Origin of the sequence: Streptococcus infantis SPAR10 (genome assembly GCF_000279535.1) — a bacterium.
In the GTDB taxonomy this organism is placed as follows: Bacteria; Bacillota; Bacilli; order Lactobacillales; family Streptococcaceae; genus Streptococcus; species Streptococcus infantis_I.
In genome coordinates this window covers 236,755-294,425 of the sequence record NZ_ALCH01000004.1, presented here as the reverse complement: position 1 = coordinate 294,425, position 57,671 = coordinate 236,755, and the positions used below count along the sequence as shown (strand labels likewise).

Genomic DNA, 57,671 nt, shown 5'->3' with positions numbered 1-57,671 from the left:
CCTGGCCCTGAACATAATTCTGTAATGCCATCACTTTCGGCTGGTCCATACTTGGTCATTTCTTTCTCAGCCTTTTTCCAGATACGATAGCGAAGCGATTTAGGAGTCAACCCTAGTAAAATGGTACTACCCCACTTCATGATAGCTCCATGTTTTTCTGGAATGGTTTGTGCACAAAATAGAGAATAAATCAAAGCCCAGCGGACCTGTTTCTTACGCTCTGCTGGATTTTTAGGGTAATAGTCCAAGGGAAGAACATCCAAAGCCAAGCCGTGGGGAAGATCCAAATCTTGTTGATAAGGCTTGATACAAGTCGTCTCCTTATCACGAATGGTGATAAAGAGGTTACGGTCTACATAGTCTTTAGAACTCTTTGATAAGAAGTAACGCTCATCCGCATATTGAGGCCATAATTCTGCTAGTTTTTCATAGTCCTTTCGTGGCATAAAGAAGTCCAAATCATCATCCCAAGGGATGAAACCTTTATTTCGTAAAACTCCAATTGCTCCTCCGCCACACAAATAACAGAGCAAGCCATGCTCTTTACAAAAGGCGACAAAATATTCAGCCATCTCTAAGCTACGGGCTTGAATTGCCTTTAAATCACTCATCTCATTCTCATCCTCTTCTATAGAATTACATCATTTCATTATACCATAAAAATGGTCAAAAAATCCATCTAACCATGTGAAAAATCAAAGCCTGAGACACCCATTTAGTTAGATGTCTCAAGCTTTGATTTTAATTAATTTTTTTATCTGAATCCCATTTGGGCTAGCTTATTCTGGTAGGCTTTTTGATCCACTCGAAGTGCTAGACCTCCATAGACATCATAGTCATCTACCCAGTCTCCAAGTTCCGGTACTGTTAGTCTTTCAATACCGTTCTGACCTCCTTCGAGGACGGATAAACCGTTGGTTAATAAGAAAGTATAAGGAAGGTTTGTCGATGTCATGGCGAATACTTTACCAAGTGCTTCTGAACCTGTGAAAAGTTTTGTAGGATCTTTAATTTGCTGTAAAACAGCAGTCATGACTTGTTGCTGTCTACGAGTACGGCCATAGTCCCCTTCATCATCATCGCGGAAACGTGCATAGTTGAGAAGAGTAGAACCATTCATTTGTTGTGTTCCGACTTTAATAGTTTGTGTTGGTGACTCGGTTTCTGTCGCATGCAAGTCATCACCGACTGTAGCTTCTGTAACTGGAACACCATTTAGAGTTGAAAATTGAGCATCAATAGTCACACCATCAGGGAAAAGGGTATCAATGGCAGTCGCAAAGGCTTGGAAATCTACAAGAGCATAGTATTTGATATCTAGGTCAAAATTATCTTTAAGGACCTTACGTACCATTTCAGCCCCTTGTTTTCCTTCTTGTTCCCCCAATTCGTAGGCTAAGTTCAACTTGTGGTCAGTTTGTTTTTGTCCGTTAATAACTTGGCTATAACCATCAATATAAACTAGGTTATCTCGCATAAAACTTACAAGCTTAAGTTTTTTATCTTTACCACTTACATTCAGAACCATAATAGAATCTGTCCGTGTTTCTGCACTATTCTGTCCAATACGGCCGTCTGTCCCTAAAATAAGAATATTGACACCATCTCTTGTATCCTGTCCATTGAAAACTTCAACTTGGGCAGCCTTGGCATCTTTCGACCCGCTTGAGCCATTCGGATTGGCTGACTGGAAACCTTTCAAGAACATGAAAATCATTCCTACTGCAGCACAAAGCAACAGCATTCCTAACCAAGCAAGAATACGTTTGATTCGAAAAGCTCTTTTTTTCTTGGGTTTCTTTTGCTTTGGAAGCTTAGCTTTTGGTTGAGATTGACTAGTACGTCGGCTTGAACGAGTACGATTTGTATAACTTGGTAGACCGGTGTTAGATTCAGAAAAGCCTTGATATTCTGATTTATCTATCTCGTCCTTTACATCCGGACGTACGTCTTGTTGACCATCTAACTTCGCTTGCAAAAAAGCAAACTCTCTTCTTTCCCTTTCATTTAGATAATGAATATTTTTCAAGAGATAGTCATAACGTAATTTTTCATGGTGTGTCAGAGGATTCTCTCTAGTCATTCCTTCTCCTTCCCTTTATCCTGTATGGTATAGATAGGGTAAGCTCCTAGTACTTTATAGTGGATCCCAATCGTTTCTAATTCTTTTTGAGCAAAATGGACCAATTCTTTATCAGCATAGTCCACATCAATGATAAAAAAGTACTCACCTAGTGCTGTTTTTAAGGGGCGACTCTCAATCTTAGTTAGGTCAATCCCGCGCCAAGCAAAGGTAGAAAGTGCCTTATATAAAGCTCCTGGAAGATTATCTGGCAAGGTCAATGCTAGACTCATTTTCTTAGCATTTGCATTCAAGGGCATTTGCGGTGCCTTGGGACCTAACACCCAAAAGCGAGTGAAATTGGCTTCCATTTCTTGAATGTCTTGAGCAATTAATTCCAAACCATATTCTCCAGCCGAACTTTTGGGGGCAATGGCAGCAAAAGGCTGATCTGGATGCTCGGAAACATAGCGCGCAGCGTATGCTGTACTAGCAGTGACTTCTAGTTGAGCATCTGGATAATGCTCATCAATAAATTTTTTTCCTTGAGCTAAGGCCTGCGGATGAGAAAAGATTTTCTCAATTTTAACTTGCCCTGGCACCGCCATCAACTGTTGATGAATTGGCTGCACAATCTCCGCCACAGCTTGAATATGAGCTTGATGAAAAAGATAGTCCAAGGTTTCATGAACACTACCTTCAATGGAATTTTCAACTGGCACTACTGAATAGTCTACTAAGCCCTGTTCGTAAGCTTTGATAACGTCCGTAATATTTGAAAAAGGCTCTAGTTCCTCATGAGGAAAAGCCGTCTGCACCACATGGTGCGAAAAAGATCCTTTAGGACCTAGATAGGCAATTTTCATCTCAGTTCCTCTATAATTTCATCTGGGTTTAAATTTGATACATCTACAATCTGACTAGCCACTTCCTCATACCAAACCTGTCTTTCTTTAAAAATCGCAGCTAAACCTTCCTTGCTATTCTTTAAAAATAGTGGACGTTGATTGTCCTTATCAGCTGAAATTCGCTGGTAAAGTGTCTCAAAATCTGCTTTAAGGTAAATGTTGTCTGGATTTTGCTTTAGCAAGGCACGATTACGTGGAGAAATGACTATTCCTCCGCCTGTGGAAATAACTTTATCTGTCTTCAGCAAATCAGCTAGGACCTCTTCTTCTAGCTGACGGAAGGCTGCTTCTCCTTTTTCTTCAAAGAAACGAGCAATCGGCATCCCCAGTCGGCCTTCCAGCAAGGCATCCATGTCTACAAAGTCAGGATCTAGCTTTCTAGCAATAGTAGTTTTTCCTGAACCCATAAAACCTAGTAAAACCTTAGCCATGAATCAAAGTCTCCAAATCATCAAAGAAGCTAGGATAGCTAGTATTAATAGCTTCGGCTCGATCCAATTCAACTTCTCCATCTGCAACTAAGAGAGCTGCAATGGCTGTCATCATACCGATACGGTGGTCTCCAAAGGTGTTGACTTTGGCTCCATGGAGGGCAGATTTCCCTTTGATTATCATTCCGTCTGCTATAGGAGTAATAGTTGCTCCCATGCTATTTAAAGCATCTGCGACAACTTGAATACGATCCGTTTCTTTGACCTTGAGTTCTTCTGCATCTTTGATAACTGTTTGACCTTGAGCTTGGGTAGCAAGGAGCGCGATAATCGGCAATTCATCAATTAAACGTGGAATTAAGGCCCCGCCAATCTCTGTTCCCTTCAAATCTGAAGTTTCAACAGTCAAGGTTGCAGATTTGGCAATTGGATCCATATCAGTAATCTCTAATTTCCCGCCCATAGCTCGGATAACATCGATAATACCTGTACGTGTTTCATTAATACCGACATTCTTAAGTACCACTCGAGAATTTGGCACAATCAAACCTGCTACTAACCAAAAGGCTGCACTAGAAATATCTCCTGGTACGACAACCGTTTGTCCACTAAGTTTCTGTGGCCCTTGAACAGTGATTTTCTTACCATCGACACTCAAATCACCTCCGAATTGTTGGAGCATATCTTCTGTGTGATTACGAGTGCACTCCTTCTCGATAATGACTGACTGTCCTTGAGCCTGCAAAGCCGCAAAAATCAAGGCTGACTTGACTTGGGCAGAAGCGATTGGCAATTCGTATCGAATAGGTCTTAAGTTTTTCGTTCCCTTTAAGTGTAACGGTGGCAAGTCTCGCTCTGTCTGACCTGAAATGGTAACTCCCATTTTTTTCAAGGGAAGAGTTACACGATCCATTGGGCGTTTAGAAAGACTGTCATCCCCAAACATCTCTACTTCAAAGTCTGCACCAGCAAGGACACCTGAAATTAAACGAATAGAGGTCCCAGAATTTCCCATATCTAGAGCATTCTGAGGAGCTTTCAAACCATCCATGCCAACACCTTGAATGGTAATGACACCGTCCTTGTCCTCAATCTCAACGCCGAGATCGCGAAAAACTTGCATAGTTGATAAGACATCTTCTCCACGTAGGATATCATAAACCTTAGTCTTACCCTCAGCTAAGCTTCCAAAAATGATAGAGCGATGACTAATGGACTTATCCCCAGGTACGCGAATACTACCATTCAAATGGTTAACGTTTGTTTTTAACTTCATACTAGCCCTCATACTGACAATACTTTTTCTTATTTTATCATAAAAAGTCAGAAATTTCTTAAAAATTCCTGACTTTATGAGGTAAATTCTTATTGTAAAAGTTCTGAAATTGGTTCAAAAACAATTTTTTCAATATCAGAAAGGTAGATAGAAAGTTGTTGCTGTTTGGCAAAGAATTCTGACAAGAGAGAGTTCCCTTGAATCTGCTTGCCAAAACTTTCCATTTTTTCTTGGAAAGAAGCATCTGGAATTTGACCAGTTTGTGCCATGATTTGGATTTCATGTTGAAAAGCAATATAATCTGCAAAAATTTTGCTTGCTTCTGCATCCGCTTGGATGGCATCTCTAGCTTCCTTAACTGCCTTGTATTCAGGCAATTCGCGTAGTCCACGACTTAGTGCATTTGCACTATCATAAATATTTGACATAATTGTTCTCCTTATTTAATAACGACTGTGTAGTCTGTATTTTCTGTAATGACTTGCTCAGCACGTTTTAAATCCTGAGCATTCTTAAAGGAAATTTGCAGAATCCCGTGAACATCCTCACGGTTTTCCTCATTGATATGGATATTGACCAAAGAAGTTCCACGTAGCAATTCCAAGATGCGTAAAATCACATCTTCCTCATCGGGAACATCTACATAAAGGTCAAATGAGCTATCTACTCCTCCGCGTTTATGGATTTCCATAGCCTGACGTTGCTCACGCGCTTGATTGAAAAAGCTCCATATTTGGTTTTCATCACCCTTACTGATAGCTTGTCCAATCTCGTCCAAACGGCCCTTGAAATCCTCGATGCGTTCAATAATGGTATCCCGATTGGATAAGAGGATAGAAGTCCACATACCTGGATCACTTTCAGCAATCCGAGTCATATCACGAAAACCACCTGCCGCAAAGCGTCGCGCCATTTCATGCTCTTCAGCATAACTTGCAGTTTGTTCCATCAGCCCTGATGCTAAGATATGCGGAAAATGGCTAATCTGAGAAGTCACTCGGTCATGCTCTTCAGCATCGATTTCAATGAAACGAGCATGAAGACCTGACAGCAAGTCTCTCATTTCTTCGAGCGTATCCGGAGTTGTCAGACTAGATGGCGTGAAGATATAATAGGCATTTTCAAAGAGGTTAACATCGGCAGAGGCAGCTCCTGTCTTGTGACTTCCTGCCATAGGATGGGCCCCCACAAAGCGAACAGACTTATCAGCAAAATACTTCTCTGCTGTAGTTACAATAGCTGACTTGGTCGATCCAGCATCAGAAATAATGACACCTTCTTTCAAGTCCAAGTTGGCCAATTCCTTAATAAAGGCAATAGTTTGCTTGATTGGCAGGGTAAGAATGATGACGTCTGCAAGTGGGGCAAAACTGGCAAAGTCATCCGTCGCTCGGTCAATCATTCCTCTCTCCAAGGCAATATCTCTAGACGCTTGACTACGATTGTATCCTAAAATTTCATAATCAGGATGATCCCGCTTGATTCCGAGTGCCATGGAAGCACCAATCAAACCTAGTCCTGCGATATAGATGGTTTTTGCCATAAGAACTCCTTAATAATTCTTTGTATACTCCCGATGTTTCGCAACAGCTTCTTTTAATTCTTCCAGATTATCAGATGAAAATTTCTCTAAGATTTCTTGAGCCAACACTGTTGCTACGACTGCTTCCATAACAACACCTGCTGCTGGAAGAGCGGTTGGATCACTTCTCTCCACCGTTGCCTTATAAGGCTCATGAGTTTCAATATCGACACTCATCAACGGCTTGTAGAGAGTCGGAATTGGCTTCATAACTCCACGAACGATAATCGGTTGGCCGTTGGTCATACCACCTTCGAAACCTCCAAGGTTATTAGTCCGACGAGTATAGCCATCTTCTGATGACCAGAGGATTTCATCCATGACTTGGCTACCCTTAAGATGGCCTGCTTTAAAACCAAGACCAAACTCCACACCCTTAAAGGCATTGATAGAAACAACAGCTTGAGCTAGCCTTGCATCTAGTTTACGATCCCATTGGACATAAGAACCAAGACCAACCGGAACACCTCCGACAACTGTTTCTACAACACCTCCGATGGTATCCCCATCTCGCTTAATCTGGTCAATATAGTCCTTAATCTCCTGCTCACGTTCTTGGTTGACGATAGAAACTTCAGACTGGGCAGCCAGTTTCTTAATCTCTGAGACTGTTAAGTTTTCCGGAACATTGATTTCCTTACCACCGAAGATAACAACATGGTTAGCAATTTCGATATCAAGCTCAGCTAAAAGCCGCTTGGCTACTGCTCCAACTGCAACCCGCATAGTTGTTTCACGGGCAGATGAACGTTCCAAAGAATTTCGCAAATCATCAAAGCGGTATTTGATACCCCCAACCAAGTCTGCGTGACCTGGGCGAGGATGAGTGATTTTTCGTTTACTTTTGAGTTTGTCTTCAATATCCTCGGCAGACATGATATCTAGCCATTTTTGATGATCCTTGTTAATGACATCCATGGTAATAGGAGCACCTGTCGTCTTCCCGTGGCGAACACCAGAAGTAAAGACAACTTGGTCACTTTCAATCTTCATTCGACCACCACGTCCATATCCACCTTGGCGACGTTTGAGATCCTCATTGATATCTTCTGCAGTCAAAGGCAGTCCTGCTGGAATTCCTTCAATAATTGCTGTCAGACGAGGACCATGTGATTCTCCTGCTGTTAAATATCTCATACATTCTCCTTATTTTACTAAGTATTCTTTCATTTCTTCGAGAGAAACTGGGTGAATCATCGCTGAACCAAGCTCAGGTACCAAAACTAACTTCATGGTATTCCCACGCGCTTTTTTATCATGAGTCAAAGCTTGATAGAGCTTTTCAACATCCCAGTTTTCATAATCAACAGGAAGGCCAAATTTCTGACACATTTCTCGGATGGACTGAGTGATTCCCATTGGCATGAGGCCTTTTTCTTCGGCTACCTTAGAGACCTGAACCATTCCCATAGCTACTGCCTCACCGTGCATGACTTTTCCGTAACCAGCAGTTGCTTCAATGGCATGGCCAATTGTATGACCAAAGTTAAGATACAGACGAATGCCATTATCCAACTCATCCTCAACTACCATCTTGCGCTTGACCTGGCAAGAATGCTCAATCAAACTCTCGGAATGTTCCAATATGCTTTCCACAGAACCGTCCATATCAGATAATAGGTCCCAAAGCTCTGGATCTTCGATAAGACCATACTTGATGACTTCACCCATTCCTTCAATCAACTCTCTCTTACCCAAGGTCTCAAGAACAGTTGGGTCAATCAAAACACCATCCGGCTGAGCAAAAGTTCCTACCATATTCTTAGCAAAAGGAGTATTCACTCCAGTTTTTCCACCGATTGAAGAATCCACCTGGGCTGTCAAACTAGTTGGAATTTGAACAAAATGAACTCCTCGCATGTAGGTTGAAGCCACAAAACCAGCCAAATCGCCAACTACACCACCGCCGAGGGCTACGATTCCATCACTACGAGTCATATCCTGTTTGACTAAAAATTCATAGACTTTTTGAACTGTAGTCAGATTTTTTCGTTCTTCGCCCTCTAAAAAGTCAAAAACTGCCACTTGAAAGCCAGCATCCTCCAAACTCAATTTAACCTTTTCTGCATAGAGTGAAGCCACACGGTTATCCGTTATGATAACAATCTTTTGTGGTTGCCAAAGTTCACGCAACCATTTTCCTGCTTGAGACAAGCATCCTTTTTCAATCTGAATATCGTAAGGATGATGTGGAAGGTCTATTCTAATTTTCATAGCAGGTCTCCTTTTTCTTTATTGGTACTTTTGTTTTAATAATTCCCAGATTTGATCTGTTGGCATTTCCTTGCCTGTCCATAACTCAAAAGCTTCAGCAGCTTGGTAAAGCAACATGCCCAGGCCATTAACAGCATGATTTCCCTGGTTTCTTGCCCATTTTAAAAACGGTGTTTCAAAGGGTTGATAAATCACATCTGCTACCAAGAGCTTCTCTGGTAAAACGATGCTGGTCGGGATCGGCTGAGAGAATCCATCCATGCCCACACTAGTAGCATTAACCAAGAGGTCGGCTTGAGTGATGCTGTCTTGAAGCTCTTGAACATCCTCTAATGCCAATAAATCTACTCTAAATCCAGTCGTATTCTGTATTTTTTCTAAGTAAGGTCTTGTTTTTTCCATGGATGAAGAACGAACAAAGACAGAAATCTGACTCACTCCATCCAAGATTGCCTGTGCCAAAATTGCCTTGGCTGCACCGCCTGCTCCTAACAAAACCAGTCTTTTCCTTGATATTTTAAAAGAAGGCAAGCTCTTAAAGAATCCCTTGCCATCTGTGTTATATCCAATTAATGTTCCTTCTCGATTCACAACTGTATTAACTGCACCAATTAAACAAGCCTCTTCGCTCAACTGGTCCAGATAAGGAATCACTTGTTCCTTGTAAGGCATGGAAAGATTGATTCCATACATCTGGTAGCGACGAATATTAGCAACTGTTTCTGCTAGTTCAGTCGCATCTACTTCCCAAGCAAGATAAACACCATTGGTATTGGTTGCTTCAAAAGCGCTATTGTGAATAAAGGGAGAAATGGAGTGTTTGATAGGATTTGCGACTACAGCTGCTAAACGTGTGTAGCCATCAATCTTCATTTAGAAGCTCCCTAATTTTTTTCATGCTAGATAGTGAAATTTGTCCTGGAGCACTAGCTTCATCTAGACTTGCAAAAGACCAACTAGAACCAGTCACATCTGAAGTAATACGAGAGACCTTGCCCACTTTTCCCATAGAAATCGTTACATATTCTTGTTCAGGATTCAGTGTTTTAAAGCCACGTGTAAAGTTCATCAGATCCAACACATCTTGTTCTGTATTAGCCATAACAGCTATTTTCACAACTTTAGGATTTAAACTTGTTAACTCAGACAATATTTCCATTAGATTTTCAGGTGTCTCTTGGAAGTTATGGTAGCTCAAGACGAGATTTGGAAAGTCCAACATCTGATCAAAAACATCCTTGTAGCTAAAATACTCAAAATCAATATAATCTGGTTGATAAAGCTGTGCCACTTCCTTGATCATTTGAACATACTCTTCTGAAGAGAGCTCAATTTGACCACCCTCGGCACGAGTACGTAAAGTGAAAACAAGCTCACGACCTGCAAATTTTTCAAAAATAGCTGGCGCTACCTGCAAGATAGCTTCCTTGGGTAAGAAGTCTGCTCTCCACTCAATGATATCTGCATCATGATACCGCATAACATCAATAGCCTGAGCCTCTTCTATACTTCTTGGCATGACAGAAACAATTAATTTCATTTACTAACCTTCATGGTAATCACTTTGAGGTAATTACTACTTTCATCTTTTTCATTGTAGACAAAGTCTGCTGGAAGTCCATATTTATGAAGGACCTGATACTTTCTACCTGCAAATCCTTTATCGATTTGTTCTGTGAATTTTTGACGGGAAACATTAGCCGCATTGGTACTAGCAATAATGATTCCACCTGGGTTTAAAATCTCTAGACTTTGGGAAATCAACTTATGATAATCCTTAGCTACAGAGAATGTTTGTTTTTTATTTCGGGCAAAGCTAGGCGGATCCAGAACAATCACGTCATAGCTTAAACCTTTTCTTTTAGCATATTTAAAGTATTCAAAGACATCCATGACAAGCAGTCGATGATTGTCTAGACTCAAACCATTGGCATGAAAATGAGCTTCTGATAGTTCTCTTGAACGCTTGGCCAAATCCACAGAAGTCGTTTCACTAGCTCCCCCCATAGCTGCAGCAACTGAGAAAGCTGCTGTGTAGGAAAACATATTGAGTAAGGATTTCCCCATTGCTAAACCATCAACTAAGCTCCCACGAACTTCATGCTGATCCAAGAAAATCCCTGTCATAAGACCATCATTCATAAATACTTGGTACAAGACTCCATTCTCAAGAACAGTGAAATATTCAGCTGCTTCTTGACCATAGATATGAGCAGACTCATAGTCTAGACCTTTAAAGCGAATCTTTTCATAGGCACCTAAGACTTCCGGGAATACCTGAGAGAAGGCTGCAATAATCTCTTGGCGAATTCCATAGATATAGGAGTTATACCAGGAAAAGACAACATAATCTCCATAGAGATCCAGCGTCATTCCACCAAATCCATCGCCTTCTTGATTAAACAAACGAAAGGCAGTTGTCAACTCATCTTGATAGTAGGAAGAACGTTTTTGTTTTGCTTTTTCAAACAAGCTTTCAAAGAAGGTTTGTTTAAAAGAAATGTTCTGGTTGGTTACAAACCAACCAATTCCCTTATTTTGACGAGATAAATAAGCCTTCCCTAAAAATTCTTTGCTTTGGCTGAAAAGTTCAACTTCCTGATCAGTTTCAGATAAGTCTGGAAAATCAACTTCTTCCAAAAGAACCTGACCTTTGCGGAGCTTTTTTTCGACACGCCGACTGACGAATACTTTATTCATAGATACAATTATATCAAATTTGTTGAAAATTCACAAAATAGAAAGTGATTTCTACATTGATGTCATAGGAACTATCCAGGCTTTTCGTTTCTGCTTGATTGATTACTATATGAGAATGGTCATTTGTGTTGAGAAATTTCATTCTATTACCGTAAAAATAGACATTCACATACTGAGGTCTATTTTTGTAGCGCAAACTTTTGCTCATTTGCTTGCTTTGTGGTAAAATGATTCTCAAATTGTTAAGTATGAGGACTATCTATGAAAAATCAAACCCTAATGCAATATTTTGAGTGGTACCTTCCCCACGATGGACAACACTGGACGCGACTTACCGATGATGCTGAGCGCCTTGCAAATCTAGGAATTAGCCACGTCTGGATGCCACCTGCCTTTAAAGCTACCAACGAAAAAGATGTCGGTTATGGTGTCTATGACCTTTTTGACCTCGGTGAATTTGATCAAAAAGGAACTGTGCGTACCAAGTACGGTTTCAGAGAAGACTATCTTCAAGCCATTCAAACACTTAAATCACATGGGATTCAACCTATGGCTGACGTCGTCTTAAACCACAAGGCAGCTGCAGACCGTTTAGAATCCTTCCAGGTTATTGAAGTCGACCCAGAAGATCGCACAATTGAACTTGGAGAACCTTTTACCATCAATGGTTGGACAAACTTTACTTTTGATGGAAGACAAAACACCTACAATGACTTCCACTGGCACTGGTACCATTTCACTGGAACTGACTACGATGCTAAAAGACGGAAGTCTGGTATCTACCTTATCCAGGGAGATAATAAGGGGTGGGCCCACGAAGAATTAGTCGATAACGAAAATGGTAACTATGACTACCTCATGTATGCGGACTTAGATTTTAAACATCCTGAAGTGATACAAAATATCTACGATTGGGCTGATTGGTTCATGGAAACGACTGGCGTAGCTGGTTTTCGCTTAGATGCTGTCAAGCATATCGATTCCTTCTTTATGCGTAATTTCATTCGTGACATCAAAGAGAAATATGGACAAGACTTCTATGTCTTTGGAGAATTCTGGAATCCAGATAAGGATGCCAACCTTGACTATCTCGAAAAGATTGAAGAGCGCTTTGACCTTGTCGATGTCCGACTCCATATGAATCTCTTTGAAGCAAGCCAAGCTGGTGCAGACTACGATTTGCGTACCATCTTTAATGATAGTCTGGTTCAAATCAAACCAGATAAGGCTGTAACCTTTGTCGAAAACCATGATACTCAACGAGGACAAGCTTTAGAATCTACTGTAGAAGAATGGTTTAAACCAGCAGCCTATGCTCTTATTCTTTTACGCGAGCAGGGTCTCCCTTGTGTCTTTTACGGAGACTACTATGGTATCTCTGGTCAATATGCTCAGCAAGATTTTAAAGAAGTTCTTGACTGTCTGCTAGCTATCCGAAAAGATTTGGCTTATGGAGAACAGACGGACTACTTTGATGACCCTAATTGTATCGGTTGGGTTCGTTCTGGAGCTGACAACCAATCGCCTCTTGCCATTCTTATCTCAAACGCTCAAGAGAATTACAAAACCATGTTTGTAGGTCCAGAATGGGCTGATCATACTTTTGTTGATTTGCTTGGCAACCATTCAGACCAAGTGACTATTAATGCTGAAGGATATGGTGAGTTCCCAGTTGCTGAACGTTCTGTAAGTGTTTGGGGACTTACTTATTAAGAACACAAAAAAACTTGCCATAGGCAAGTTTTTTTTATTACTAAATATTAGTCTTTCCATAGATCCATGGCATTTTTAAAATCAGATGAAACCTGAACATTTTGAGGGTTTGTTGCCTCTCTCTCTTGACGTTTCGCTTCTACCTGGGCTACACTCCTAATCCCTTCATGACGCCAGTTTCGTAGGATAGCTTGGATATATTTCCAATTTGGTTTTCCATTTAGAACAGCTTCTCGTAAGGCTTCTTTTATCAAATCCGCACTAGTTCCGTCTTCTTTCAAACTCTTTTCCAAGTCTTCAATTTCAAATGGGCTCAATAGACGACCTAGCTCCTGTTGGAAAGTATCTACCAAGCTCTTTAAATCATTTGGAGCAGATTGCACCTGGTTTGGAGCTTGTTTTTCAAACAGTTGATCTAAGCGCTCCAAGGCAAGAGTTGCATCGAAGATTACTTCTATTTCGCCATTCAGTTCAATGGTTCGGTATTGAAGCAACCCTTTCTCAGTCAATCGTGAAATAGCTTGATTGACTTCAGTGACATTTTTGCCGATTTTTTCAGCAATCTGACTTGGAGACAATTCACCTAAAGCCGTTGTATTCTGTAGGTAAAAGAACTGCCAAACCAAGAAATCATCGCTTGACGAGAACAGTTGATTGTAATGTAAGAGCAGGTCACTCGGTAACACTAAGTTTCCTGATTTGAAAGCATCTAAATATGTCATAATTCCTCTTATAAATATCCAAAATGAGACACATCATCTTCCGCACTCTTCCACTCAAACGGTGTTTCTTGGTAAACTGCATAATTTACCCAGTTACTGAAAAAGAGAGCTGCAGATGAACTCCACCTCATACATGGGAGTTCATGAATGTCATCATTTTTGAAATAATTTTCTGGTATATGTGGATCTAAACCAGCATCTAGATCTCTGAAATATTCCTTTGCAAGCGTATCGCGATCATACTCTAAATGCCCAAAGCTATATACTTCTCTCAAATCTCGACTCGCAAGGATAGAGATTCCCACCTCTTTTCCTGATGCTAAAATCTCTAGATTTGTTTTATTCAGGATATCTTCTTTGTGAACTTCTGTATGGCGAGAATGAGGGGATACATATAAATCATCAAAGCCTCTCAATAGGAGATGACCTTCTTTCAAAACATCTTGAGGATAAATCCCAGAAAGTTTCTGCTCCATCTGGTATTTATCTACACCATAGCGATAGTATAGACCTGCCTGTGCTCCCCAACAGATATGCAGGGTTGAAAAGACATGGGTCTTGGACCAATCGATAACTTGGGTAAACTCTTGCCAATAGTCAACCTCCTCAAATGGAAGGTGCTCAACTGGAGCTCCTGTAATAATCAAGCCATCAAAATACTCGTCTTTGACTTCCGAGAAGGTCTTATAAAAAGTCTCCATATGCTCTGAGCGAGTTGTTTTTGATTGGTGACTTTCCATATATAAGAAATCAATATCTAATTGCAGAGGAGTATTGGCCAAATGTCTTAAGAGTTGAGTTTCTGTTACAATCTTTTGCGGCATTAGATTTAAAATAAGAATTTTCAAGGGTCGGATATCCTGATGAGCCGCCCGTTGATCATCCATGACGAAAATATTTTCTGTTTGTAAAATCTCAACTGCTGGTAATTTTTTATCAATTCGAATCGGCATGGAAATCTCCTAACTGTATCATACTGGACTCAAGTAACCTGACTGTCATCAAATGGAAAAATCCAGCTGATGACACTTCTTCCCTTTATTATACTGTAAGAAGATATAGTTTTCAATTATAGTTTTTCTCTAACTAGATATAGCCTTTTTTTATATCATCATTAAGAGAAAACAGCCCTAGGGACTGTTTTTCATTAATAATGCATCAAAACTTTATAATCGTAATCTCCGATTGCCTCACGACCTTTTAGCTCGTCAAGCTCAATCAAGAAGGCACAACCAGCTACGACACCACCTAATTCCTCAATCATTTCGATTGTCGCTTTAACAGTACCACCTGTTGCCAAGAGGTCATCTACAATAAGAACACGTTGACCTGGTTTGATAGCATCTGCGTGCATGGTCAAAGTATCAACACCATATTCTTTTTCGTAGTCGGCTGAAATCACTTCTCGTGGTAATTTCCCTGGTTTACGTACAGGTGCAAAACCAATTCCCAACTCAAAAGCAACTGGACATCCAACGATAAATCCACGCGCTTCTGGCCCTACGATCATATCAATCTTTTTGTCAGTAGCATATTGAACAATTTCACGAACAGCATAACTGTAGGCATTTCCATCTGCCATCAATGGGCTGATATCACGGAAAGTAATTCCTTCTTGTGGATAATTTTCAATACTTGCAATGTAATCTTTTAAGTTCATAGCGTTTCTTTCTTTTAAAGTTTTTACTCCTTATTATACCATAATTCCTAGAAAAGCAAAATAGAAAGAAGCCTTGGAATATCGTTCCAAAGCCCCTCAGCCCTTCATAAAATTCGGAGATTCTCTCGCTCAATGAAATCTTTACTTCTTTTTGCTTTTAGAAGTTTGATTCCGTTGACGATTCTGTTGGATGCGCCACTCTCGCTCAAAGTAAGACATGGTTTCAAATACTCTCTTTGGTAAGCCAACATCCAGCAAATAGATTGGGATTTTCAAAACGTTAGAATGTTTTGAACTTGTAAATCTACTTCGAAGACGATACCAGAAAAAGTTGGATTTTAAAAGTTCCTTGTCATAAAACTGAACCTCAATCATATAAAAATCCCTTGCATTTCTACTACCCTTAATTCTCGTGAGAGCAAACTTTTCTACCTGTCCCCAGGAATAAAACTGCCAGTCTTTCTTTGGATATGGTTTATAGGAAAATCCTTGAGCCGTACATTTCAAATACTCTTTATCAGAAAAAAGCCGTCGCAAATGTTGATACAAAATGAAGCCAACGATGATGATTAAGAAACCGATAAAGAGAATTAAAGCCACCAATCCCGCAGGTGCTTCTTCGGGATAGCTCAGCAAAAACGAAAAGATCCAAAGTAGAAGAGCCAATTCTAGTAGGTAAAGAATAAGGCTCAAGACGATTTTCTTACTACTCCATTTAATAATTGTTTCTTCCATTATACTAACTCACTTAAATATTCATAGCGTTCATATTTTTCCAGTAAGTCTTCATTTTTCTCGTCTAACTCTTTTTGAAGGGTAGCTAGTTTCCCAAAGTCAGAACCATTTGCTAGCATTTCTTCCTCTATAGAAGAGATGCGGTTTTCCAAGGCTTCGATGTCACCTTCAATACTTGCCCACTCCTGCTTTTCTTGGTAGGTCATCCGTTTTTTCTCTTCACGAACTTTGACGACTTTTTCCTTCTCAACTTTTTGACTTTGTGTTACTGCTTCTGCTTCAAAGGCCTTTTCATCTAGATAATCTGTATAATGGCCAAAGAAAGTACGGATGGTCCCGTCTTCAAAAGCAAGAATCTTAGTTGCTACCTTATCAAGGAAATAGCGGTCATGACTAACTGTCAAGACTGGTCCTGCAAAACCTTGCAAGAAATTTTCTAGAACCGTTAAGGTTGCAATGTCTAGGTCATTTGTCGGTTCATCTAAGAGAAGCACATTGGGTTTTTCAAGGAGTAATTTGAGGAGGTACAGACGCTTCTTCTCTCCACCTGACAGCTTCTCAATCAAGGTACCGTGTGTTGAACGAGGGAAAAGAAATTGTTCTAGTAATTCTGCAATGGATGTCGTAGTACCACCGCTAGTCTTAACCTCTTCTGCCACTTCCTGCAGGTAATTGATAACCCGCTTACTTTCATCTAAACCTTCGATTTGTTGAGAGAAATAAGCGATACGAACTGTTTCACCGATGATAACTTGTCCTTCAGTCGCTTCAAGTTTTCCTGCAATAAGGTTAAGAAGGGTTGACTTCCCAACACCATTGTCCCCGACGATTCCGATACGGTCTTTGGCTTGTACCAAAAGATTAAAATGTTTCAGAATCGGTTTATCGTCATAGGCAAAGGAAACATCCTTAAACTCGATAACTTTTTTACCGATACGGCTAGTTTCAAAATTCATGCTCAAGTCTGTCTCAAGGCTAGTATCTGAAACTTCCTTTTTCAAGTCATGGAATCGATTGATACGAGCTTGTTGCTTAGTTGCACGAGCTTGCGGTTGTCGTCTCATCCAGGCTAATTCTTGTTTGTAAAGTTGTTCCTTTTTGTGAAGAAGAGCTGCGTCACGCTCATCCTGTTCAGCCTTGAGACGGACATAATCTTGGTAATTCCCCTGATACTCTGTTAATCCACCTCTATCCAATTCAAAAATTCGAGTAGAAAGAGCATCCAGGAAATAACGATCGTGGGTGATGAAGAGGACGGTCTTCTTGGAATTCTTCAAGAAAAGTGTCAGCCATTCAATGGTCGCAATGTCCAGATGGTTGGTTGGCTCATCAAGAAGCAAGAGGTCATGATTTCCTAAAAGCACTTGCGCCAATTGAACCCGTCTACGAAGACCACCTGACAAAGACCCAACAGGAGTCGATAATTCTTGAATGCCTAGTTTACTGAGAACAGTCTTGACCTGACTTTCGATTTCCCATGCTTGGAGAGAATCCATCTCCGCCATGACCCGTTCTAGACGCGCCTGCTTGTCCTCACTGTAGTTGAGCATAAGCAGTTCATACTCCCGAATCAACTGGATTTCCTTGAGGTCACTGGATAAAACAGTATCCAAGACAGTCTTACTATCATCAAAATCGGGATTTTGAGTCAGGTAGCCAATCTTGTAATCACTCTTTGCTGAAAAAGGGCTAATATCGCCATCAAAACCTGAAACACCTGAAAGCACATCTAGAAGGGTCGTTTTCCCAGTTCCGTTGACCCCAATAAGACCGATACGATCCAAGTCATGGATAATAAAGGAAATATCCTTAAAAACAGTCTTATCACCAACGGATTTACTTAGTTTTTCAACGATAAAATCACTCATTTTCTCTCCCTTAAGTATGCATGAATGGCTTCCACTTCATTATCTAGATTACCATCCACAATAGCGTACTCAATTTCCTCTAAAACATCTCCTAATTCTGGACCTGGATGATAGCCATATTCCTTGATGAGAATGCCACCATTAATTTGCATCTCTTTCTTATCATGAATAGTCAAGCTCTCGTAGGTTTCTGTGATCGCTTGTGGATTGACTTCCTTCCCTTGAGCTCTGCGAAGATTTTCAGCTTGTAGAAGCAAGTCCAAATCAAAACGGTAACAATCACGGTTACCTAGTTCCCCTTCTTCTCGGAGAGCCAAAATAGACAGCAAATTCTGTACTTGCTTAGCAAATTGGCGTGAAGTCTTCCAATGTTTCAAAAATTGTTGAGCATCTTCCACTTCTAAAACCCATAAAAGTGCTGCCCAAGCTTGCTCAGAAGATTCAAAAGTAAAATCTTTTTCTAAATCAAACAAAGACTGGAGTTTCTCCTGACTGCCTACCATATCTGGAAGATAGTCATAAGCTTGACTCTCAATCATAGAAGATAAACCTACTCGCCAATAGGGAGCCAGTAAAAGCTTATCAAACTCAACAAAGATGCGCTCCACAGAAATTTTATCTAAGAGTGGCGTTAAGGCCTTCATCGCTTCAAACGTTTCTTGCTCGAGTTCAAAACCAAGACTAGCTTGGAAACGAAAGCCACGCATGATGCGTAGCGCGTCTTCATTGAAACGTTCACTAGCTACACCGACAGCTCGCAGGACTTGATTTTCTAAATCTCTGAGACCATCAAATAAATCAACGATTTTCCCTGTCTCATCCAAGGCAAAGGCATTGACTGTGAAATCTCGGCGTTTGAGATCTTCTTCGAGTGAACGAACAAAAGAAACAGAACTTGGTCTCCGATAGTCTACATAGACATCCTCTGTTCGAAAAGTGGTGACTTCGTACTCTTCATCTCCATCTAAAACCAAAACGGTCCCATGCTCAATGCCGATATCAGCTGTGCGTGGAAAAATCTGCTTGGTCTCTTCTGGATAAGATGAAGTCGCGATATCCACATCATGGATGGGGCGGTTAAGAAGGGCATCCCTAACAGAGCCACCCACAAAATAAGCCTCAAATCCTGCTTCTTTAATTTTTTCTAATACTGGTAAAGCCTTCTGAAATTCAGAAGGCATTTTTGTTAATTTCATAGTAAGTGTTCTAATCCATAGACAAGCTCATGACGCTTGACAACTTCTTTGATTCCCAAATTCACCCCTGTCATGAAGGAGCTACGATCATAGGAGTCATGACGCAGAGTCAATCCCTCTCCTTGATTTCCAAAAATGACCTCTTGATGAGCTACCAAACCAGGTAAACGGACCGAATGAATTCGCATACCATCAAAGTTAGCTCCTCGTGCTCCCGCAATGAGTTCTTCCTCATCGCTAGCACCTTGTTGAATAGACTCACGAACTTCAGCCATCAACTCAGCTGTTTTGATAGCTGTCCCGCTTGGAGCATCTTTTTTCTTATCATGGTGAAGTTCAATAATCTCCACATTTGGGAAGTATTTAGCTGCCTGTGCTGCAAATTGCATCAGTAAGACAGCACCCAAGGCAAAGTTAGGAGCAATCAATCCACCCAAGCCTTTGAAACGAGACAATTCTTTTAATTCTTCGATTTCTTGACTGGTGAAACCTGTCGTTCCTACTACTGGAGCAAAGCCATGTTCAAGAGCAAAGCGTGTATTCTCATAGGCGACAGCTGGTGTAGTAAAGTCCACCCAAACATGGGCATCAAAGCCGGCTAAGTCATTTTTATCATTGAATACTGGAATTCCTTGCCACTCAGATGCAGACTCAAAAGGATCCAAAACAGCTACTAGTTCAAGTTCAGGATCAGACAAAACCATCTGACAAGCAGCTTGCCCCATTCTTCCCTTAAATCCAGCAATAATCACTCGAATACTCATCTTTACTCCTATCTAAGATACAAATCCTGCAAGAACACAAAGTGAAAATAGGAGTTCTGATCAAGGAGTTTCTTCTCCTTGGAAGAACTATCTTTTTCACATAGGGTTCCAGGCGTGTTCAATTGCAAGATACAAAGGACGTTAGCTGCCCATGAAAAATAGGGAATGGCGCTGACTTTCCGCGAAAGGCAAGACAGGCATCTTTTTTCAAGAGGCAGATAGTCCGTGTTCAATTTTAAGATACAAAGCCTGTAAAAACAATCTAGACGATTGGTGTATAACCTAAAGCAATACTTCCTTCTCCCAGGTGAGTCCCGATGACACTACCGAAGGTTGCAATTGAAATGTCTGTAGCTACTCCGCCGTCTAATAAAAGCTGACGCAAGTCTGCTGCTTTTTGAGGAGCATTCCCATGAATTACAGTAATCTGATAATTTCCATTACTTGTTTCTTCTTTGACAATTTCAACCAAACGTTTTGTTGCTTTCTTCTCTGTACGAACCTTCTCATAAACTTCGATAACACCTTGGTCATTGAAATATAGAATTGGTTTAATGCTAAGAAGATTCCCCAAAATAGCTGCACCATTTGATAAACGACCACCTTTAACCAGATGATCAAGGTCATCTACCATGATAAAGGCAGAAGTATTTTCAATCTGTTCGGTTAACTTATCTAGTATAGACTGGAAATCATCTCCCTGCTCAGACCATTGAAACACACTTTCCACCATGAATCCTAGTGGTGCACTTGTAATACGAGTATCAGGAAAAGCAATGGATAGATCTTCAAACTCATCCGTCATATACTGGATATTCTGGTGAAATCCTGAGATTCCAGAAGAAAGGAAGAGACCCAAAACATGAGTATATCCTTTTTCTTTTAATGATGATAAAATTTCATCCAACTTTGCAATACTTGGTTGACTTGTTTTAGGTAGTTCAGATGAACGAGCCATTTTTTCATAAAATTCTTGAGCGGTTAGATTTACACCTTCAACATACTCCTGTCCGTCGATATTCACAGGAATGTCAAGCACAAATAAATCTTCTTTCCGCAAGGTTTCCGCTTGTAGAAAAGCAGATGAGTCTGTTATGACCGCTAATTTCATTTTTTTTAAAACTCCAAATTAATTCCTGGTAAGTCTAGTGCAATTTCCGTTACTTCATAAGTCAAACGGTTTAGCATATCCAAAGAAGGACGAGCAAGCGTCTCAACTTCTTCTTGACTAAAGTCACTTGGTTGATCTACGATACGACCTTCAACGTGGTTCACTTGAGAAATGGTACCGCTGATAACAAATTTATCAAAGACAATCATAAAGCTCAAAACAACTACGAGAGAAGTCACCTGATTTTCTTGGTCATGTTGAAGTAGTTGGAAGTTCACATCAACCTTTGTTTCAGGAATTCCGTTCTCATTTTCCCATTCAAAGTTACGAGCATCAAAGTGATACTGACTTACAAATTCTTGTTCACGTTTTAAATTCATCATATTCTCCATGGTTACAATTTACTTTGACATTGTAACATATTTTCTTATTTTCTGCTAACTTTCCTAAATTCCGATTTCTGCTTTCACAACTTCAGCAATGGTATCCACATAGTAATCTACTTCTTCAGTTGTTGGTGCTTCAGCCATGACACGCAAGAGTGGCTCAGTTCCACTTGGGCGAACGAGAATACGTCCGTTACCTGCCATCTCTTCTTCCATCTTATCGATAATAGCCTTGATAGCTGGTACTTCCATGGCTTTGTCTTTCATGGTGTTTTCCACACGGATATTAACCAATTTTTGTGGGTAAATTGTTACTTCTGAAGCCAATTGAGATAAGCTCTTACCTGTTTCTTGCATAATCTTAGTCAATTGAACTGCTGAAAGTTGACCATCACCAGTTGTATTGTAGTCCATCAAGATAACGTGACCTGACTGCTCTCCACCGAGATTGTAGCCTGATTTTCTCATTTCTTCAACTACATAGCGGTCTCCGACAGCAGTGACAGCTTTATTAATGCCTTCACGATCCAAGGCTTTGTGGAAACCAAGGTTGGACATAACTGTTGTTACAATTGTATTTTGTGCCAATTGATCTTTTTCAGAAAGGTATTTACCGATGATATACATAATCTTATCACCGTCGACAATCTCACCGTTTTCATCTACTGCAATCAAACGATCGCTGTCCCCATCAAAGGCTAAACCAATGGCAGATTGATTTTCTTTTACAAGTTCTTGCAAGGCTTCTGGATGAGTCGAACCAACATTCAAGTTAATGTTCAAACCATCTGGAGTTTCTCCAATGACAGTGATTTGAGCACCCAAATCTGCAAAAATTTGACGAGCACTTGTAGAAGCTGCTCCATTTGCAGTATCCAAGGCTACCTTCATCCCTTCAAGAGCTGTTCCAGTTGAAACCAGGTAGGCTTCATACTTGCGTAATCCTTCTGGGTAATCAACAACAGTACCTAATCCTTCAGCACTTGGACGTGGGAGAGTATCTTCACTGGCGTCAAGCAAGGCTTCGATTTCTGCTTCTTTGTCATCGTCTAGCTTAAAGCCATCTCCACCAAAGAATTTAATCCCGTTATCAAGGGCTGGGTTGTGGCTAGCTGAAATCATGACACCTGCGCTCGCTCCTTCAGTTTTCACCAAATATGCTACTGCAGGTGTAGCAAGTACACCAAGTTTATAAACGTGAATTCCCACAGAAAGAAGACCAGCAATCAAGGCTGCTTCTAACATTGCCCCTGAAATACGTGTATCGCGTCCAACAAAAACCTTAGGTGCTTCTGTCGCATGTTGACTGAGGACATATCCTCCAAAGCGACCCAATTTAAAAGCCAATTCTGGCGTTAATTCTACGTTTGCTTCTCCTCGGACTCCGTCCGTTCCAAAATATTTACCCATTTCATCATTCCTTTTCTAGTTTAATGTTTATTTTAAGATTCTGACTTCGTCTCTGCTGCTGTCGTTGAAGAGTTTTCAGTAGAGGAAGTATTACTTGTTGTGGTTGTGCCACTTGTTGTTCTGACAGCTTTGGTCGTTACTTTCATAGTAGTTTCAAAAGGTGTAATCACTGTTGGTAAGACAGCTCCATTTTTATCAACAGCTTGCAAAGGAGCTGATCCAGAATAGTTCCCTGTAATCTGTTCACTCGTTGGTAAAACTGCAACAATCCGATCAATCTTAGATAGTGTATCCTCATCACTAGTTACTGAAACTTTTTCATCAGAAACAGTAACACGTTCGATTATAATCTTCTCATCAATTTGACTAGAATCAATTTGAGGTACAACAGGTACATTATCTCGAGTAACTTTCTTACCAACCTTGACTGTGATCTTTTGTGGTGTTGCTACAGCTGTCAAACCACTTGGAAGATTTTCAATGGTCAAGGGAACTTCAATCGTTCCTTCTGTAGCCTGGGTCAAATCAGCAGTCACTTTAAATTTACGAGTGCTCTCTTTCATCTCACTAGCCAAGGTGACTCGATTTGAACCCGTCAAAAATACCGTTACTTCTGAGCTAAAACCACTGATAAAATATTGATCACTATCATATTGAATATCAATCGGTACATTGACTACTGTATTGGTATAGGTTTCAGTTTTCGTTTGTCTTGCGTTGGTATTGTTTTGATAATTGATTGATGTTGCATAGATAAACAGGACACATGCAAAGAGGAGTGAGGAGATGATATAAAGACTATTTCTTTTCATTATTCCAGCCTCCTAATAGACGTTCTTTTAAGCTTAGTTCTTGTTCATCCTTAGGTATCAGAATACGACGTAGTTCTTCCTCGAATTCTTCCAAACTTAGATCATGTTTGAAGACACCGTTATAGGTGATGGATATACCTCCAGTTTCTTCAGATACAACAAAAGTAAGGGCATCTGAAACTTCTGATAAACCTATGGCTGCACGGTGACGAGTTCCGAACTCTTTGGAAATACCTGTGTTTTCAGTCAGTGGTAAATAGGCAGAAGTTACTGCAATCCGATCTCCACTGATAATGACTGCACCGTCATGGAGAGGCGTATTAGGGATAAAGATGTTAATTAATAACTCAGCAGAAATCTTTGCATCCAAAGGAATTCCTGTAACGATGTACTCCTGCAAGGTTCTCACACGTTGAACAGCTACCAAAGCTCCAATCTTTCGCGGGCTCATATACTCAACCGATTTTACAAAAGCTTGTACCATCTGCTCTTCTGAACTCATAGGAGTATTTGTAAAGAAGTCCGTAGCTCGACCTAATCGTTCCAAACCTGTCCGAATTTCTGGAGAAAAGATAACAACCGCTGCGATAACTCCATAGGTAATCAATTGGTTAATCAACCAGGAAATAGTCGTCAAGCCCAAAAAATTAGCCGCAATCTGAGCTAAGATAAAAACTAAAACGCCTCGAACCAGAATCATAATCTTGGTTCCTGCAATTGATTTTGTAAATTGATATAAGATATAAGCGACGATTAGAATATCAATCACATTTATCGCAATACTCCAAGGACTGGAAAACAAACTAGACCAGTATTGAAGATTAGATAATTGCTGAAAATTCATCCTGTGTCCCCTCTCCAAAAAAGCTTCTCTTCATTATACCATTTTTAATGGAAATTTTCTCCCCCCTACCTCATTTTAAATTGGTAGAAAATATGATAGAATAAAATGATAAAAATGAAATAAGGAGAAACCATGTCTGAATTATATGATATCACCATCATAGGGGGTGGCCCAGTTGGTCTTTTCGCAGCCTTTTATGCTCACCTTCGTCAAGCCAAAGTACAAATCATCGATTCTCTTCCTCAACTAGGTGGTCAACCTGCCATCCTATATCCTGAAAAACAAATTCTCGATGTTCCAGGTTTTCCAAACCTCACAGGGGAAGAATTGACTAACCGCCTTTTGGAACAACTTGAAGGGTTTGAGACACCTGTTCACCTCAATGAAACTGTTCTTGAGATTGAAAAAGATGATGATGTTTTTAAGATTACAACTAATAAGGGAAATCATACTTCTAAAACCGTTATTATTGCTATGGGTGGTGGTGCCTTTAAACCGCGTCCACTCGAATTAGAAGGTGTTGAAGGCTATGACAATATCCACTACCACGTTTCTAACATTCAACAATATGCTGGTCAGAAAATAACCATTCTCGGTGGTGGTGACTCAGCCGTTGACTGGGCTTTAGCTTTTGAAAAGATTGCTCCAACTACACTTGTTCACCGTAGAGATAACTTCCGAGCACTTGAGCATAGCGTCCAAGCCTTGCAAGAATCTTCTGTAACTATCAAAACACCATTTGTGCCGAGTCAACTTCTTGGTGACGGCCAAACTCTTGACAAGCTTGAAATCACAAAAGTCAAATCCGATGAAACCGAAACCATTGAATTGGACCACCTCTTTGTCAACTATGGCTTTAAATCTTCTGTAGGTAATCTTAAAAAATGGGGATTAGAACTGAACCGCCACAAAATTATCGTCAATAGCAAGCAAGAGTCAAGCCAAGCTGGAATTTATGCTCTCGGTGACTGCTGCTACTACGAAGGTAAGATTGACTTGATTGCGACTGGTCTAGGTGAAGCACCAACTGCTGTTAATAATGCCATCAACTATATCGACCCCGAACAAAAAGTGCAGCCAAAACACTCAACAAGTCTATAAGAAAAGAACCACGAATCATCCGATTCGTGGTTTTTACAATTCCTCTGCGATTTTGTTGATCTTTCTCAGGCGATGATTAACACCACTTTTGGTTAAGGGATTTGTCAGACTATCTGCCAACTTTTGAATAGAATAGTCTGGATGCTGAATACGCAGACGGGCAACTTCCTGCAAATCTGCTGGCAGATTATCCAAGCCAATTCTATCTTTGATTTTACTGATATTATTAATGGTTTTCATACTTGCTGAAACCGTACGAGCAATATTTGCCGTCTCTGCATTATTGGCACGATTGAGGTCATTTCGAGTTTCTCGGAGAATCTTGACACCTTCAAAAGTATCACGTGCCTCCATAGCTCCTACTAAAATCAGGAAATCCATAATATCTTCTGCTCGCTGGAGATAGGTCACTGCACCTTTTTTTCGTTCAATCACCTTGGCATCTAACAAAAACTGCTGCAAAAGCGAAGCAATCCCTTGGGCATGATCTAGATAAACTGAACTAATTTCCAGCTGATACTTGCCTGACTCGGGATCACGAATGCTGCCATTCGCTAAGAAGGCTCCACAGAGATAGGCACGTCCTGCTTCTTCATCTCCTATAATATCTGGATCAATTCCCGTCTCCAGACCAAAGAAAGAATCGGCCAAACGCAAATCAGCTAAAAGTTCTTGAACTTGCTCATCTGTAAACACAGTATAAACACGATTTTTCCGTAGATTACTTCTCTGATGATGACGAATCTCCGACTTGATGCCATAGAAGTGTAAGAAAGATTCATAGAGATGGCGGGCAAGCTTGGCACTCTCTGTAACAACGGACAAGGTCAAGCCAGAACTCGACAAACCTACGCTTCCAGACATCTTGATAATGGCTGATAACTCGTAGCGACTCAGATGGTGCTGACCTAGGATTTCTTCTTTTACTGCTACTGTGAAACTCATTTTCTCACCTGTATGATGTGCATCAATTCATCAACGATTAAATCCCCATCGTGGAAGGCGCCACCATTTTCCAAACGTAGGAAGTTGGATGAAATGACACGTGGGACTTGCTTACGTAAGCCTTCAAAATCATGCTCAACCTGTACTAAATACTCATCAAAACGGTTGGTATCCATATAATCTTTAGGTACCTTCTCGATATTAACAAGCACAGTATCAATAAATGGTCTACCCAAATGACGTTGCAAGACTTCTACGTGGTCACTGTCTGTGAAATGCTCTGTCTCACCACGCTGGGTCATGATATTGCAAACATAAGCCACCTCTGCTTTGGTTTCAAGAAGGGCTTTCCCAATCTCTTCAATGACGATATTCGGTAAAATGGAGGTAAAGAGTGAACCAGGCCCTAAGACAATCATATCACTCTCAAGAATGGTATTCACAACTCGACGACTTGCTTGTGGTTTTTCATCATCTAGGGTATTGGTGACGTAAACATGATCAATCATGCCTGGATGGTCTGCAATGTGACTTTCCCCAGCTACTTCTGAACCATCTTTAAAGACTGCGTGCAAGGTTAAGGGATGATCACTAGATGGATAAATCTTACCTGTTGTATGGAAAAATTTACTCAGTAATTGCATGGCATTATAGGTTGAACCCTGCATTTCAGAAAGCCCTGCTATGAGAATATTCCCCAGAGGATGTCCAGCAAAGGCACCTGCATCCTCCGAAAAGCGGTATTGAAAAACCTTCTCATAGAACTTTGGCATATCTGACATGGCTACAAGGACATTGCGTAAATCCCCAGGTGGCGTCAACTGCTGCATATTTTTACGCAGTTCACCTGAAGACCCTCCATCATCAGCGACGGTTACAATAGCTGCAATATCGACATCTCTTTCCCGCAAACTTTTTAAAATAACTGGGATTCCAGTTCCTCCACCGATCACCGTAATTTTTGGTTTTCTCATGAACGGTTTACCGTTTCCTTTCTTCGGTCTTTATCACGATGACTTTCATTTACAGACCAATTCTTAGACAAATCATTGGCTAAGCGTTTGGCAAATGCAACACTTCGGTGTTGTCCACCTGTACAACCTACAGCAATGGTTAAAACTGATTTGCCCTCTTTTTTATAGCCAGGTAGGATTGGTTCGATCAAGGCTAACAAATGACGGTAGAAATCTTCAGATTCCTCATGGTTCATGACATAGTCATAAACTGCCTGGTCTTCACCTGTCTGATTGCGAAGTTCTGGCAGATAGTAAGGATTTGGGAGGAAACGAACATCAAATACCAAGTCAGCATCAATTGGAATGCCGTATTTAAACCCGAAAGACATAACCTCAATACGGAAGGACTGAGCCTGTTCTTGATCTGAAAATTGCTCTGCAATCGTCTTACGAAGTTCACGGGGAGTTAACTCTGTTGTGTCTACTACGTTTTGACTCATATTTTTCAAGGGTGCCAAAAGTTCGCGTTCCAACTTAATCCCGTCCAAGATACGACCATCTGCTGCCAGAGGGTGACTTCTTCTAGTTTCCTTATAGCGTGCCACCAATTCCTTATCTGCTGCATCCAAAAAGAGAATCTTGAAGTCCAAATCATCTTGGTTTTCCAATTCATCCAAGACAGCCTGAATCTCTGAGAAGAAAGAGCGGCTTCGCATATCCACCACTAGGGCTAACTTGTGGTCGTCATCCTTGGTCTCTACCAACTGCAAAAACTTTGGCAACAGAGCTGGTGGCATATTATCAATCGTAAAATATCCTAAATCCTCAAAAGATTGAATGGCTACAGTTTTTCCTGCACCACTCATTCCTGTCACAATCACCAGGTGAAGTTGTTTCTTTGTCATCATTGTCTCCTTATATCAAAAGAAGTTTGGAAGAACCAAACTTCAACTCGCTTATCCAATCTCTGCGATGACTTCAATTTCGACTTTTACATCGCGAGGAAGACGAGCTACTTCTACAGCTGAACGAGCTGGAAATTCCTTATTAAAGGCTGTTTGGTATACCTCATTGAAAGGTACAAAGTCGTTCATATCACTCAAAAAGCAAGTTGTTTTTACAACATGGTCAAAATCTGTTCCCGCTTCTGCCAAAATAGCTCCAATGTTTTTCAAAACTTGTTCAGTCTGTTCTTGGATCGTTTCTCCTACGATTTCTCCAGTTTCAGGAGATAGTGGAACTTGACCGCTAGCAAACAAAAGATTGCCAACGATTTTTCCTTGAACGTAAGGTCCGATTGCCTTTGGAGCTTTGTCTGTATGAATTGTTTTTGCCATTTGTATTCCTCACAATTTTTCTAAAATAGCATCCCAAGCTTGATCCATTCCTGCTTTTGTTACGGATGAAAAGAGGATAAAATCATCGCTTGGATCAAAATTTAATTTCTTTTTAATAGCTGATTCGTGCTTGTTCCATTTACCACGCGGAATCTTGTCTGCCTTGGTCGCCACAATGATGACAGGAATCTCATAATACTTAAGAAACTCGTACATCTGTACATCATCTGCTGACGGATCATGACGAAGGTCAACAAGACTAACAACCGCTCGAAGATTTTCTCGAGTGGTTAAGTACTCCTCAATCATGCGTCCCCATTTTTCGCGTTCCTTTTTGGACACACGGGCATAACCATAACCAGGCACATCTACAAAACGCATCTTATCATCAATATTAAAGAAATTAAGTAGTTGTGTTTTCCCTGGCTTTCCAGAGGTACGAGCTAGATTTTTTCGATTGAGCATGGTATTGATAAAGCTCGATTTACCAACATTTGAGCGTCCTGCAAGAGCAATTTCAGGAAGTTTATCCTGCGGATAGTGGGACTTGTTGGCAGCACTCAGTAAAATCTCAGCATTGTGTGTATTGATTTCCATAGTCACCTCTAGGCTGTCTCTAGAATTGGCTTAGCTGTTCCATCAACTGCTTCTTTTGTGATACGAACAGTTTTCACATTCTCTTGACTTGGAACTTCAAACATAACATCTAGCATGGTTTCTTCGATGATTGAGCGAAGACCACGCGCACCAGTCTTACGTTCAATAGCTTTGTTAGCGATCTCTTGGAGAGCCTCATCGTCAAATTCAAGCTCCACATCGTCATATGAAAGCAAGGTCTGGTATTGTTTAACCAAGGCATTTCTTGGCTCTTTCAAAATGCGAACCAAGTCATCTACTGTCAACTGCTCCAAGGCTGCAAAGACAGGCAAGCGTCCAATCAACTCAGGAATAATACCGAATTTCTGAATATCTTCTGCAATGATTTCTTGCATGTAAGAGCTGTTTTCGTCAATAGCCTTGTTGTTTTGTCCGAAACCGATAACTTTTTCACCAAGACGCTGTTTGACAATCTCTTCGATGCCATCAAAGGCACCACCCACAATAAAGAGGATATTCTTAGTGTCCACTTGAATCATTTCTTGTTGAGGATGTTTGCGTCCGCCTTGTGGTGGTACACTAGCTACAGTTCCTTCGATAATCTTGAGGAGGGCTTGTTGCACCCCTTCACCAGATACATCACGCGTGATAGATACATTTTCACTCTTCTTAGCAATCTTGTCGATTTCGTCTACGTAGATAATTCCACGTTCTGCACGTTCGATGTTAAAGTCAGCTGCTTGCAAAAGTTTGAGGAGGATATTTTCCACGTCCTCACCAACATAACCAGCTTCCGTCAATGCCGTTGCATCCGCAATAGCAAATGGTACATTCAAACTTCTAGCAAGGGTTTGAGCAAGGAAAGTCTTCCCTGATCCAGTTGGGCCAATCATTAGAATGTTTGATTTTTGCAAATCAACATCTTCAGTCTCTTCACGAGTGTCATGGAAATTGATGCGTTTGTAGTGGTTATATACAGCCACTGCCAGAGCACGTTTGGCACGATCTTGACCAATCACATAGTGGTTCAAAATGTTTAGGAGTTCGATTGGTTTTGGTACTTCAGATAAGTCTGCCAAGACTTCCTCAGCCAACTCCTCACGAATAATCTCCTGAGCCAACTCCACACATTCATTACAGATAAAGGCATTGTTCCCAGCGATTATTTTTTTAACTTCTTCTTGGCTTTTGCCACAAAATGAGCAATAAACCATCATATCATTTTTCCTATTTGTAGGCATGATTCCCTTCCGTTCTAAATGATTTTTCTATCTAAAATAAGGTCATATAAAAAGCATGAATGCTATTCACCAAGTTTGTAAAGGCATTTAGCCAAAGCAGAGTAGCAAGTCCATAGCGCTTTTTACGAAAAGCGTGTGATCCAGCCACAAGACAGACAGCACACAAAAGAGCTGTAAAAAATCCAAAAATACTGCGCTCCATTAGACTTCCTTTCTCTTTCTATATTCGATGGTGAAATCATAGGCATTTTTCTCATCTCTAGTATAAGATTTGCTTGCAAGAGTCTCAAAAACAGTCAAATCAAAATCTTCCGGGAAATAAGTATCCCCTTCAACTTGAGCGTGGATTTGTGTCACAATAATCTCATCGAGATATGGTTCAAAAAGCTGAAAAATCTGCTTGCCACCGAGGATGTAGAGATTTTTATCCTGATGATGATACCATTCTAAAACATCCTCAACATTTTGAAAGACCAGAGCACCTTCAATTGACTCTTCGGGATTGCGCGTCAAAATCAAGGTTTCACGTCCTGGAAGCAATCGTCGACCCATCCCATCAAAGGTTACACGACCCATTAAAATGGCATGATTCAAGGTTGTTTCTTTAAAATGTTTTAACTCTGCTGGCAAATGCCAAGGCAAGCGATCCTCTTTCCCAATCACACCCTTTTCATCTTGAGCCCAAATGGCTACGATTTTCTTTGTCATGCTTTCATCCTTTTCATTGATAGTTCTATTTTATCAAAAATCTTCAAAAAAGACTGTTTTGGAATGCCCTCCTGAATAGAAAAAATCCGTAGAAAACTTCTACGGATTTTTAGAAAAGTACAGTATCTTACAAACCAGGTGCTTGTCCTAATTCTGCTGCAAGCATCCAGACAGTTTTTTCAAGATCTGCCTTAGCACCAACGAAGATATCATTGGTTACATCATCACCTTCTTCATCAGTAACATCCAATGCTTTTTGGAAAAGAGTGATAAGGTAACGATAAATTTCAAGGACACGTTCCAAACTTTCTTCAACGTTACGGAATTCTCCAACTCCTTCTTCGATTTCACTGTGTTGAAGGAATTCTGTCAAAGTAGAGTATGGTTTGCCACCAAGTGTAATCAAACGTTCGCTGATTTCATCAAGGTAAGCATCTAGACTATCCATGTATTCATCCATCTTAGGATGCCATACCATGAATCCACGTCCACGCATGTACCAGTGTACTTGATGAAGGGCAATATGAGCCACATACAAGTCTGCTACTGCTTGGTTAAGCACTTCCTTTGTTTTTACTAGCGCTTCTGGCGCTGATTTAGATAATGTTGTTACGTCTTTTAAAGCATCTTTTTTCAATTCAACCATGTTTATTACCTCTTTTCATTTTTTATAGCCACTTTATCAGTGGTTATAGTACAAGTATACTACTCCCAGCATTCGATAGCAAGGAAAGTGTACTATCTTAGAAAAGTCTTAATAGACTGATAATTTAAGAATAGGAAACTGTAATTTTTAGTTCTTTTCTGTGTCTTTACCAGAAAATTGACTTTGATAAAGATCATAATAGAAACCTTTCGCAGCCAAAAGACTTTCATGATTTCCTTGTTCGATAATCTGCCCATCTTTCAGCACCAAAATTTTGTCAGCTTCCTGAATTGTCGAAAGTCGATGTGCAATGACAAAGCTTGTTCTTCCCTTCATCAAACGCTTCATAGCTTTTTGAATCAAGAGTTCTAAACGGGTGTCAACTGATGATGTCGCTTCATCAAGGATTAGAATTTTTGGATCTGCCAAGAGGGCACGCGCAATGGTTAAAAGCTGTTTCTGACCAAGAGAAATATTACTTGATTCTTGGTTCATTTCCATGTTATAACCGCCAGGAAGAGTGCGGATAAAGTGGTCTACATTGGCAGCCTTAGCCGCTTCAACGATTTCCTCGTCTGTTGCTTCAAGATTCCCAAAGCGAAGATTTTCCTTGATGCTACCTTCATAGAGCCAAGCATCCTGTAAGACCATACCAAACTGGCGACGATAGTCCTGACGAGATAAGTCTCGAATATCTTGACCGTCCACTAAAATAGCTCCAGCAGTTACATCATAAAAACGCATGAGAAGGTTAATCAAGGTTGTTTTTCCTGCTCCAGTAGGACCAACAATGGCTACCATTTCTCCTGGTTCAACATCCAGATTGAAATTGCGAATCAATGGTTTGTTTTCCACATATTGGAAATCGACATTTTTGAAACTAACTTGACCTGTCAATGGTGCTAGTTCTTTCACTTCAGTAGTTTGAACTTCTTCCTGTTCATCTAAAACTTCGAAGACACGATCAAGCGAAGACTTAGCACTTTGCATTTGCCCAGCTAACTGAGTGATATTTTGGATTGGCTGGCTGACTTGCCATACATATTGAACGAAAGCCTGCATATTACCAATCGTCAAGCGTCCTGCAATAACCTGCAATCCTCCTAGGACAGCGACTATCAGATAAGTTAAGTCAGATACAATGTGTAAGGCAGGCATCATCAAACCTGAAATAAAACTTGCCTTGAATCCGACTTGTTGCAATTCATCCGTAATCTTTTCAAATCTCTCTTGAGAGTTTTCTTCGCGTCCGAAAAGTTTTAGAACATTGAAACCTGTCAAGCTTTCCTGTACAAATCCATTCATTTGTCCCAGAATGGCTGCTTGCTGTTTAAAGTATGGTTGCGAACGATTCAGAATCGTTTTAGCCCCAAAATAAGTTATCGGAATCGACAAGATAACAATGATAGCCAACTGAAGATTTAGATAGAGCACCATTCCCATAACAAAAAGAATGGTAAAGACTGCATTGACAATCTGTAAGAAGGATTGTTGAAGGGCATTTGAAACAGTCTCTACATCACTGGTAAAACGGCCTAACAAATCTCCAAACTGGTGCTTGTCAAAGTAAGACACAGGGATGCGGTTGATTTTTTCACTCATTTCATTTCGCAAATCCTGTACCATAGACTGCACAGCATTGGTCATAAAGTAGTTTGAGTAGTAAGAACCCAACTCATAGAGAAGACCACGCAAGAGATAGAACACTAGAATTGCTGCGATATAGCTGGTATTGATACCCGCTCCTGCAACACCATTTGCCATAGCAAGGAGATTGCTAGTTAATTCTGTGATGGCAAGCCCCAATATGAAAGGCTCGATAACACTCATAATGACGCTGACTATTTTCAAGAAGACTGCAAAGAAAACAGAGAAACGGTAGGCTTTTAAATAGCTCCATAGACGAGCTAGACTAGATTGTTGTTTCATCCTTTACCTCCTATTCTTCTGTCAGAGACGCATTTTTCAACTGCGACTCAGCAATTTCTCGATAGATGTCATTAGTTTCCATCAATTCTTCATGACGTCCACGACCAACGATTTCGCCCTTATCAAGGACGATAATCTGGTCCGCATCCATAATGGTTCCAACACGTTGCGCAACAATCAATACCGTAGCATCTTGAGTCACTTCCTTGAGACGACGACGCAAGATAGCATCTGTACGGTAGTCCAAGGCTGAGAAGGAATCATCAAAGATATAGATATCTGGCCCCTTGATGACTGCGCGGGCAATCGACAAGCGTTGCTTTTGACCACCTGATAGATTGCTTCCCCCTTCAGCCAGATGAGTTGCAAAACCTTCTTCTCGACTCTCGATAAAGTCCTTGGCTTGGGCTACATCAGCTGCTTGGTGCAAGTCCTCATGACTGGCGTCCTCTTTTCCGTAACGGAGATTATCTGCGATAGTCCCTGTAAAGAGCAAGGCTTTTTGTGGAATAAAACCAATTTTCTGGCGGAGTGATTTGAGACGATAATCCCGGACATCAACACCATCGACCTTGATTTTCCCCAGTGTAACATCATAAAAACGAGGAATTAACTGAACTAGAGTAGACTTACCTGACCCAGTTGAGCCGATAAAAGCAATGGTTTCTCCCGGTTTAGCAGTAAAGGAAATGTTGTGTAAGACAGGACTTTCTGTTTCACCAGGATAGGCAAAGGTCACATTATCAAATTCTAAGTAACCATGTGTTTCTGTTTCTTGAACTCCATCCTCATTTGGATCAATGGAAATAGGCATGTCCATGATTTCCTTTAGACGCTCACTAGACACAGCCGTACGTGGATACATGGTAAAGAGGTTTGACAAGAAGAGGAAGGACAAGAGAGCATGGAAACTATACTCGATAAAGGCCACCAAATCCCCAATCTGCAAACTTCCATGCTTCAGTGGATCAAGGGCAAACCAAACGATAGCTACAATCATGGCAATAATGATTTGCACAAAAAGTGGTTCCGTCAAACCAGTTAATTTGAACAAGCGATTCGAATTATCCGCATAGATTGCATTTTTCTCTTCGAAACGTTTTTCTTGGAAGTCTTCACGAGCAAAGGCACGAATCACTCGTAGACCCATCAAATTTTCACGAACATACTGGTTAATCTTGTCCAGTGTTTTCTGTTGCTTTTCAGATAAAGGACGCGTTTTGACCGCCACATAAATGACTACTACAGCTAGAAAAGGTACGGAAAAAGCGACGATCCAGGCCAGTGAAGGACTCGTCAAGAAAATCATGAGAATACTCGACAGCATCATCATGGGAGTGATGACACCCAACTTAAGCGTTTGTTCCGCAAACTGCATGAGGACAAAGGCATCACTGGTAATACGAGTAACTAATGAGGATACTCCGATTTGTTCATACTCATGATGAGAATACTCTTGTAATTTAGCATAAACATCATTTCGCATATCCTTGACCATATTGGTGGTCAATTTACTAGCCGCATAAGATAGCACAATCCGTCCACATGTTCCCAAGACGATTATGACCAACATGACGATAGCCCAAAAATAGAGCTTATCCTTGTCTCCTTGGTTGATTCCCTGGTCAATCATGCGAGCCAGAACAGTTGGTAGACCTAGATTGACAATAACAAAGAAAATAGCTCCGAGGAAGTCTAATAGTAGCCACTTGGGATAACGTTTGAGATAAGACCAAATATAAAGCATAATTCTCCTTTCTTTTTCATTCAAAATGCAGAAAAGAGCGTGCTTACGCACGCCTTTTTACTAAAAAGAAGACAGGCAGTCATAATCTCAAGAGAGGAAACTGTCTGTCTCAGATATTTGAGGCTTATTTTACAAAGTCAAGTAATGCCAAGAAGCTTTCTGGATCCAGTGATGCACCACCTACAAGAGCTCCGTCAACGTCTGGACAAGCCATGTATTCAGCAACGTTTTCAGGTTTAACTGAACCACCGTATTGAACACGTACTTTATCAGCAACTTCTTGACCAAAGTCAGCAGCTACAACGTCACGAACAACTTTACACATTTTTTGTGCGTCATCTTGTGAAGCTGATTTACCAGTACCGATAGCCCAGATTGGCTCATAAGCGATAACTGATGAAGCTACTTGTTCTGCAGTCAATCCAGAAAGAGCAGCTGAAACTTGAGCACCTACGAATTCTGCTGCTTTACCAGCTTCGTAAGTTTCAAGTGACTCACCACAACAGATGATTGGAAGCATACCGTTAGCAAAGATTGCTTTTGCTTTTTTGTTGATGTCTTCGTCTGTTTCGTGGAAGTAATCACGACGTTCTGAGTGACCGATAACAACGTAGTCAGTACCGATTTCTTTCAAAACTTGTGGGCTAGTTTCACCAGTGAAGGCACCAGCATTTTCAAAGTAAGTGTTTTGTGCAGCAACTTTAAGGTTAGAACCTTTAGCAGCAGCAAGTACAGTAGTCAAATCAAGAGCAGGTACTGCGATACCAGCTTCAACAAGGTCTGATGAAGGAAGTTTTGATGCTACAGCTTCAACGAATGCTTTTGCTTCTTCTGGGTTTTTGTTCATTTTCCAGTTACCAGCGATAAATGGTTTACGTGACATTTCACATACCTCTTTTTTCATTTTATTTTCTACTTATTTTATCATAAATAGAGAGAGCTTGCAAATTTTACTCTGTAACTAGAAGTCTTCTTTTCAAATACTTTCCAGTCGTCATTTCTATTTAGAGTCTGGGTTTTTCCTGGTCAATTTAACCACTGCTTCCGTCCGCGCAGTGTGTGGAAACATATCAACTGACTGGATATAATGCATGTCATAGACCTCCATCAATCTGACTAAATCACGTGCCAAGGTAGATACATTGCAGGAAACATAGACCATCTTTTCAGGAGCGTATTTGACGATGGTATCCAAGAGCTTGTCATCTAAACCGGTACGTGGCGGGTCCACAATCAAGGCATCCGCACGATAGCCTTCCTTATACCATCTAGGGATAATCTCTTCTGCTGTACCTGCCTCATAGTGGGTATTACTATACCCCATACGCTGGGCATTTGCTTTAGCATCCTCGATAGCTTCAGGAATAATATCCATCCCCCTCAGACTTTTAACTTTTTTGGCAAAGGCAAAGCCAATAGTACCAACACCACAATAGGCATCAATCAGATGGTCATTCTCATTTACGTCCAAGGCCTTAACGGCTTCACTATAGAGAATTTCTGTCTGTTCAGGATTGAGTTGGTAAAAAGCTCGAGGTGAAAGAGAAAATTCATAATCAAGAACACCTTCGCCTATACTATCTTGGCCCCAAATAATCTCAGTCTTGTCCCCATAAATCTCACTAGTTTTAGCAGTATTGGTATTGACTGCGACAGTCACTACTTCAGGATAATCCTTGACTAAATCTTTCACAAATTGAGTCAGATTTAATTGACGATTGGTCACAATGATGATCTGAACTTGCCCAGTTTTCCGTGCTCGACGAACCATGATGGTTCGAACCCCAAGGATTTTCCGTTCATCTGTAATCGGAATTTGATGGTAGGTCAAGAGCTCTGCCATTCGATTGGCAATAGCTTGCGTTTCCTTGTCTTGGACTAGGCAGTCTTTTAACTCGACCAAATAATGGGAATTCTGAGCATATAAACCAGCCTTGACCTGCCCCTTAAACTTTCGAGTTTGGAATTGTAGTTTAGCTCGATAATATTTGGGTTCCTGCATACCAATAGTTGGTCTGATTTCATAGTTTTCGTAATCAGCGGGTGCAAATTTCTTCAGAGCTTGATGGAGAAGGTCCGTCTTAAATTCCAGCTGCTTGTCATAATGCAGATGCATGATTTGACAGCCACCACACTCATTATAAATGGTGCAGTCTGGTACCACTCGAAACTTAGATTTTTTATTGACCTCAAGGAGTTTAGCCTCAACGTAGTTACGCTTAACGGAAGTCACCTGACAATAGATATCTTCTCCCTTGAGAGCTCCAGGAACAAAAACAAGGGTTTTCTGGAAAAATCCGATACCTTCCCCGTTTATCCCCATACGCTTAATTTTTAATGGAATTTTTTGTTTGACTTTAAGACTCATAAGTCTATTATACCACGTAGTTTCTCAATGTTTAAGAATATGTTACAATAAAACCATGAATACAAAGATATCTCATTTTTCCCCATTGGATTTTCCTGAGCAATTACGAACTTATATAGAGGGAGCAACTCTTTCTGACAGCTCTTCTCATTCAGGCGCAAGGGTTCTCTATCTTGATTCAGGTTACTATTTGATAATAGATCAAAAGGGAAGATTAGAGCGAGAAGCTAGCATTGCAAGTTTGTTTGAACAAGAAGGAATAGGAACTCCAGTCATCCACTATCTATCTACAAATAAAGACTACCTTCTGACGAAAGAGGCTATTGGCCATGATGCTCTCGCTTTTTTAGATCAGCCAGATAAAATTTGCCGAACCATGGCCGAGGCTCTTAAAAAACTTCACAGCTTTTATCCGCAAAATTTCCCATCAGAAAATCATTTACAGGCCTATAAAGACAGAGCCTTGAAAAACTATGAAAAAGGTGAGTTCTATGCCAAGGCTCTCCTACCCCAATTCCGGATTAGCAGTCGCGAAGAGGCCTTCCAGCTCATTCGAGAAGATGGGCACCTTTTAAAGACAGATGCCTTTATTCACGGGGACGCCTGTCTACCGAACCTTATTCTAAAAGATGCTGACCACTTCTCTTGCTTTATTGACCTTGGCTTAGCTGATTTCAGTGACCGACATATCGATCTCTTTTGGGCAGTTTGGTCCCTCAACTATAACCTACATGACCCTAAATACGCTGAACTATTTCTTGACTATTATGGGAGAGAACAGGTCGATGTGCATAAACTTCGACTCGTTGCTGCCTTTGAAGCGTTTGGATAAAAGGAAAACCATGAAAATCACAAAACTAGAAAAGAAAAAACGTCTCTATCTGCTAGAACTTGATAGCGACCAAACCTGCTATATTACAGAGGATACCATTGTTCGCTTTATGTTGACCAAGGATAAGGAAATTAGTCCTCAAGAGTTTGCAGAAATTCAGACCTTTGCACAATTTTCCTACGGAAAAAACTTGGCGCTCTACCACTTATCCTTCAAGGCTCGTACTGAAAAGGAAGTCAGAGACTATTTAGTTAAACATGAGATTGATGAGAAAATCATACCACAAGTCATCCAAGCCCTCAAGGATGATAACTGGATCAATGACCGTCAGTATGCCTATGCGATCATCAATTCCAATCAGCTATCTGGTGACAAGGGAAGCTACATGCTCATACAAAAGATTTCTCAAAAAGGAGTTGCTAAGGCTGTTATCCAAGACGTCTTACAAGAATTTGATCTGACGGAAGTCGCAGAGCGTACAGCCGAAAAACTACTGAAAAAATATCAGGGTAAATTGCCTGCTCGTGCTCTACAAGACAAGATAATCCAAAATCTTACCAACAAAGGGTTTTCCTACTCGGAATCTAAAACAGTCTTTGACCAACTGGATAGCCAGATCGAAGAGGAAACCGTTCAGGAACTAATCTTTAAAGAGTTGGATAAGCAATATCGGAAATATTCGCGTAAGTATGAAGGATACGAACTCAAGCAGCGTTTGACCCAAGTTTTAGCACGAAAAGGCTACGATTTTTCGGATATAGCCAGCGCTCTCAGAGAATATCTTTAATTTTTTCATGAAAAACTAAGAACTTTAAACAAAAATATGATACAATAGTAAACGATAAACTTATAAATTGTAGAAAGTTGGTTAGTTATGAAACTTCCAAAAGAAGGCGACTTTATTACAATTCAAAGTTATAAGCATGATGGGAGTCTTCACCGTACTTGGCGAGACACCATGGTACTAAAAACAACAGAGAACGCTATTATCGGCGTCAACGACCACACACTTGTTACCGAAAGTGACGGTCGTCGTTGGGTGACTCGAGAGCCGGCTATTGTTTACTTTCACAAAAAATATTGGTTTAATATCATTGCCATGATTCGTGATAATGGGATTTCCTACTATTGCAACATGGCTAGCCCATACTATCTAGACGAAGAAGCTTTAAAATACATCGACTATGATTTAGATGTTAAAGTTTTTACAGATGGAGAAAAACGCCTCTTGGACGTCGAAGAGTATGAACGTCACAAGCGCAAGATGAATTATCCTGATGATTTAGACTATATTTTGAAAGAGCATGTTAAGATTCTTGTTGATTGGATTAACAATGAACGAGGCCCCTTCTCAGAAGCCTATGTCAACATTTGGTACAAACGCTACGTAGAACTAAAGAATCGGTAAAGTTGTCAAACTAGGGTGTCTGCCCTAGTTTTTTTATAATCAAAAAACCTGCCTTAAAGCAGGTTTTCCTTTAAATATCTAACTTTGTAACAGTAAATTTGATGTGGGAATAATCTTTTTCGATATCCTTATCTACCATAAAGGCTGTTGCATCCTTCTTGACCTGCACCAAGTCGATATTCTGGGCTTGAGCAGCATAGACACAACCACAGTAACATTGACGATAGATATCATACTCTTCACACATTTCTACAGAGCGTTTATAGCCTTGATTTTTCTTAAAGTCGCTTGGAAGATAATGAGTGGTGTAGATTTTCTGCACATCAATCCCGATACTATTGATAGTTTGTGAATTTTTGTGAGGACTGATGGTTAGGGCTGAGCCAAAGTAGTCAAAGCCCAAGTCCATAGCTACTTGAGCTGTCTTATCCAAACGATAGTCAAAACAAACCTTGCAACGATCGCCACCTTCAGGTTCTTCTTCCAAACCTCGAACCAGTTTACGGTATTCATTGGGTTCATAAGGTGCTTCTAGATATTGGACGTTATTGCCAGTTCGCTCATTAAAATCACTGACAAACTTTTGGGTCACATAAGCACGCTTATGATATTCTGCCTTGGGATGGATATTGGAATTAGCAAAATAAATGGTCACATCGGCATACTTAGTCAAGTACTCTAAAGTGTAGGTACTGCAGGGAGCACAACAGACGTGCATGAGAATAGTTGGTCTTTCTTCATTTTTTTCCCAAACTTGGACCATCTTTTGCATGACACGGTCATAGTTGATCTTTTGATTGGGATTCATCTTACTTAGAATTTCTTCTACATCAATCATGCTCTTCTCCTTTTCTTCTTGTTATTGTACCACAGGATGCTACTTTGGGCAAATAGGGTTTCGTGCTTTATTCAGTTTTTAAGTCCTGATTTAATAGTTTGCCCATCCTTTTTAGACTGATTATTAATATAGGATAAATTAAAAGTAAGATAAGGCCTAGAACTAAAAAGATAGCAACAAGACCCCAACGATCAATCAACCAACCTGTCAATGGGAAAATGACAATCATGGAAAGACTAAAGAGCATGGAATTGATACTAAGCATAGTTGCTCTTACACTGGAAGGTAAATAACCTTGTAAGTCATTGAAATAGATAGGCTGATAAACTGCATAAAGTGTATCAGTTAAAAGATATACAAGAAGAAAAGCAACGGGGGTTCCTGAAAACACCAACAACAAGGCCAAACCTGTTAGTGCAACAAGAGTCGGAAAAACTCGATTGCTATTCCATTTTTTACCAATTTGACTAGCTACATAAACTGCTATAAGATTTAAGCCACTACTAATCAGCATGACCAGCGATACCTGCCATCCTACTAAGTCACTTATTTTCTGCTGATAGTAAAAGTAAAACATGCACATGAGTGTCCCGACTAGCTGATAAGTCATCATCCAGTAAAAGAGTACTGGTTTTTCCTGCCATTCTTTTCGAACTTGCAGGACAATCGTTTTAAAGGTTAAGACTTCATTTCTTCCTCTCTTAGCAATTGGTTCTTTCATAAAATAAATCAAGATTATAGAAAGAAAAGATAATCCAATAGCAATTAGATAGGTCCAAGCCAATGCTCCGTGAATAAAGAAGCCTGCGACAACTGTACCTAGGGTTCGAGTTACTTCTGCCACACCAGACAAAAAGCTAGAAATCTGAAGATATCTGTCCTTTTGACCCGCTTCTACCGCAGAATCATATAAGAAAGCGGTGCTGGTTCCCGAGTCAAAATTATAAGACCAAGCACTAACCATCATGGCAATCGCATAGATCCAAAAATTCCCCTGACCAAACAAAATCAAGATAGAGGACACAATACTGGCCAAGCGAGCCAAATAGAGATTGGTCTTGTAGCTAAATCGATCGGCCAACATACCAGATGGGATTTCACACAAGAGACTGGTCCCGTGAAAGATACTTTCTAATAGACCAATTTGAAGTAAGGAAAGACCATTTTGAATGAAAAATAAAATCCAAAAACTGGTAATCCCAAAATAAGATGTAAATTCCAGACCTGCTAGGAGTGGAATATTGCGTTTGTAAGTTCTTTTAAACATTGTTTTCTCTCTTTCAATATGTAATATGATTATTTCTAAAAGACTTACTTAGATTTGCCTACATTTTCTCCACCTCTTTCATTTAAAGTAATACTCAATGAAAATCAAAGAGCAAACTAGGAAGCTAGCCGCAGGCTGTACTTGAGTACGGCAAGGTGAAGCTGACGTAGTTTGAATTTGATTTTCGAAGAGTATAAAAACGCCAGACGGCGTTTTTATGGCTATTATGGTTTGATACGGTGCAACATACGTGGGAATGGAATAGCTTCACGGATGTGTTTTGTACCTGCTGCGAAGGTTACCATACGCTCGATACCGATACCAAATCCACCGTGTGGTACTGTACCATATTTACGAAGGTCAAGGTAGAATTCGTACTCTGTAAGATCCATTCCAAGTGATTCCATCTTAGCGACAAGGGCATCGTAGTCTTCCTCACGCATGGAACCACCAATAATTTCTCCGTAACCTTCTGGCGCAAGCAAGTCTGCACAAAGTACGCGATCTGGGTTCCCAGGAACTGGTTTCATGTAGAAAGCTTTGATGTCTGATGGATAGTTGATCACAAAGGTTGGTACACCAAAGTGGTTTGAAATCCAAGTTTCGTGTGGTGAACCAAAGTCATCTCCATGCTCAAGATGTTCGTAGTCAGCATCTGCATCATTTTCATGATCTTGCAAGAGATCAATCGCTTCATCGTAAGTAATGCGTTTGAATGGCTCTGCAATGTAGCGTTTCAAGAGCTCTATATCACGCTCCAAGGTTTCCAAGGCTTGTGGAGCACGATCTAGAACACCTTGAAGCAACGCTTTAACATAAGCTTCTTGCAAGTCAAGTGACTCGTCGTGCGTCAAGTATGAATACTCAGCATCCATCATCCAGAACTCTGTCAAGTGACGGCGAGTCTTAGACTTCTCTGCACGGAATACTGGACCAAAGTCAAAGACGCGACCTAAAGCCATAGCACCTGCTTCAAGATAGAGCTGACCAGATTGACTCAAGTAGGCTGGTGTTCCAAAGTAGTCTGTTTCGAAAAGTTCTGTAGAATCTTCTGCAGCATTTCCTGAAAGGATTGGGCTATCAAATTTCATGAAGCCATTCTTGTCAAAGAACTCATAAGTTGCATAGATGATAGCGTTACGGATTTGCATAACCGCTACTTGCTTACGAGAGCGGAGCCATAAGTGACGGTTGTCCATCAAGAAGTCAGTTCCGTGTTCTTTTGGAGTAATTGGGTAATCTTGAGATTCACCGATCACTTCGATGTCTGTAATATCCAACTCATAACCAAATTTTGAGCGTTCGTCTTCTTTGACAATCCCTGTCACGAAAACAGAAGTTTCTTGGCTTAGGCGTTTGATCGTATCAAATTTTTCAAGACCTACTTCTTCACCAAATTTCTCGATAAAGTTTGGTTTGAAAGCCACGCCTTGGAAGAAGGCAGTTCCGTCACGCAATTGCAAGAAGGCAATTTTTCCTTTTCCTGACTTGTTAGCAACCCAAGCACCAATAGTGACTTCTTGACCAACGTAGTCTTTTACTTCGATAATTGTTACACGTTTTGTCATGTTTTATCTTCCTTTTTTGTTTAACTTGTCCAAAGACATTATTACTCATTATTGTACCACAAATAATGCCTGATAGCTAGCTAGTTTGATAGAAATTCATAAGTTTTAACAACAAAAACCTCCGCCAATGAGGCAGAGGTTTTACTTCCTAATTTTCCATAAATTGGTGCAAGCGACGAATAGCTTCTTTGAGTGTATCTAGGTCTGTCGCATAGCTGAGACGGACATTCTCTGGTGCTCCAAATCCTGCTCCCGTAATCAAGGCCAGACCCACTTCCTCAAGAATAGCCGTTGTAAATGCTGTTACATCTGTATAGCCTTTCATCTCCATAGCTTTTTTAACATTTGGGAAGAGGTAGAAGGCTCCTTGCGGTTTGACTACTTCAAAGCCAGGGACTTGGCACAAGAGAGGATAAATGGTATTGAGACGTTCCTCGAAAGCCTGACGCATGGTTTCTACGGAGTCTTGTGGACCAGTTAAGGCCTCGATTGTTGCGTATTGTGAAACAGCGGTTAGGTTTGAAGTTGTTTGACCAGTCAATTTGCTCATAGCAGCAATAATTTCTGGATCACCTACTGCATAACCAACACGCCATCCTGTCATAGCGTAGGCCTTAGACACTCCATTGATGACAATAGTTTGTTTGCGAATATCTTCTGACAGACTAGAGATTGGAACGAACTCATTCCCGTTATAGACCAAACGTCCATAAATATCATCGGCCAGGATAAGAATATCATGCTTAACTGCCCAATTTCCAATGGCTAACAATTCCTCACGAGAATAGATCATCCCAGTCGGATTAGATGGTGAGTTTAGTACCAAGACTTTGGTCTTATCTGTTCGAGCTGCTTCTAATTGCTCCACAGTCACTTTAAAGTGATTGTCTTCCTTGGCTTGGACAAAGACTGGAAGGCCTTCGGCCATCTTAACCTGATCCCCATAGCTGACCCAGTATGGTGTTGGAATGATAACCTCATCACCTGGATTAATCACAGCCATAAAGAAAGTATAAAGGGAGAACTTGGCACCAGTCGCAAAAGTGACCTCATTAGCTGCCACAGAATATCCATAATATCGTTCAAAATAGGTATTGACTGCTGCTTTTAACTCAGGCAAACCTGAAGCCACCGTATAGAAAGACGCGCGACCATCTCGAATGGCTGCAACCGCAGCATCCTGAATATTTTCAGGAGTATGAAAATCGGGCTGACCTAAAGTCAAGAAAAGAACGTCTTTTCCTTCAGCCTTTAACTTCTTTGCTCTTGCATCACTAGCTAGAGTAACGCTTTCTTCAATCTCTAAGACTCGTTTGGATAATTTCATTGTTTCTCCTTTTCGACTAAGGCACCAGATTCAAAATCTACTAGATAATAGTCTCCTCCAGACTTGATTTCCCAGACAGGCTTTTCAGCGTACCGTCCGAAGGTAATCTTGTCGATCTCAGTTGCTCCTTTTTCTCTGACAACTGCTTCTGCTTTTTCTTGAGAAGTACCATTTTCTAGTTGATATACGTAAATATTGTTGCTACTTTTCTCTATTAAGACAGCAACTGATTTCTGGTTCTTATCTTGGCCAAGAACACTATAATAGCTTTCTAAACCATTGAAGATATCAACCTGGCTAACCGTTTCTAGATTTGCATACTGCTTAGCTAGCTTCTCTCCTTCAACCTTTGCAGTTTGATAAGGCTTCATGCTGAGCCATACCAAATAAAGAAAGGAAGAAGTGATGACTAGAGTTAACAAAGTTATACCAATAATGTACTGAAATAATAGGGAATTTTTTTCTTTTTTCTGTCTCTTTTTCACTCGTCTATTTTACCATCTATCCTAGTGAATTACAAGTGAAGTTAGGGGAGGAATCTGGATTTTCAATACGTTTTTAGGATATCATTACATAACTTCAAGCCGTGTTTTTATAGACTTTTCTACAGTCTTCATTTTTAATTAAAAACTTAGATTCTATTGATTTTATTTTCTGAGCATATCCCTTGCAAATGATTTTATCGTGTTGTAACATATATTATAACAACAGAGTGATTCTGATTAAAAGATTGAAATTTAAAGGAGACTCCCTATGTCTAAAAAAGTATTGTTTATCGTTGGTTCACTTCGTGAAGGTTCATTCAATCACCAAATGGCACTAGAAGCTGAAAAGGCACTTGCTGGCAAAGCCGAGGTAAGTTACCTTGACTACTCAGCCATTCCTCTCTTTAGCCAAGACCTTGAAGTTCCTACACTTCCAGCTGTTACAGCGGCTCGCGAAGCTGTTCAAGCTGCTGATGCTATCTGGATCTTCTCTCCAGTCTACAATTTCTCAATTCCAGGGACTGTGAAAAACTTACTTGACTGGCTTTCACGCGCAATTGACTTGTCTGACACTCGTGGAGCATCTGCTCTTCAAGATAAGATTGTTACAGTATCATCTGTAGCAAATGCAGGACACGATCAACTCTTTGCAATTTACAAAGACCTCTTGCCATTTATCCGTACACAGGTTGTTGGTGATTTTACCGCAGCCCGTGTTAATGATTCTGCCTGGGCAGATGGTCAATTAGTCCTTGAAGATAGCGTCACTACTTCTCTTAAACAACAAGCTAAAGATTTACTTCAAGCTATTCAATAATAAAAAAGATAGTAGAAAATCTCATTTCTACTATCTTTTTGTTTATTCAACAAATTCTCCAATCATACTATGTTTTAATGGTAAACTACACATTACTAAAAGGAAAATGAAGGAGGATTGAATCCAAAAGAGGGCCAAATCAAAAATTCCATGCACAGCAACTACTGTTAAGAATGAAAGATAAAGACCAACAATCGGACGCTTGCTCGGCTCCTGACTCATATCAATCAACATTCGAATTGGACCAGAAGAAGCTATTCCTAACAATACCGTTCCAACCACACCGTAACTCAATATCGTATCAATGTATATACTATGAGCATGTTCGTGATATGGAGCAAAAATACGAGGATAGGAATGCATATAAGTTAGGGGCCCCTCGCCCCAGAAGGGATTTTGTTTGAATAAGGTCATACCTGCATTCCAGATCGACACTCGTTCTTCCATAGATGAATCGAGCGTCCCCATTCGAACTCCCAAATCGCTCGAGAAGAGAAAGGCTAGACCAACACCAAAGACTCCGATACTGAGCCAGAAGGCACGCCAGTTCTTAATGGTTGTGAAAAGATAAATAATCGCACCAAAGATAATGGCTGGAAAAGCTGTTCTATTTTGGGTGAAATTCAAGCCAAACAAATTTGCAAAGATCGCAATGAGAGAGAAAATTCTCAACCATCTCAATCGAGTCGTACTAATTAGGTAAAATCCAATCATAATACAGAAGCAACAGATAATCCCATAATAATTAGGATTAAAGAAGGCTACTTCTGCACGGTTCTGATGCCAGACCTGCATCTTAGGTGATAAGAAAGTATAATCAAATTTCTTTACAATCTGAAAGTGCTCTAAAGCTGCAAAAACTGATGCTAGCACACTAAGCGACATAACCGATTGCAATACTAATCTGAAAAACTTAGGGGTTAAATGGGCTTGGTAATAATAAAAGAAAATTGCAAAGAGGAACATTCCTAAAGTGGAAACCATCCCCATCACATTTTGAGCTAAAAGAGAAATAACACCACTATAGCCGATAAATAAAAGTAAGATAGAATGGTGGGACAATCGTTTTAATATCCCCTTCATCTCTCCTGTAAATATTAGACCTATTAAGTAGGCGATAAAAATAATAACGAAAATATAAAAAGGCAAGAAAATACTTAGAATAACAGCTAGTAAGACTAGCTCTTGCTTGGATAAGCCTTTCAATTTTTCAATGATACCTATTGATTTCACAACAGATCCTTTCTCTCTGCGCTATAAAGCTCAGATAAATAAACTATTAAAACATTTTACCATTTTTCAAATGATTTGAAAACCACTTTGTCCATGTCATCCTGACTAAAACTAGGTAAAATTTTATAGCGAGCTAAGATATCTCTCAAAGCGCGCATCCTTTTTTAAAAATATGGTACAATAAATCTAGTTGTTCCAGAAAGGACCTAGTATGAAATCCTACCAAGAAGTTTACAAAATCTTAGCTCATGAAACAGATTATTTAAGCGGAGAGAAAATCGCTGAAATATTAAACCTCTCTCGCACCTCTGTTTGGAAGGCTATCCAGCGCCTCCAGCAGGAAGGTTTAGAAATTGACAGCATCAAAAATCGTGGCTACAAACTTCTTCACGGTGACCTAATCTTACCTCAAGAAATAGAAGCTAACAGCCCAATCTCAGTTCAATTTAAACCTATCACCAAATCAACCCAGAGTGATGCCAAGGAGGCCATGGAAGCTGGTGCCAAAGGAGGCACACTCTACCTATCAACAGCCCAAACTATGGGACGTGGTCGATTTCAACGCCCCTACTATTCTCCAGAACAAGGTGGAATTTACATGTCTCTCCACCTCAAGCCCAATCTCTCTTATCTAGATCTACCGGCCTATACACTCCTGACTGCAGCCTCAATTTATAAGGCTGTTAAAAACCTTTGTCTAATTGATTTAGATATCAAATGGGTAAATGATTTATACCTAAATCATAAAAAAATAGCCGGTATTCTAACCGAAGCCATCACTTCTGTCGAAACCGGCCTTGTCACAGATGTTATTATTGGTGTTGGTATCAACTTTTCTATCGCTGATTTTCCAAAAAACCTACAAGGGAAAGCTGGAAGTCTCTTCTCTCAAAATAGCCCAATCACTCGCAACGAGCTGATTGCAGAAATCTGGAAATGTTTCTACGAAACTGAGACCGATGAGCTGCTTTACCTCTATAAAAAACAATCAATTGTTTTAGGCAAAGAAATTTCCTTTAAGAAAGATCAAGAAATCATCTCAGGAAAAGCTTGTGATATCTCTGACCAGGGTCAACTACAGATCCAATTAGCTACTGGTGAGAAAATTTGGCTCAATAGTGGCGAAGTTTCGCTCACTAACTGGTAAGCACTCGTTAGCAACATAAAAAATCGACCTCTCTTTCGAGAAGGTCGTTTTTCTTATCATTTATTTTTTCAAACGCTCAACATCACGCGCAATCACAAGTTCTTCATCCGTTGGGATAACAAGTACACGAAGTGTCGCAGCATCTGTAGAAATGTCTCCAGTTACTCCAAAGACATTTTTCTCTGGGTCTAGATCACAACCAAACCAAGAGATACCTGAAATAACTTTCTCACGCACAAGAGTTGCATTTTCACCAACACCAGCAGTAAAGATAATAGCATCTGCCCCGTTTAGGACTGCCAAGTATTGTCCAATGTGTTTTTGGATACGGTCAACATACATTTCAAAGGCAAGAATAGCATCGTGATTGCCTTCGTTCACACCATTCTGAACATCACGCATGTCACTTGACAAGCCTGAAACGGCCTGAAGACCAGATTCACGGTTTAGAACACGACTAATATCGTCTGGAGTCTTGAAGTCATCTGTATGTTCCATCAAGTAAGGAATGATAGCAGGGTCGATATCTCCAGTTCTTGTTCCCATCATAACACCAGCAAGTGGAGTGAATCCCATAGAGGTATCGATTGATTGACCTCCCTTAACAGCTGTGATAGAAGCACCATTACCGATATGGCAAGTGATCAACTTCAACTCTTCTAATGGACGATCCAATAGTTTTGCTGCTTCTTGAGCAACGTACTGATGACTTGTACCGTGTGCTCCATATTTACGAACCTTGTTTTCTGTATAGTACTTAGTTGGTAATGGATAACGATAGGCCTTCTCTGGCATTGTTGTGTGGAATGATGTATCAAAGACTGCTACACTTGTAATATCTGGCAATAATTCTTTGAAGGCACGAATCCCAGCTGCATTGGCAGGGTTGTGCAATGGGGCAAGAAGTCCTAGTTCTTCAATTTTTTCTAAGACATCCCCTTCAACTACTGTAGATTCTTTGAAGTATTCTCCACCTGCAACAACGCGGTGTCCAACACCAGTAATTTCATCATAAGCTTTAATAATATTAAAACGAATCAAGTCATCAAGTAAAATCTTAACAGCCAAGGTATGGTTTTCAATATCAAGAACTTGTTCTTCAGAACGGCCATCAAACTTAACTGTTGAAACAGAATCCTTCAATCCGATTCGCTCAATTAAACCTTTTGCAAGCACCTTTTCTTCTGGCATTTGATATAGTTGCCATTTCAAGCTAGAGCTTCCAGCGTTAATTGCAATGGTTTTTGTCATAAATTTATTCCCCTTTTTAAGCGTTTTCAACTATTATATCAAAATTTGCACTAGATTTCATGCCCTTGACACCAATTTTGAAAATTTTCCTTAAATTCCATCAAAATTTCAGGGTCACGGAGACTGGTAAGTGGATAAACAAATGGTTCAACTCCTTCTCCTGTCTTCTTTTGTAGGACAAAAATGCTCTTAGACTGAGCTCCTTGGGCGAAGAGATCCTCTGGTAAGGCAATAATTGCCACTAGTTGAGCCTGGTCAGTCAGCCATGATTTCAACAGGTCACTCTGAGGACTTGTCAGGAGATCTGTTGGAGCTAGAAAAATCGCATAGCCTCCTGTTCTGAGATACTTGAGTGATTGTTCCATTAACAAATGATGAGCATAAGTATGTTCATTCTTAGCCGCTACTTGATAACGTGAGGCTGTCTGATCATCTGGATAGTAACCGACAGGAAGGTCGCTCACAATGATGTCACTTTCTTTTAATACTTGTGGACGTACTGCATCTCCTTGGACAAAGCCCATTTGAAGATCCATTACTTCCGCCATGCTTGCCGCCAAGTCAATCAAGAGGTCATCAAGTTCTATTCCCAGATAATCTACCTTTTTGTTCATGGACGTTAAGAAGCTATCTCCCAGAATTCCCATCCCAGACCCCAATTCCAATAAGCTCACATTTTCAGCAGGGAAAAGTTGTTCAATGATAAAAATCATCAAGTGACCAACCGCATCTGGTGTGAACTGGTGATTGGCTTGAAGAGGCTCTGTTTGAGCTGCCTTCATTAACAAAAATTGATAGGTCCGTAACCACTCCTCTTTTCGAAGTGCCAAACGTTTTAAAGCTTGATTGTTTTTCTTGACATCTTCCAGATTTGTCTGACCATCCAGATAGATTCCATTTTGTTCAATCAAGGCATCATAAAAGCTTGTCGCCAAATCGTTTTGAATGATTTGGACATTTTCTAGTAAATAGGTATATGCTTGTTCAATTTTTTCAAAATCCATAATCTTATCTTACCAAATTCAGAGCCGATTTTCCAGATTTTCATAATACTGAAAACAAATAAAAACCTCTGAGATGACTCTCAAAGGTTTATTCTACTATTTACTATTTTCAACAGCTGCTGTTACAAAAGCAGTGTAAAGTTCTTCAGGACGATTTGGACGACTTGAAAGTTCTGGATGGTACTGACAAGCCACAAAGAATTTGTTTTCTGGGATTTCCACAATTTCGACCAAGCGATTGTCTGGTGAAACACCCGAGAAGACAAATCCTGCACCTTCAAACTGTTCACGGAAGGCATTGTTAAACTCATAACGGTGGCGGTGGCGACGTTGGACCACTTCTTTGTTATGATAAGCTGCTGCTGCCTTAGAACCACGTTTCAACTTAGAAGGATAAAGTCCCAAACGAAGGGTTCCCCCCATGTCCTCAACATCAATCTGATCACGCATGATATCGATGATCGGATATTTTGTATCAGGATCAAGCTCTGCTGAATTAGCCCCTTCAAGTCCCAAAACATGACGGGCAAACTCGATACAAGTCAATTGCATTCCCAAGCAGACACCCAACATTGGTACATCATTTTCTCGAGCATAGCGAATCGCTTGAATCTTACCTTCTGTCCCACGTTGACCAAAACCACCTGGAACGATAATTCCATCAGCGTCATCTAATAGTTCCGCTACATTATCAGCTGTCACATCGTTAGCATTGACCCAATCAATCTTGACTTCTGTATCATTGGCATAACCAGAGTGTTTCAAGGCCTCTACGACAGAAATGTAGGCATCTTGCAACTCGACATACTTACCAACAAGAGCAATTTTGACTTGTTTTTTTAGATTCATAACCTTATCAACCATAGCTGACCACTCTGTCATATCTGCTGCCGGTGCATCAATCTTCAAATGGTCACAGACGATTTGATCCATGCCTTGAGCTTGCAGATTAAGCGGAATTTGGTAAAGATGATCTACGTCTAAGGACTCGATAACTGCTTCTGGTGCCACATCACAGAACTGGGCTAGTTTGTTTTTAATCCCTTGTCCTGCTGGTTTTTCTGTACGAATGACTAACATATTTGGCTGGATTCCCAAACCTCGCAATTCTTTGACAGAGTGTTGAGTCGGCTTGGTCTTCATTTCTCCAGCCGCCTTGAGGTAAGGAAGCAAGGTTGTATGGATATACATGACATTTTCTGCACCCACATCAGACTTCATCTGACGAAGCGCCTCTAAGAATGGAAGGGACTCAATATCGCCAACTGTTCCACCAACCTCTGTAATAATAACATCAGAGTCCGTCGTTAGAGCGGCACGCTTGATTTTTTCTTTCAAGGCATCTGTAATATGAGGAATAACTTGGACAGTTGCACCGAGGTACTCTCCACGACGTTCCTTGCGAAGAACTTCACTGTAGATTTTACCAGTTGTCACGTTGGAATATTTGTTGAGATTGATATCGATGAAACGTTCGTAGTGACCCAAGTCCAAATCTGTCTCAGCCCCATCATCTGTCACAAAGACTTCCCCGTGCTGATAAGGACTCATGGTTCCCGGATCGATATTGATATAAGGGTCAAACTTTTGAATGGTTACCTTCAAACCACGATTTTTCAAGAGCCGTCCTAGGCTCGCCGCAACGATCCCTTTTCCAATAGACGACACCACACCACCAGTTACAAAAATATATTTCGTAGACATAGATTCCTCTTTCTAAAATGCTCAAAACCCTGTTTCCTAGAAGGGGAGATCGGAAACAAGATCTTCATCAAATACTACAATCCAAGATAAAAGTTCCCGGAAAAACAAAAATAGCTCCCTAATAACTAGGGAGCTCCGACCTCTAAAAGAGGTGCCCGAACAATATCTTACCTCAATTTGGTACATTTGTCAAATGTCATTCTTTACTAGATTTATAGTTCTACTGCAGAAAAGAAAACAACAAGGAGATTTCCTTGTTGTTTGGTATTATTCTTCTTCTTCCTCAGAATCCTCGTCATCTTCTTCAACAAGATCAACATCTTCCCCAAGATCATCTGGTGCGATTTCGTTGATTTCGGCGTCGTAGGCTTCTACTTCGTTCTTCTCATCGTCTGGATTTTCATCATCATAAGAAAGAGCTGGATCTTCTTCGTAGGCGTCCTCATCCTCTGGATCATCTGCACCGTAATCAATGGCATCAGCATCTCCATCCATAAAGGCATTAACACGTTTTTTCTTAGCCTTAGGTGCTACTTCTTCATCGTCACTTTCTTCAAGAGCAATGATTTCTTCGTCAATTTCATCTACTCCATACCATGAACGAAGGCCCCACTTGTTATCTCCAAGAGAGATGAAGCTACCATCAAAGTTCAACTCTGTATAGAACAAAGGTAGTGCTTCGCGAATATCGCTATTAGAGGTACCAAGATAGTTTTGGATTTCATTGACCAAATCGCTAAAATGCATCTCGTGGTCGCGACCACGTTGTTCCAAGATGGCACGAGCCACCTCAATCATAGATAGTTCACTTTTTTCTTGCCCAGCAAATACTTCTAATTCCAAAGCGTTTCTCCTCTTTTTTTACTACTAATGCCAGAGTATATAAACTCTGGTCTCATTTTATCATGTACTCTTTATTGTACGATAATTTTCTTTATTAGTCAAAGGTTTAGAAGAAATTAATGTGAAATATTTCAGCGAATAAAAAGACCTGGGAGATACACTCACAGGTCCCTTACTTTATTTATAGCTTAAAGCTCGTTTAAAGGTTTTCCAGATACCTAAATCATCTGTTTGAAGGACTAGGCTGGCATACATACGTCCGATAAAGGCTGTTGCAGTCACAGCAAATACAACTGTTATCGCAAGAGAAATCCAAGCCTCGATACTATTTGCATAACCATTAATAGCTCTGAAAGGCATAAAGAAGGTTGAGATGAATGGGATATAAGATCCAATTTTCAAAACCAAATTATCCCCAGAAGCCCCTAAGGCGGTTACCCCTATAAAACCTACCATAATTAAGAGCATCAAAGGAGACAAGGCCTTACCAGAGTCTTCAGGTCGAGAAACCATAGAACCTAAGAAGGCAGCCAAGACAACGTACATGAAAAGACTAACCAAGACAAACAACAAGGTGTTCAGAGAAAAAGCTTCTCCCAAATGACTTAGAATACCTGAATTAGCCAAGAAAGGCATATCCTTAAAGAATAAGATAGCTCCAAGTCCGCCTACAACATAAATACCAATATGAGTCAAAATGACAAGAAGTAAGGCAATCATACGTGCGTAAAAGTAGTGACTAGCACGAATACTTGAGAAGACCACTTCCATAATTTTTGTCCCTTTTTCACTGGCTACCTCTTGAGCAGTGACACTGGCATAAGTAATCAAGATCATATAGAGGAAGAAGCCTAGTCCTGCTGCCGCAAAGGTTTGGACCATCTTTTTACTTTCCTTAGATTCATCAATCTGCTCTGAGAATTGAATCGTTTGTGCCAAGTGCTGTTCCTGTTCCTGAGATAAATGTGCCTCCGAACGATTGAGTTGGTATTGAAGCTCATTCAACTTAGTTGTCACAGCTAACTTAATGCCACTCTCTAGTGAAGTTTCACCGTGATAGACTGCCTTGAGAATACTACCTTCTTGATCAATGGTCAAATAACCTTTTATTTTTTCATCCTTGATGGCTTCTTGGGCGCTTGCTTCATCCTTATAGTCAACATTAATGCCATTGGTCGATTTAAGACTCTCTGTTACAGCAGGCACCGAACTAACTACAGCCACCTTATTATTCTGAGCCAGAGAGGAACCTTGAAGATAGCCAATTCCTCCAGATAAGCCGATAAAGAGAAAGGGCGAGATTACCATAAAGAAGAAACTCCAGGATTTGACATGACGTAGATAAGTTTCTTTGATTACAACCAACATATTTCTCATACTTCCACCCCTGATTCTAGTTTAAAGATTTCATCAATTGTCGGAGCTTGCTGGTCAAAGGTCGCGATATAGTGTCCTTTAGTCAAGATAGCAAAAAGCTCCTGTCCTGCATTTTCATCATCTAGGATGAGCTTCCAAATCCCCTGCTTGGTCAAGCTAGCATGAATGACATGCGGGAGTTTTTCCAAGTCTTCCTGACAATTTTCACTTGCAACAAAGAGTCGCGTTTTGCCGTATTGATTGCGAACATCTTGGACTGGTCCATGCAAGACGACACGCCCATCACGAATCATCAGGATATCATCACATAGCTCTTCGACATTGGTCATGACGTGGTCTGAAAAGATAATGGTTGCACCACGTTCTTTTTCTTTGAGGATAACCTGCTTGAGCAATTCAGTATTGACTGGATCTAGGCCACTAAAAGGTTCATCTAGAATGATCAGATCTGGTTCATGCATTAAAGTAATGATCAGCTGAATCTTCTGTTGATTCCCTTTTGAGAGACTCTTAATCTTGTCTGTCAATTTTCCCTTTACTTCCAGCTTCTCCATCCATTGAGGGAGTTTTTCTTTGACTTCTTTGGCATCCATGCCTTTTAACATGGCTAGGTAACGAACCTGCTCTAGGACTGTCAACTTAGGCATGAGACTACGTTCTTCGGGTAGATAGCCAATCCGAGCATAGGTTTCCTGACGAATTTCTTGACCATCAAACTTAATTTTTCCTTGATAATCCAAAAATTTCAAAATACTGTGAAAAATGGTTGTTTTCCCAGCTCCATTTTTCCCAACTAGACCTAAAATTCTTCCAGGCTGAGCTTGAAAGTCAACGCCAAACAAGACTTGCTTGGGACCAAAACTTTTTTCAAGATTGCGGACTTCTAACATAATCCACCTCCTACTAATCTTACCCTCATTATACTCCTTTTTTTAGTCATTACAAGGATTTATGTACATTTTTATTAGTAGAATTTACTAGGCATTTTTTATATCAAGACGAATAAGATTCAACTTCATTTTTCTTTCCAATATTCGGCATTTACAAAGACAAAAAAATCCATCCCTCAGGATGGATTTTAGACTGTTAACGCACTTCTGCATTCACTTTTTCTTCGAGTGATGCTTGGATTTTTTCCATATAGCGTGCGACTTCTTCGTCTGTCAAGCTATCTTCTGGATTTTGGAAGGTCAAGCTATAAGCCATTGACTTCATACCAAGTCCTAGTTTTTCACCTGAGAAGACGTCAAACAGTTTAATGTCTGTCAAACGTTTCACGCCAGCGGCTTGAATAGCATCAACCACCTCTTGGTGAGTCACTTCTGCCTTGAGGAGAAGGGCAATATCACGGCTGACTGCTGGGAATTTAGTAATTTCCACAAAGGCTGCTGCTGGTTGAAGAGCTGCCTCAATAGCTGAAAGGTTGAGCTCCGCTACATAAGTTTCTGGAATATCGTAAGCCTTAGCTGTCACAGGGTGCACTTGACCGAGGAAACCGACTACTTGATCACCGAGTGAGATCAAGGCTGTACGTCCTGGGTGAAGACTCTTGATCTCTTGCGTTGCTGTATAGGTCGCTTCAAGACCCAAGCGAGCAAAGAGGGCTTCTAGGATTCCCTTAGCATAGAAGAAATCAACCGGAACGGCTGCAGTTTGGAAGTCTTTTTCAGCGACTAAACCTGTCAATGCAAAAGCAAAGCTGTTGATTTCATTTGGCAAGTCTTCTTTTGGATTACCCGTTTGCTCGAAGACTTTTCCAATCTCGTAAAGAGCCAAGTCTTTGTTCTTACGCGCTACGTTGTAAGCTACGGTATCCAAAATACCTGAAACCATATTTTGACGGAGGACCGAACGGTCCACAGTCATTGGCCACATCAATTCTGTCAAATGACTTGGCTGAATCGTAAACTCGACTGCTTTTTCAGGAGTTGTCAGAGCGTAGGTGATGATTTCTGTCAATCCAGCACCTTCTGCAATGGTACGAACTTGACGGCGCAATTTTTGTGTCGCTGTTAATTCACCGGCTGTCCCATCATCTTTTGGAAGACTGGTTGGCAAGCGGTCGTAACCATAAATCCGAGCGATTTCTTCAAAGAGGTCCGCTTCGATAGTGATATCCCAACGGCGACGAGGAACGCTAACAGTAAAGGCTTCCGCATTTCCTGAAAGACCAAAGCCAAGACGACGGAAGACATCTTCTACATCTGCGTAGGAAAGGTCTGTACCAAGGACACGGTTCACGTCTGCAAGGGTTGAAGAAACTTCTACATCTGAAGTGTCCAACTGTCCTGCTGAAACAATGCCCTTACGCACTGTCGCACCAGCCAATTCAGCAATCATACTTGCTGCTGCATCAAGGGCTTCATTAACGGTTGCCACATTGATGCCTTTTTCAAAGCGAGAAGATGATTCAGAACGAAGGTTTAGACGACCACTTGTCTTACGGATAGATTTGCCATTGAAGACAGCAGCTTCAAGGACGACACGAGTAGAGTTTTCAGAGATTTCTGTAGCCTCTCCACCCATGACACCTGCAAGGGCTACTGGTTTGTCAGCAACAGTAATGACTAAGTCAGTTGTTTCCAACTCACGCTCTTCCCC

Annotated in this window: 56 protein-coding genes (2 of these 56 only partly in view); 7 read left to right on the top strand and 49 right to left on the bottom strand. The window is 40.5% G+C overall.

The features are described 5' to 3' along the window. The 12 genes from SPAR10_RS06720 to SPAR10_RS06665 form a co-directional block, all read right to left on the bottom strand. On the bottom strand, nt 1-611 hold the 5' portion of the coding sequence (locus SPAR10_RS06720) for a LicD family protein (protein WP_004252249.1). It extends 235 nt beyond the left edge of the window; the window shows 611 of its 846 coding nt (coding positions 1-611); the start codon lies at nt 609-611; its stop codon lies off the left edge, out of view. Between the two features lie 143 nt (nt 612-754). Next, nucleotides 755-2,083 carry an LCP family protein gene (locus tag SPAR10_RS06715; protein ID WP_004252247.1) on the bottom strand — a complete coding sequence of 443 codons (1,329 nt, stop codon included), beginning with the start codon at nt 2,081-2,083 and terminating at the stop codon, nt 755-757. After that, nucleotides 2,080-2,928, bottom strand: coding sequence for a prephenate dehydratase (gene pheA, locus SPAR10_RS06710; protein ID WP_004252246.1), 849 nt, complete (start codon nt 2,926-2,928; stop codon nt 2,080-2,082). The genes SPAR10_RS06715 and pheA overlap by 4 nt, the downstream gene beginning before the upstream one ends. Beyond that, on the bottom strand, nt 2,925-3,401 hold the full coding sequence (locus tag SPAR10_RS06705) for a shikimate kinase (protein WP_004252244.1): 477 nt from the start codon (nt 3,399-3,401) through the stop codon (nt 2,925-2,927). The genes pheA and SPAR10_RS06705 overlap by 4 nt, the downstream gene beginning before the upstream one ends. Beyond that, entirely contained in the window at nt 3,394-4,677 is a 1,284-nt protein-coding gene (gene aroA, locus SPAR10_RS06700) for a 3-phosphoshikimate 1-carboxyvinyltransferase (RefSeq protein WP_004252239.1), read from the bottom strand. The genes SPAR10_RS06705 and aroA overlap by 8 nt, the downstream gene beginning before the upstream one ends. A gap of 89 nt (nt 4,678-4,766) precedes the next feature. Then, complete coding sequence (locus SPAR10_RS06695) at nt 4,767-5,105, bottom strand: YlbF/YmcA family competence regulator (RefSeq protein ID WP_004252237.1); 339 nt, start codon at nt 5,103-5,105, stop codon at nt 4,767-4,769. Nucleotides 5,106-5,116: 11 nt separating this feature from the next. Then, nucleotides 5,117-6,220 (bottom strand): prephenate dehydrogenase, encoded by a 1,104-nt coding sequence (locus SPAR10_RS06690; RefSeq protein ID WP_004252235.1) that lies wholly within the window; start codon nt 6,218-6,220, stop codon nt 5,117-5,119. Nucleotides 6,221-6,229: 9 nt separating this feature from the next. Further along, entirely contained in the window at nt 6,230-7,396 is a 1,167-nt protein-coding gene (aroC, locus tag SPAR10_RS06685; RefSeq protein WP_004252234.1) for a chorismate synthase, read from the bottom strand. Nucleotides 7,397-7,405: 9 nt separating this feature from the next. Continuing rightward, nucleotides 7,406-8,473 carry a 3-dehydroquinate synthase gene (gene aroB / locus SPAR10_RS06680; RefSeq protein ID WP_004252231.1) on the bottom strand — a complete coding sequence of 356 codons (1,068 nt, stop codon included), beginning with the start codon at nt 8,471-8,473 and terminating at the stop codon, nt 7,406-7,408. A gap of 18 nt (nt 8,474-8,491) precedes the next feature. Continuing rightward, nucleotides 8,492-9,346 (bottom strand): shikimate dehydrogenase, encoded by an 855-nt coding sequence (locus SPAR10_RS06675; protein ID WP_004252230.1) that lies wholly within the window; start codon nt 9,344-9,346, stop codon nt 8,492-8,494. Then, nucleotides 9,336-10,013 carry a type I 3-dehydroquinate dehydratase gene (gene aroD, locus SPAR10_RS06670; protein ID WP_004252228.1) on the bottom strand — a complete coding sequence of 226 codons (678 nt, stop codon included), beginning with the start codon at nt 10,011-10,013 and terminating at the stop codon, nt 9,336-9,338. The genes SPAR10_RS06675 and aroD overlap by 11 nt, the downstream gene beginning before the upstream one ends. Continuing rightward, on the bottom strand, nt 10,010-11,173 hold the full coding sequence (locus tag SPAR10_RS06665) for a class I SAM-dependent rRNA methyltransferase (RefSeq protein ID WP_004252227.1): 1,164 nt from the start codon (nt 11,171-11,173) through the stop codon (nt 10,010-10,012). The genes aroD and SPAR10_RS06665 overlap by 4 nt, the downstream gene beginning before the upstream one ends. A 261-nt stretch (nt 11,174-11,434) precedes the next feature. On the opposite strand from SPAR10_RS06665, the gene SPAR10_RS06660 reads away from it, so the two are divergent. Then, a complete protein-coding gene (locus SPAR10_RS06660; protein WP_004252224.1) occupies nt 11,435-12,886 on the top strand; it encodes an alpha-amylase in 1,452 nt (483 codons plus the stop codon). A 47-nt stretch (nt 12,887-12,933) separates the two neighbouring features. On the opposite strand, the gene SPAR10_RS06655 is transcribed toward SPAR10_RS06660, so the two are convergent. The 12 genes from SPAR10_RS06655 to cdaA form a co-directional block, all read right to left on the bottom strand. Then, on the bottom strand, nt 12,934-13,608 hold the full coding sequence (locus SPAR10_RS06655; protein ID WP_004252223.1) for a DnaD domain-containing protein: 675 nt from the start codon (nt 13,606-13,608) through the stop codon (nt 12,934-12,936). Nucleotides 13,609-13,616: 8 nt separating this feature from the next. Next, nucleotides 13,617-14,561 carry a homoserine O-acetyltransferase MetA gene (metA, locus tag SPAR10_RS06650; RefSeq protein WP_004252222.1) on the bottom strand — a complete coding sequence of 315 codons (945 nt, stop codon included), beginning with the start codon at nt 14,559-14,561 and terminating at the stop codon, nt 13,617-13,619. A gap of 194 nt (nt 14,562-14,755) precedes the next feature. Beyond that, the gene (locus tag SPAR10_RS06645; RefSeq protein ID WP_004252220.1) at nt 14,756-15,268 is read right to left on the bottom strand and encodes an adenine phosphoribosyltransferase; all 513 of its coding nucleotides are present in this window, start codon (nt 15,266-15,268) and stop codon (nt 14,756-14,758) included. A 141-nt stretch (nt 15,269-15,409) separates the two neighbouring features. Further along, a complete protein-coding gene (locus SPAR10_RS06640) occupies nt 15,410-16,003 on the bottom strand; it encodes a hypothetical protein (RefSeq protein ID WP_004252215.1) in 594 nt (197 codons plus the stop codon). Further along, on the bottom strand, nt 16,003-17,871 hold the full coding sequence (locus SPAR10_RS06635) for an ABC-F family ATP-binding cassette domain-containing protein (RefSeq protein ID WP_004252214.1): 1,869 nt from the start codon (nt 17,869-17,871) through the stop codon (nt 16,003-16,005). The genes SPAR10_RS06640 and SPAR10_RS06635 overlap by 1 nt, the downstream gene beginning before the upstream one ends. Beyond that, nucleotides 17,868-19,067 (bottom strand): CCA tRNA nucleotidyltransferase, encoded by a 1,200-nt coding sequence (locus tag SPAR10_RS06630; RefSeq protein ID WP_004252212.1) that lies wholly within the window; start codon nt 19,065-19,067, stop codon nt 17,868-17,870. Before SPAR10_RS06630 ends, SPAR10_RS06635 begins: the two co-directional genes overlap by 4 nt. Beyond that, complete coding sequence (gene dapB / locus SPAR10_RS06625; RefSeq protein WP_004252211.1) at nt 19,064-19,831, bottom strand: 4-hydroxy-tetrahydrodipicolinate reductase; 768 nt, start codon at nt 19,829-19,831, stop codon at nt 19,064-19,066. Before dapB ends, SPAR10_RS06630 begins: the two co-directional genes overlap by 4 nt. Before the next feature lie 262 nt (nt 19,832-20,093). Further along, nucleotides 20,094-20,942, bottom strand: a complete 849-nt coding sequence (locus SPAR10_RS06620; RefSeq protein WP_004252209.1) for a DegV family protein — start codon at nt 20,940-20,942, stop codon at nt 20,094-20,096. 5 nt (nt 20,943-20,947) lie between these two features. Then, nucleotides 20,948-21,322, bottom strand: coding sequence for a DUF1149 family protein (locus SPAR10_RS06615; RefSeq protein WP_004252208.1), 375 nt, complete (start codon nt 21,320-21,322; stop codon nt 20,948-20,950). A gap of 66 nt (nt 21,323-21,388) precedes the next feature. Beyond that, nucleotides 21,389-22,738 (bottom strand): phosphoglucosamine mutase, encoded by a 1,350-nt coding sequence (glmM, locus tag SPAR10_RS06610; protein WP_004252205.1) that lies wholly within the window; start codon nt 22,736-22,738, stop codon nt 21,389-21,391. A 32-nt stretch (nt 22,739-22,770) separates the two neighbouring features. Next, nucleotides 22,771-23,550: a CdaR family protein gene (locus tag SPAR10_RS06605; protein WP_004252203.1), complete on the bottom strand. Its 780-nt coding sequence runs from the start codon at nt 23,548-23,550 to the stop codon at nt 22,771-22,773. Then, entirely contained in the window at nt 23,537-24,394 is an 858-nt protein-coding gene (cdaA, locus tag SPAR10_RS06600) for a diadenylate cyclase CdaA (protein WP_004252200.1), read from the bottom strand. Before cdaA ends, SPAR10_RS06605 begins: the two co-directional genes overlap by 14 nt. Nucleotides 24,395-24,526: 132 nt before the next feature. On the opposite strand from cdaA, the gene SPAR10_RS06595 reads away from it, so the two are divergent. After that, nucleotides 24,527-25,495, top strand: a complete 969-nt coding sequence (locus SPAR10_RS06595; RefSeq protein WP_004252198.1) for an NAD(P)/FAD-dependent oxidoreductase — start codon at nt 24,527-24,529, stop codon at nt 25,493-25,495. Nucleotides 25,496-25,528: 33 nt separating this feature from the next. Here SPAR10_RS06595 and whiA read toward each other — a convergent pair whose 3' ends face one another. From whiA to rlmD, 12 genes are all read right to left on the bottom strand, one after another. After that, on the bottom strand, nt 25,529-26,440 hold the full coding sequence (gene whiA / locus SPAR10_RS06590) for a DNA-binding protein WhiA (protein ID WP_004252196.1): 912 nt from the start codon (nt 26,438-26,440) through the stop codon (nt 25,529-25,531). Continuing rightward, nucleotides 26,437-27,414 (bottom strand): YvcK family protein, encoded by a 978-nt coding sequence (locus SPAR10_RS06585; RefSeq protein WP_004252193.1) that lies wholly within the window; start codon nt 27,412-27,414, stop codon nt 26,437-26,439. The genes whiA and SPAR10_RS06585 overlap by 4 nt, the downstream gene beginning before the upstream one ends. Beyond that, entirely contained in the window at nt 27,411-28,301 is an 891-nt protein-coding gene (gene rapZ / locus SPAR10_RS06580) for an RNase adapter RapZ (RefSeq protein WP_004252192.1), read from the bottom strand. Before rapZ ends, SPAR10_RS06585 begins: the two co-directional genes overlap by 4 nt. 51 nt (nt 28,302-28,352) lie before the next feature. Further along, complete coding sequence (locus SPAR10_RS06575) at nt 28,353-28,733, bottom strand: RidA family protein (RefSeq protein WP_001140424.1); 381 nt, start codon at nt 28,731-28,733, stop codon at nt 28,353-28,355. Between the two features lie 9 nt (nt 28,734-28,742). Then, complete coding sequence (gene yihA, locus SPAR10_RS06570) at nt 28,743-29,330, bottom strand: ribosome biogenesis GTP-binding protein YihA/YsxC (protein WP_004252187.1); 588 nt, start codon at nt 29,328-29,330, stop codon at nt 28,743-28,745. Between the two features lie 8 nt (nt 29,331-29,338). Continuing rightward, nucleotides 29,339-30,571 (bottom strand): ATP-dependent Clp protease ATP-binding subunit ClpX, encoded by a 1,233-nt coding sequence (gene clpX / locus SPAR10_RS06565; protein WP_007555413.1) that lies wholly within the window; start codon nt 30,569-30,571, stop codon nt 29,339-29,341. Nucleotides 30,572-30,772: 201 nt separating this feature from the next. Further along, nucleotides 30,773-31,279 carry a dihydrofolate reductase gene (locus SPAR10_RS06555; RefSeq protein WP_004252176.1) on the bottom strand — a complete coding sequence of 169 codons (507 nt, stop codon included), beginning with the start codon at nt 31,277-31,279 and terminating at the stop codon, nt 30,773-30,775. Between the two features lie 127 nt (nt 31,280-31,406). Next, entirely contained in the window at nt 31,407-31,925 is a 519-nt protein-coding gene (locus SPAR10_RS06550; protein WP_004252174.1) for a Dps family protein, read from the bottom strand. 147 nt (nt 31,926-32,072) lie between these two features. After that, complete coding sequence (locus SPAR10_RS06545; RefSeq protein ID WP_004252171.1) at nt 32,073-33,854, bottom strand: ABC transporter ATP-binding protein; 1,782 nt, start codon at nt 33,852-33,854, stop codon at nt 32,073-32,075. Between the two features lie 10 nt (nt 33,855-33,864). Next, a complete protein-coding gene (locus SPAR10_RS06540) occupies nt 33,865-35,601 on the bottom strand; it encodes an ABC transporter ATP-binding protein (RefSeq protein WP_004252168.1) in 1,737 nt (578 codons plus the stop codon). 124 nt (nt 35,602-35,725) lie between these two features. Next, nucleotides 35,726-36,484 carry a triose-phosphate isomerase gene (gene tpiA, locus SPAR10_RS06535; RefSeq protein WP_004252166.1) on the bottom strand — a complete coding sequence of 253 codons (759 nt, stop codon included), beginning with the start codon at nt 36,482-36,484 and terminating at the stop codon, nt 35,726-35,728. Between the two features lie 117 nt (nt 36,485-36,601). After that, on the bottom strand, nt 36,602-37,969 hold the full coding sequence (gene rlmD / locus SPAR10_RS06530) for a 23S rRNA (uracil(1939)-C(5))-methyltransferase RlmD (protein ID WP_004252164.1): 1,368 nt from the start codon (nt 37,967-37,969) through the stop codon (nt 36,602-36,604). 55 nt (nt 37,970-38,024) lie between these two features. Between rlmD and SPAR10_RS06525 the strand changes: the two genes are divergently transcribed. The 3 genes from SPAR10_RS06525 (at nt 38,025) to ntdP (ending at nt 40,209) form a co-directional block, all read left to right on the top strand. After that, complete coding sequence (locus tag SPAR10_RS06525; RefSeq protein ID WP_004252162.1) at nt 38,025-38,801, top strand: aminoglycoside phosphotransferase APH(3'); 777 nt, start codon at nt 38,025-38,027, stop codon at nt 38,799-38,801. Nucleotides 38,802-38,811: 10 nt separating this feature from the next. Further along, the gene (gene recX, locus SPAR10_RS06520) at nt 38,812-39,588 is read left to right on the top strand and encodes a recombination regulator RecX (protein ID WP_004252160.1); all 777 of its coding nucleotides are present in this window, start codon (nt 38,812-38,814) and stop codon (nt 39,586-39,588) included. A gap of 87 nt (nt 39,589-39,675) precedes the next feature. Next, the gene (gene ntdP, locus SPAR10_RS06515) at nt 39,676-40,209 is read left to right on the top strand and encodes a nucleoside tri-diphosphate phosphatase (RefSeq protein ID WP_004252157.1); all 534 of its coding nucleotides are present in this window, start codon (nt 39,676-39,678) and stop codon (nt 40,207-40,209) included. A 70-nt stretch (nt 40,210-40,279) separates the two neighbouring features. Here ntdP and SPAR10_RS06510 read toward each other — a convergent pair whose 3' ends face one another. From SPAR10_RS06510 to SPAR10_RS06490, 5 genes are all read right to left on the bottom strand, one after another. Next, the gene (locus tag SPAR10_RS06510; RefSeq protein WP_004252154.1) at nt 40,280-41,047 is read right to left on the bottom strand and encodes an epoxyqueuosine reductase QueH; all 768 of its coding nucleotides are present in this window, start codon (nt 41,045-41,047) and stop codon (nt 40,280-40,282) included. 67 nt (nt 41,048-41,114) lie between these two features. Next, the gene (locus tag SPAR10_RS06505) at nt 41,115-42,314 is read right to left on the bottom strand and encodes an MFS transporter (protein WP_004252152.1); all 1,200 of its coding nucleotides are present in this window, start codon (nt 42,312-42,314) and stop codon (nt 41,115-41,117) included. Nucleotides 42,315-42,538: 224 nt separating this feature from the next. Continuing rightward, entirely contained in the window at nt 42,539-43,882 is a 1,344-nt protein-coding gene (gene asnS, locus SPAR10_RS06500; protein WP_004252147.1) for an asparagine--tRNA ligase, read from the bottom strand. 148 nt (nt 43,883-44,030) lie between these two features. Then, nucleotides 44,031-45,209, bottom strand: a complete 1,179-nt coding sequence (locus SPAR10_RS06495) for a pyridoxal phosphate-dependent aminotransferase (RefSeq protein WP_004252146.1) — start codon at nt 45,207-45,209, stop codon at nt 44,031-44,033. Continuing rightward, nucleotides 45,206-45,694 (bottom strand): cell wall elongation regulator TseB-like domain-containing protein, encoded by a 489-nt coding sequence (locus tag SPAR10_RS06490; protein ID WP_004252142.1) that lies wholly within the window; start codon nt 45,692-45,694, stop codon nt 45,206-45,208. The genes SPAR10_RS06495 and SPAR10_RS06490 overlap by 4 nt, the downstream gene beginning before the upstream one ends. 268 nt (nt 45,695-45,962) lie before the next feature. Here SPAR10_RS06490 and SPAR10_RS06485 point away from each other — a divergent pair, with 268 nt between their 5' ends. Next, a complete protein-coding gene (locus SPAR10_RS06485; protein ID WP_004252139.1) occupies nt 45,963-46,511 on the top strand; it encodes an NADPH-dependent FMN reductase in 549 nt (182 codons plus the stop codon). A 42-nt stretch (nt 46,512-46,553) separates the two neighbouring features. On the opposite strand, the gene SPAR10_RS06480 is transcribed toward SPAR10_RS06485, so the two are convergent. Then, nucleotides 46,554-47,744 carry an O-antigen ligase family protein gene (locus SPAR10_RS06480; protein ID WP_004252136.1) on the bottom strand — a complete coding sequence of 397 codons (1,191 nt, stop codon included), beginning with the start codon at nt 47,742-47,744 and terminating at the stop codon, nt 46,554-46,556. A gap of 211 nt (nt 47,745-47,955) precedes the next feature. On the opposite strand from SPAR10_RS06480, the gene birA reads away from it, so the two are divergent. Further along, nucleotides 47,956-48,891: a bifunctional biotin--[acetyl-CoA-carboxylase] ligase/biotin operon repressor BirA gene (gene birA / locus SPAR10_RS06475; RefSeq protein ID WP_004252135.1), complete on the top strand. Its 936-nt coding sequence runs from the start codon at nt 47,956-47,958 to the stop codon at nt 48,889-48,891. A 60-nt stretch (nt 48,892-48,951) separates the two neighbouring features. On the opposite strand, the gene SPAR10_RS06470 is transcribed toward birA, so the two are convergent. From SPAR10_RS06470 to pheT, 7 genes are all read right to left on the bottom strand, one after another. Next, a complete protein-coding gene (locus SPAR10_RS06470) occupies nt 48,952-50,142 on the bottom strand; it encodes an acetate kinase (protein WP_004252132.1) in 1,191 nt (396 codons plus the stop codon). Nucleotides 50,143-50,192: 50 nt separating this feature from the next. Next, nucleotides 50,193-51,146 carry a class I SAM-dependent methyltransferase gene (locus tag SPAR10_RS06465; RefSeq protein WP_004252130.1) on the bottom strand — a complete coding sequence of 318 codons (954 nt, stop codon included), beginning with the start codon at nt 51,144-51,146 and terminating at the stop codon, nt 50,193-50,195. Nucleotides 51,147-51,242: 96 nt separating this feature from the next. Then, nucleotides 51,243-52,850 (bottom strand): CTP synthase, encoded by a 1,608-nt coding sequence (locus SPAR10_RS06460; protein WP_004252126.1) that lies wholly within the window; start codon nt 52,848-52,850, stop codon nt 51,243-51,245. Nucleotides 52,851-53,117: 267 nt separating this feature from the next. After that, nucleotides 53,118-53,693 (bottom strand): DNA-directed RNA polymerase subunit delta, encoded by a 576-nt coding sequence (rpoE, locus tag SPAR10_RS06455; protein WP_004252124.1) that lies wholly within the window; start codon nt 53,691-53,693, stop codon nt 53,118-53,120. 177 nt (nt 53,694-53,870) lie between these two features. Then, the gene (locus SPAR10_RS06450) at nt 53,871-55,070 is read right to left on the bottom strand and encodes an ABC transporter permease (RefSeq protein WP_025170548.1); all 1,200 of its coding nucleotides are present in this window, start codon (nt 55,068-55,070) and stop codon (nt 53,871-53,873) included. Next, nucleotides 55,067-55,960: an ABC transporter ATP-binding protein gene (locus SPAR10_RS06445; RefSeq protein ID WP_004252119.1), complete on the bottom strand. Its 894-nt coding sequence runs from the start codon at nt 55,958-55,960 to the stop codon at nt 55,067-55,069. The genes SPAR10_RS06450 and SPAR10_RS06445 overlap by 4 nt, the downstream gene beginning before the upstream one ends. A gap of 196 nt (nt 55,961-56,156) precedes the next feature. Next, nucleotides 56,157-57,671, bottom strand: the 3' portion of a protein-coding gene (gene pheT / locus SPAR10_RS06440; protein WP_004252116.1) for a phenylalanine--tRNA ligase subunit beta. 891 nt of this gene lie beyond the right edge of the window; the window shows 1,515 of its 2,406 coding nt (coding positions 892-2,406); its start codon lies off the right edge, out of view — the gene reads right to left on this strand; it ends in the stop codon at nt 56,157-56,159.

Coding starts and splice junctions, on each gene's coding strand:
- SPAR10_RS06715 (WP_004252247.1), bottom strand. CDS start 2,083: ATGACTAGAGAGAATCCTCTGACACACCATGAAAAATTACGTTATGAC.
- glmM (WP_004252205.1), bottom strand. CDS start 22,738: ATGGGTAAATATTTTGGAACGGACGGAGTCCGAGGAGAAGCAAACGTA.
- SPAR10_RS06495 (WP_004252146.1), bottom strand. CDS start 45,209: ATGAAATTATCCAAACGAGTCTTAGAGATTGAAGAAAGCGTTACTCTA.
- SPAR10_RS06540 (WP_004252168.1), bottom strand. CDS start 35,601: ATGCTTTATATTTGGTCTTATCTCAAACGTTATCCCAAGTGGCTACTA.
- SPAR10_RS06620 (WP_004252209.1), bottom strand. CDS start 20,942: ATGAAATTAGCGGTCATAACAGACTCATCTGCTTTTCTACAAGCGGAA.
- SPAR10_RS06555 (WP_004252176.1), bottom strand. CDS start 31,279: ATGACAAAGAAAATCGTAGCCATTTGGGCTCAAGATGAAAAGGGTGTG.
- pheA (WP_004252246.1), bottom strand. CDS start 2,928: ATGAAAATTGCCTATCTAGGTCCTAAAGGATCTTTTTCGCACCATGTG.
- aroD (WP_004252228.1), bottom strand. CDS start 10,013: ATGAAATTAATTGTTTCTGTCATGCCAAGAAGTATAGAAGAGGCTCAG.
- SPAR10_RS06450 (WP_025170548.1), bottom strand. CDS start 55,070: ATGAGAAATATGTTGGTTGTAATCAAAGAAACTTATCTACGTCATGTC.
- aroC (WP_004252234.1), bottom strand. CDS start 7,396: ATGAGATATTTAACAGCAGGAGAATCACATGGTCCTCGTCTGACAGCA.
- SPAR10_RS06505 (WP_004252152.1), bottom strand. CDS start 42,314: ATGTTTAAAAGAACTTACAAACGCAATATTCCACTCCTAGCAGGTCTG.
- rlmD (WP_004252164.1), bottom strand. CDS start 37,969: ATGAGTCTTAAAGTCAAACAAAAAATTCCATTAAAAATTAAGCGTATG.
- birA (WP_004252135.1), top strand. CDS start 47,956: ATGAAATCCTACCAAGAAGTTTACAAAATCTTAGCTCATGAAACAGAT.
- SPAR10_RS06545 (WP_004252171.1), bottom strand. CDS start 33,854: ATGAAACAACAATCTAGTCTAGCTCGTCTATGGAGCTATTTAAAAGCC.
- ntdP (WP_004252157.1), top strand. CDS start 39,676: ATGAAACTTCCAAAAGAAGGCGACTTTATTACAATTCAAAGTTATAAG.
- SPAR10_RS06465 (WP_004252130.1), bottom strand. CDS start 51,146: ATGGATTTTGAAAAAATTGAACAAGCATATACCTATTTACTAGAAAAT.
- SPAR10_RS06675 (WP_004252230.1), bottom strand. CDS start 9,346: ATGAAGATTGATGGCTACACACGTTTAGCAGCTGTAGTCGCAAATCCT.
- SPAR10_RS06525 (WP_004252162.1), top strand. CDS start 38,025: ATGAATACAAAGATATCTCATTTTTCCCCATTGGATTTTCCTGAGCAA.
- SPAR10_RS06595 (WP_004252198.1), top strand. CDS start 24,527: ATGTCTGAATTATATGATATCACCATCATAGGGGGTGGCCCAGTTGGT.
- SPAR10_RS06695 (WP_004252237.1), bottom strand. CDS start 5,105: ATGTCAAATATTTATGATAGTGCAAATGCACTAAGTCGTGGACTACGC.
- SPAR10_RS06660 (WP_004252224.1), top strand. CDS start 11,435: ATGAAAAATCAAACCCTAATGCAATATTTTGAGTGGTACCTTCCCCAC.
- SPAR10_RS06445 (WP_004252119.1), bottom strand. CDS start 55,960: ATGTTAGAAGTCCGCAATCTTGAAAAAAGTTTTGGTCCCAAGCAAGTC.
- SPAR10_RS06510 (WP_004252154.1), bottom strand. CDS start 41,047: ATGATTGATGTAGAAGAAATTCTAAGTAAGATGAATCCCAATCAAAAG.
- SPAR10_RS06665 (WP_004252227.1), bottom strand. CDS start 11,173: ATGAATAAAGTATTCGTCAGTCGGCGTGTCGAAAAAAAGCTCCGCAAA.
- SPAR10_RS06655 (WP_004252223.1), bottom strand. CDS start 13,608: ATGACATATTTAGATGCTTTCAAATCAGGAAACTTAGTGTTACCGAGT.
- SPAR10_RS06585 (WP_004252193.1), bottom strand. CDS start 27,414: ATGAGAAAACCAAAAATTACGGTGATCGGTGGAGGAACTGGAATCCCA.
- whiA (WP_004252196.1), bottom strand. CDS start 26,440: ATGAGTTTCACAGTAGCAGTAAAAGAAGAAATCCTAGGTCAGCACCAT.
- SPAR10_RS06485 (WP_004252139.1), top strand. CDS start 45,963: ATGTCTAAAAAAGTATTGTTTATCGTTGGTTCACTTCGTGAAGGTTCA.
- recX (WP_004252160.1), top strand. CDS start 38,812: ATGAAAATCACAAAACTAGAAAAGAAAAAACGTCTCTATCTGCTAGAA.
- SPAR10_RS06640 (WP_004252215.1), bottom strand. CDS start 16,003: ATGGAAGAAACAATTATTAAATGGAGTAGTAAGAAAATCGTCTTGAGC.
- SPAR10_RS06550 (WP_004252174.1), bottom strand. CDS start 31,925: ATGGTTGAATTGAAAAAAGATGCTTTAAAAGACGTAACAACATTATCT.
- SPAR10_RS06705 (WP_004252244.1), bottom strand. CDS start 3,401: ATGGCTAAGGTTTTACTAGGTTTTATGGGTTCAGGAAAAACTACTATT.
- rapZ (WP_004252192.1), bottom strand. CDS start 28,301: ATGACAAAGAAACAACTTCACCTGGTGATTGTGACAGGAATGAGTGGT.
- metA (WP_004252222.1), bottom strand. CDS start 14,561: ATGCCGATTCGAATTGATAAAAAATTACCAGCAGTTGAGATTTTACAA.
- SPAR10_RS06605 (WP_004252203.1), bottom strand. CDS start 23,550: ATGAAAAGAAATAGTCTTTATATCATCTCCTCACTCCTCTTTGCATGT.
- yihA (WP_004252187.1), bottom strand. CDS start 29,330: ATGGAAATCAATACACACAATGCTGAGATTTTACTGAGTGCTGCCAAC.
- dapB (WP_004252211.1), bottom strand. CDS start 19,831: ATGAGTATTCGAGTGATTATTGCTGGATTTAAGGGAAGAATGGGGCAA.
- asnS (WP_004252147.1), bottom strand. CDS start 43,882: ATGACAAAACGTGTAACAATTATCGAAGTAAAAGACTACGTTGGTCAA.
- SPAR10_RS06470 (WP_004252132.1), bottom strand. CDS start 50,142: ATGACAAAAACCATTGCAATTAACGCTGGAAGCTCTAGCTTGAAATGG.
- SPAR10_RS06630 (WP_004252212.1), bottom strand. CDS start 19,067: ATGAAATTAACAAAAATGCCTTCTGAATTTCAGAAGGCTTTACCAGTA.
- SPAR10_RS06645 (WP_004252220.1), bottom strand. CDS start 15,268: ATGAACTTAAAAGATTACATTGCAAGTATTGAAAATTATCCACAAGAA.
- tpiA (WP_004252166.1), bottom strand. CDS start 36,484: ATGTCACGTAAACCATTTATCGCTGGTAACTGGAAAATGAACAAAAAC.
- SPAR10_RS06460 (WP_004252126.1), bottom strand. CDS start 52,850: ATGTCTACGAAATATATTTTTGTAACTGGTGGTGTGGTGTCGTCTATT.
- SPAR10_RS06615 (WP_004252208.1), bottom strand. CDS start 21,322: ATGAATTTAAAACGTGAACAAGAATTTGTAAGTCAGTATCACTTTGAT.
- SPAR10_RS06635 (WP_004252214.1), bottom strand. CDS start 17,871: ATGAGTGATTTTATCGTTGAAAAACTAAGTAAATCCGTTGGTGATAAG.
- aroA (WP_004252239.1), bottom strand. CDS start 4,677: ATGAAGTTAAAAACAAACGTTAACCATTTGAATGGTAGTATTCGCGTA.
- SPAR10_RS06575 (WP_001140424.1), bottom strand. CDS start 28,733: ATGGCAAAAACAATTCATACAGACAAAGCTCCAAAGGCAATCGGACCT.
- cdaA (WP_004252200.1), bottom strand. CDS start 24,394: ATGAATTTTCAGCAATTATCTAATCTTCAATACTGGTCTAGTTTGTTT.
- clpX (WP_007555413.1), bottom strand. CDS start 30,571: ATGCCTACAAATAGGAAAAATGATATGATGGTTTATTGCTCATTTTGT.
- SPAR10_RS06690 (WP_004252235.1), bottom strand. CDS start 6,220: ATGGCAAAAACCATCTATATCGCAGGACTAGGTTTGATTGGTGCTTCC.
- aroB (WP_004252231.1), bottom strand. CDS start 8,473: ATGAAAATTAGAATAGACCTTCCACATCATCCTTACGATATTCAGATT.